This is a genomic window from Pedobacter faecalis (assembly GCF_030182585.1).
GTDB classification, from domain to species: domain Bacteria; phylum Bacteroidota; class Bacteroidia; order Sphingobacteriales; family Sphingobacteriaceae; genus Pedobacter; species Pedobacter faecalis.
Genome location: NZ_JARXOW010000002.1, coordinates 115344 through 173014, shown reverse-complemented (window position 1 = coordinate 173014; position 57671 = coordinate 115344). Strand labels below are relative to the sequence as shown.

The window sequence follows — 57671 nt, the reverse complement described above, 5'->3', positions numbered from 1 at the left end:
AAAGTCCCATGCCACCGGAAATACGATTTCATAGGTCACTTCATTGCCGTTGTTCATTCTGGCGAGTACCTGGCTGGTTGGGTGTGTTTCATCGCGCTGGAGCAGACCGGTGCCTATCTCCCAGTTGCTCATGAGGGCCTCCAGTTTAAGGCCATTGTCGTCCTGCCCTATCTTGCTGACCACTTTAGCGGGCATACCAAGCCTGGTAAGGTGATAAGCTACATTGAGCGGAGCCCCGCCGGGCTGGGGTCCGTCGGGAAGCACGTCCCACAGCACTTCGCCGAAACATATGGCTGTGTGCCGGTCTGTTTGTTTTTCCTGTTCTTTCATTCTCAGTGTAAAATAATGCTTTTTTCGACTTGCTCCAACGACTTACCCTTGGTTTCGGGCATAAAGCGCCATACAAAAATAAGTTGCAGGACCATCATAACACCGAAAAATGAAAAGGTAACGGCTCCGCCCAGTATTTCCGCAAAATAAGGGAAACTAAAGGCAATCAAGGCTGCCATGACCCAGTGGGTGGAGCTACCGAGCGTTTGTCCTTTGGCCCGCACCTGGTTTGGAAAGATCTCTGAAATAAATACCCAAATGACCGCACCCTGCGAAAAGGCAAAAAAGGCTATGAACAGCATGATAAAAATGGGAATCGCTATGCCGGAAAATGCCTGAACATAGAAGGTATAGGCGACCAGGAAAAGTGAGATGATGAGTCCGGCGGAACCAATGAGCATAAGCATGCGGCGCCCTACCTTATCGATGAAATTGAGCGCCAGCAATGTGAAGGTGAAATTGACCAGACCGATGCCGAGGGTAGACAGCAGCGAAGAATGTGCGCCCAAGCCTGCCATTTCAAAGATTCGCGGCGCATAGTAAATGATGGCATTGATGCCCGACACCTGGTTAAAAAAAGCAAAGATGACAGCGAACGTGATAGGTCTGGTATAACGACCGGAGAAAAGACGCTCACTGTCTTTCTTGTCACTGAGCTCGTTGTGTGACTGTTTAATGTTATTCAGTTCCTGCTCCCAGTTGAGCGGATTGATCGTTCGAAGTGTTTTGGAAGCCCTTTCATAGGCTTGCTTTTTAAGGATAAGCCAGCGGGGGCTCTCGGGGATAAAGCGCATCAGGACAAGAAAAATAACTGAGGGCACCGCCTGTACGCCAAGCATCCAGCGCCAGGAGTGTTCGCCGGTTTGACTGAGCAGGTAATTGGAAAGGTACGAGATCAGGATGCCAAGCACTACATTGAACTGGAACAATCCAACAAGACGTCCGCGGCTCTCGGCAGGCGAAATTTCGGAAATATAGATTGGCGCCGTTACAGAGGAGGCGCCAACACCCAAACCGCCAAGGAATCTGAATACCAAAAACACCCACCAGTCTTCCGCCAGCGCGGTTCCCAATGAAGAAAGCAAATAGGCGATGGCGACAAAGTATAATGTATTCTTTCGCCCGAACCGGTCGGACGGCCTTGATCCGAGCATGGCTCCGATCACCGTTCCGATTAAGGCTATAGAAATGGTAAGCCCGTGTTGAAATACGCTAAGTTTCCAGTATTGCTGAATGGATTTCTCGGCGCCTGAAATAACGGCTGTATCGAACCCGAATAAAAAGCCGCCCAGGGCTACAACTACCGACCATCCGACAACGGATCTACTTTTCATATAAATGTTTATAAATGGTTAATGCTGCAATCTAGGCTTATTTCAAAACAGCGAACAGAAATTTTCGGTCATAAACTTTAAAAAATTAGACTAAGTGTTATTGTTTGATTTACAATGCTTTAAATCAGGAATCAGCCGGCGTAACAATCAGTTTTTAAACCTGGTTACCTGCTTTCTTCAATATGGTTACACCCCGGTTGTGGCCGCCGGAAGTGCAGCTTTTAATTGAAAAGGATATTAGCTAGTTTAGTGCCTTAAGCCAGATATAATTGCTGATGACTATCCCTCGTTTATGTGTTGCCCTGATGATGATATCCCTGCTCGTTGTGGCGGCATGTAAGGATAAGCGCAGGGAGAGGGTCTGGACGATCGGTTTCTCCCAGTGCGTGGGCTCCGACCTCTGGCGCAGGACGATGCTGGAAGAGATGAAGACGGAGTTATCGCTGCAGCCAAACCATAAGCTTCTGTATGCGGATGCGGATAACAACAGCGCAACGCAGATTGCACAGGTTAAAGACATGCTGAAGAAGGGCATTGATGTGCTGATCATCTCGCCAAACGAGGCGTTGCCGCTAACCGATATTGTAGAGGAAACTTTTAAAAAGGGCATTCCGGTGATCGTGATAGATCGTAAGACCGCTTCGTCGGTATACACGGCCTATATTGGTGCGGAGAATTTTCAAGTGGGAAAAATGGCGGGAGGGTATCTGGCAAGGCTGCTCCGGTTTAAGGGAAACGTGCTCGAGATAACCGGGTTACCCGGATCTTCGCCGGCCATGGAGCGGTCGCGCGGTCTCAAAGAAGCTTTTCGTCCCTACCCCGGCATTAGGGTTGCGGCGCAGGTTCATGGCGACTGGCTTCCTGAAAATACGAAGCGCGCACTGCAGGCAGAGCGCGATAAACTAGCGGATATAGATGCCGTTTTTGCGCACAACGACCGGATGGCACAAAGCGCTAGACATACCCTCAGGCAACTGGGTCTCGACAGCGCCATTAAAGTGATCGGCGTCGATGCCCTGCCGGGCGCCGGAGGCGGGCTCGATATGGTAAGTTCGGGGACCCTTACGGCAAGTGTGCTTTACCCCACGGGTGGTAAAGAGGCTATCGATATTGCCTTCCGTATCCTGCGCAAACAGGCCTTTCAGAAAGAAAACCTTCTTAAAAGTGTAGTCATAGATCGTAGCAATGTGCAGCTTATGCAACTGCAATGGGCACGCATCAGGGATCAGCAAAAAGACATCGAAAGGCAGCAGAAGCTCATGGCTGAACAGAAGGAAATATATCGTAACCAGCGCTTTGTGCTTAACCTGATCGTGGTTACCCTCGTGCTGGCTGTGGTATTCGGTGGACTGGCGTTCCGTGCGCTGCAGACCATCCGTCGCCAGCGCAACCAGCTTATCGAGATGTCGGAAAAGGCTGCAGCTGCAACAGAAGCGAAACTGAACTTCTTTACCAATATCTCACACGAGTTCAGAACTCCGCTTACCCTGATCATTTCCCCGCTGGAGGACCTGCAGAAAAATACCAAGGTGGCCACTGCCGCCGGCAGGGAGCTGAACTTGATCCATAAAAACGTACACCGGCTATTGCGATTGGTTAATCAACTGATGGACTACCGCAAAATAGAGCACAAAGAACTTAAACTACATGCAACACCCAATAGCCTCGCTGTTTTTGTTGGCGAGATCGTCGACCACTTCAAACATATCGCAGCGAAGCGCCATATAAACCTTCGGTTATTGGTCAAGGCAGATCCGAATATTGTATGGTTTGACACCGATATGCTCGACAAGGTGCTTTTTAACCTGCTGAGCAATGCCTTTAAGTTTACGGCTGATCACGGTCGCATTTATGTATCGGTTGACCGCAACGACAGGGAAGCTGTTGTGGAAGTGTCGGACAACGGCCTGGGCATGGATGAAGAAGAACAGGGCAAAATATTTAACAGGTTTTACCAATCGGACGCCCGCCGCGGCGGAGGTTCGGGACTTGGCCTCAGTCTGTCTAAAGAACTAATGGCGCTTCACAAGGGTGCTATAAAGGTTGCCAGTAAGAAAGGCGAAGGAACTGTTTTCAGTGTACACCTGCCCTTGGGGGAGGCACACCTGAGCGAGACGGAAAGAAAGCCATCCGCTGGCCGGCAGTTGGCCCCCTACCACGAAGCCCCGGAAGAGGCCCCTTCGCCTATATCCCTCGTTAAAGAGCAATCGCTGCTGATTGTGGAAGACAATTTAGAGCTGCTTGAATACCTGACCAGTAAATTTGAGAACGATTACCAGGTATTTACAGCCAATAGTGGAACCGATGGCTTGCATATCGCGTTTGAGCAAATACCCGATCTGATCATCTCCGATGTGGTTATTCCGGGAATATCGGGCAGAGAGCTCACCAAACAGCTGAAGGCAGATGTCCGGACTTCGCACATTCCCGTTATTCTTCTCACCGCTCAGGATAGCGTGGAACAGCAGATATCGGGCATACAGAGCAATGCAGACGCTTACCTGACCAAACCCTTCCATTTTGATTATCTCCGCGCCAGCGTGGAGAACCTGCTGCGAAACCGTGCGGTGCTGAAAGCGCATTATATCAGCGATCTTCCGCTATCTGGCAATCAGAAAGCGCCTGTAAGCAATATTGATAAGAAATTCCTGAACGATTTTGCGCGGCTGGTGGAACAAAACCTTGCCAACGAACAATTGAGCGTCGACGAGCTCGCCAAGGCTGTTGGCGTTTCGAGAGTGCAGCTGTACCGTAAAGTAAAAGCACTGCTGAATTGTACGGTGACCGACTATGTGATGAACAGGCGCCTGAAAAAGGCGAAGTATTATCTGGCCAATGAGCATCACTCTGTATCGGAGATCAGCTATCTGGTGGGGATCTCCTCTCCCACCTATTTCTCTACCTTATTTAAAAACCGGTACGGAATGACGCCTACGGCATACAAAAAGACTGTATTTGGTAATAAACTATAAAATCTACCTTTTTTATAGACTTTAGGAATTTACTTATATATTTGCTGCCCTGGACAGCAGGAAAATATCTGTCTGCCAATATCTGTAAGTAACACCTAATCTTAAAAAAATGAAAAGACATTTACTTTTGTTTCTTTCACTCGCGCTCTCTGTAAGTGCTTTTGCCCAAACGACCATAAATGGGGTTGTTAAAGACGCGAAGGGCGTTAATGTGCCCCGTGCAAATGTATCCATCCGCGGTACGCGCACAAGCGTGATCGCAGACGATAACGGTGCTTTTGCACTGTCTACTACGCTCGAGCCTCCTTTTTACATCCGGGTGAGCTCCGTGGGTTTCAGTCCGCAGGATTTTCAGGTTCTGAAATTTCAGGACACGCCGCTCGAGTTAACCCTGGTAGACAACGCGGAACTTGATGAGATTGTAGTTACCTCGAGAAGACGTGCCGAAGTTTTACAGGACGTGCCAATCGCGATCAGCGTAATAGGAGGACAGGCCGCAGAGAATGCCGGGGCTTTTAACGTTAACCGACTGAAAGAACTGGTCCCTTCCGTGCAGCTGTATGCCTCGAATGCCCGTAATACGACATTAAATATTCGCGGTTTAGGTTCAACATTTGGTCTTACCAACGATGGTATTGACCCGGGTGTTGGCTTTTATGTTGATGGCGTGTATCAGGCCCGACCTGCCGCTACTTCAACTGACTTTCTGGACATTGAACGGATAGAGGTTTTACGAGGCCCGCAAGGCACCTTGTTTGGGAAAAACACCACAGCGGGGGCTTTCAATATAACGACCGTAAAACCGACCCTGGTACCTACTGCCAAAGCAGAATTCAGTGTCGGAAACTATAATTTTATCCAGGCCAAGGCCTCCGTTTCGGGTAGTATAGCAAAAGATCTGGCGCTGAAACTGGCATTATCAGGAACACAAAGAGACGGTACCATTTATAACGTTCCTGAACAGCGCTATTACAGCGGACAGAACAACCTTGGTTTGAAAAGCCAGCTGTATTACACTCCTTCGGAAAAACTGCAGGTATTGCTTAGTGGTGATGTGAGCTTCCAACACCCTGCAGGATATCCGCTTGTTGTAGCGGGTGTTACAACAACGGAGAGAAGTGCTTTCCGGCAGTACGCGGCGATTGTTGCAGACTTGGGTTATGAACAACCTAAAATTGATCCGTTTTCGAGGAAGATCTATACGAATACGCCCTGGAAGCAAAATCAATCGATAGGCGGCGTCTCAGCAAATATAGATTACAAGATTGGTAACGGAACGCTGACTTCCACAACCGCATGGAGGTTCTGGAACTGGGACCCGACCAACGACAGGGACTTTACAGAATTCTCGGCGCTGACGAAATCGCAGGGTAACTCTCGCCACGACCAATACTCGCAGGAGTTCAGATACGCGGGCAACATCAACGAAAAAATAAGTGGTATGGTAGGCGTCTTTTTACTCGGACAGAATTTGAAAGGCCTGAATCAGACAGAGGAAGTTGGCAAAGACCAATGGAGATTTGTGCAGACGGGAACAACAGGCGATCAGCCGCTATTCAGCACTCCTGGTCTTTTGGACAACTTTGGTATCCGGACCAACTCTAACATTAAGTCGCTAAGTGCTGCCGTTTTTGCGCAGGCTGACTGGGAATTCGCAGAAAACCTGCATGTTTTACCTGGCTTGCGATTCACTTATGATAAGAAAGATGTGGATTATGACAGGGTAACTTACGGCGGTCTGCAAACCACCGATCCGAAATTGCTGGCTCTTAAAGCCATGGTTTATACCAACCAGAACTTTAGTACAAGCACGGATAATGAAAATTTATCTGGTAACTTAACGATATCATATCGTCCGACCACCACTTTGAACATTTATGGTACCTTCTCTACGGCCTATAAACCTGTAGGTGTAAATGTGGGAGGCTTGCCAACTATAACCGGTAGCCAGAATGCCGACCTATCACTCGCCGTGGTAAAACCAGAGTATGTACAACATTACGAGCTGGGTATAAAAACAAAGCCCGCAAAGGGCGCTATTTTGAATGCTACCGTCTTTCAGTCGGACATTAAGGACTATCAAACCAACGTGCAATCACCGCAACTTGGTGTAAACAGAGGATATCTGGCGAATGCCGAAAAAGTGGTTGTAAAAGGTATTGAAGTAGACGGCAGCTATCAGTTACGAAGATTTCTGACTTTAAATGCGGCTGTTGCGTACCTGGACGGAAAATATGACAAGTTTAGCAATGCACCCCTTCCACTGGAAGAAACTGGACATACCGAACTGATTAATGGTGTGGCCACTCAAGTGGCATTCAAGGACGCCTCTGGCGGCAGACTGCCCGGCATATCAAAATGGAACACCTCTGGCGGGTTTGAACTTAGCACAGCAGGGAAACTGTCGACAGCTGAAGGCAGATGGTTTATAGCAAGTGATATCAGCTACCGCTCTGAATACTCTTCAAACCCCACCCCGTCGAGGGTTCTGAATGTGGAAGGTTATACCCTGGTTAATGCACGTACCGGGTTCAGAGGCGATAAATTCTCCATCTTCGTCTGGAGCAGAAATATCGGAGATGCCAACTATTTCGAACAACTACAGGCAGCAGCGGGTAACTCTGGTCTGTATGCAGGTGTACTCGGTGATCCGAGAACTTTTGGCGCAACAATACGCTATTCGTTCTAACATTCTTGTGAAAATAAATGGCCGCATCGATTATGCGGCCATTTTTATTTTACGATTCGGATTCGCCAGTATCTGCTGCTGCACCCGCCTGCGCTTCATGCGCCTCATGAATCAGGGCCTTGATATCCGATTTCGGTTTCTTTTGTCCACCCTTTACATGTTGTCTTGGATGCGACATTTCAGCTGGCTCCTCACTTTCCTGGCCACCCCGAAGGCGGTCTGTAAGTCCGGCAATCTTCTTCCTTAGATCACGGCCCCTGTCGGGTGCAAATAAAACGCCTAATGCCGCACCAACGGCTAGTCCCGCTACCAATGCAATCACAGCGGGTGTTTTGCTTTCGGATGTACGATCAAAAATGTCGCGTATCAATCTGATGTTTTTCATAGCTGTAGGTTTTTTACCATAACAACAGCGTTATACGACAAATGTTTAGCTGATTAGTGCAAGCCCCATTCGGTATTCGGTTTATCGCCCATCTGAAGCACCAGGGTTCCGCCTTTCAGCAATTCCGAAGCAGGAAATTTAAAAGAATTTAGCGGCTTACCGTTGAGCACTGCGCCTTGCACATATTTGTTGGCCCGCGACGCGTTCCGGGCTTCTATGGTGAATGTCCGTCCGCGGCCGTATTGCTCACCGAGATCGATGGTGACCCTAGGGAAAATCGGACTGCCGATCTCGTAAACCGGATCTACGCTGCAACCGCCGTCGGTTTGAAAGAGTCCCAATGCGGCCATAATAAACCATGCACTCATTTGACCCTGATCTTCATCGCCGAGATAAGCGTTTGCCAGGCCATCGCCATAATATCGGTCTATGATGGCCCTGCTCCAATGCTGTGTAAGCCAAGGTTTCTTCACCCAGTTAAACAAGAAAGCAAAATGCATCGACTGCTGGTTTCCCTGTATCACCGGGTAATCCCAGTACTGGTCGCCCGGCGCATTGAACCTGAGTTTGTTGCTTTCCGTAAAGCCCCAGGAGAGGCGGTCAATAAAACGCTTCTCGCCAATCTCCTTAGCCAGTGCGGGCACATCCTGAGGCACAAAATAAGTTAGCTGCCAGGCGTTACCCTCTACATAGTGCTCGTTGGCCCCGGATTTAAAAGGATCAAAATCTGGCATCCAACTGCCATCAGCCTTTCGCAAACGCGCATAACCTGTCTCCTTATCTATCGCATTTTTCCAGTAGTTACCTCTTAGTGCAAACTCCTCTTCAACTTCTTTGTTGCCCACCGCCCTGGCCAGTTGGGATACGGTCCAATCGTCGTAAGCATACTCCAGCGTATTGGAAAACCGCCCTTTATCGTACGGCACATACTTATGCTCCAGATAAGAAACCAGGTCGCGATTGCCCGCATAGCCCATCCCGACCTTCTGCGCCGGGGTCGTCTGCATTTTCACCGCTGCCTGCAAGGCCTTGTTGGCATCGTAATCACGAATGCCCATCTGGTATGCGCCCACAATCAATGGTATCTCATGTTCAGCCACCATCACCGGCACATAGTTCATGCCAGCCGGACCTTTCGCCAGCCAGCCGTTGGCATCATACATGGCCAACTGTGATTTCACCCATTTCGACGACCACTCGGGCGTAACCAAGTTCCAGAACTGATTTAAGTTCCAGAACGTATTCCAGAACGCATCGCAGCCAAGCGCAACGGCATTGGGGTCTTTAAGTTTCTGAACCTTCTGGAAGGCGTCTACCCAACTACCGTCGAGATCGCTCCAGGTATTGCGACTGGCCAGGGCCCTATACATATTGGTATAAAAACGAATCTTTTCGCGCCTATCGTTGCTGCTTATCGAAAGTCGGCCCATGAGATTATCCCAGGTATCGGTATGCCCTTGTCTTACTTTTTCGAAGCTCCAGCCATAAGGTATGCTGATCTCCTTCTCGAGGTTATCTGAAGCATTAGCTATGCTTACCATCGATATACCAGTGCGAACCTGCACAACCGGATTACTGCGTGTATCAAATTCAACGAAAGCACCCGCATCAGCCAGATCTCCGGAATTGATGATGTCTTTGTCGCCCACCACATCGTTAGCCCAGGTACCAAACCTCTTTATCGGCCGGTCGAACTCGATCACAAAATGCAGGTTGTAATCCTGCCCAGCATCGTCGGACCACACGCTTTTATTGAACTGCCTGCTTACACCCTCAATCCGGTAATCGCTCACCTTCTTCAGGGTAACATTCTTAAGCTGGTAAGGATATTCCGAAGGAATCTGCAGATCGATCATCACGCGGGAATCAAGCGCCTTGGGATACGTATAACGCTGGAAACCGCAGCGTGTGGTAGCCGTAAGTTCTGCCTTAATTTGGTAATCGCTCAGCACCACTTTATAATACCCCAACGGGGCCTCTTCTGTAGTTTTATCGATTTGCGAGCGATACCCACCGCTGCCGTTACGCTCATCACCCGTCTTAATTTTCAATGGCCCGTTCACCGGCAGCATACCCAAACCGGCCATCGTCCATTCGTGAATGTGACTAAACACCCCCACACTTTCAAAGCTTGGATCGTAACCCGCCTGCCAGCCCGAGTTTTGGTTATCGGGACTAAGCTTTACCATGCTGAAAGGCATCCATGGACCGGGCGCTATCATCCAGCGGGAATGCGCTGTACCCATCTTTGTATCAACATAACCGGCGGGGGTACGCATGGGTTGGGGCGACCGCCGCACAAGTCCGCTTTCCAGCATCGTGCCATCAGCCCATATCTCGTACTTGCTTTCCCTGGCCGATTTAACCTGTGGCATCGCGACCTCAAAGTCATATCTGGCACTATCGAGCTGCGTGGTGAACACGGTTTTACCATCCAGCTTAACCGTAACTTGCGGTTTACCCGACAAGTGCTGCAAGTCGACCAGCAGGGGCTGCAACGACCGACCACCTTCCGAGATCTCATAATCGGCCGCCCTGACATTTCGTACAAACAGCTTCTCCGGCTTAATCAGCTTAACGCCCGTCGGGCCGGTGAGCTTCACCTGATCAAACAACAACCAGGAGCCACTTAGCGTGGTCATCGTGATCTCGTTCCCGCCCTTTCGGAGGGTCTTTGGCGACAGGGGAATTTCTATTTTGTACTCGCTTACGTTGGTCAGATCGCCCTCTACCGACTTGTCTAAGGTCTTTTTAGGGAGCTGACGCACGAAGGGCTGGCCGTTGACCACCACTTTAAACAGTGGTGGGCCGCTCCCCTGGTAACTAACCAAGTCAATGGTTAAGTTCCAGTTGCCCCCCTCCGGAACGCTTTGCAGACCAAACAGAATATTAGCCTGATGTGTCCGTAGCCCGGCTGTCGGACCGGTACCTCCCCATCCGTCTTGCGGACCAGGCAGTACATACGGAAAATCACTCGCTGCAAGGGAATGTCCTACCAGGAAAAAACGGTCCTCCCAACCAAAATCGCTTTCCAAAAAATGCTGGTAGCGGTTGGGGCCAAGGGCAAATTCATCTGCTTTGTTATCGGCTTTGCCAATAGCCCATACCGTGTGCTGGGCCTGCAGCATTGAGCCACATAATAAAAAACTACATAAAAGAAAAAAGACCTTCGATTGGTGGGTGATGTTCATAGTATACTGGTTAGCAAACCAAATATAACATAAATATGTACATACATATAAATTATTATGGAAGAAAACCATTCTTTCAGTAAATGGTTGTTCATGAGAAAACACATGCATCATGGAGGAAAACGAAAAGAACAGAAGAAGCGATAAAGCCTTCACAATGGCATAGGCCAGCTGCTCTACGCTGTAAAGATCAGCCTCAGTACACTTACAAAGGAACTGGCGGAGACTAAGCCAGATGAGTTTCTAAAGCGCCAGAAAGATGTCAATGAAGTTCTTTCCATGGCTATCAACGAAACACGCAGGATATCACACGGACTCATGCCTATTACACTTAAAGAAAACGGACTGCAATCGGCCATACTAGATATGTCGGTCCGCCTCTCTAAAGACGTGATATTTACATGCTCATTCAGCGGAATGCACCAGCGGTTGGATGAGTATCAAGAACTTGCCATCTACCGGATCGCTCAAGAACTCATGCTCAACGTGGTTAAGCACGCCAACGCGTCACGCTGCCGCATATCGCTGAAAACGAACAAAAGATCAGTCGACCTAATCGTTCAGGACAACGGCATAGGATGCTTAACAAAGGCACTACTGAAAAAGGAGGAATCGGTTTAAGTTCCATTAGTCATAAGATGAAGCTTATGGATGGTAAAATGAGAATAACGTCTGTAAAAGGCAGCGGAACCAAGGTTTCCTTGTCGCTGCCTTATAAGTTGATCAGGAGCGGGCAGAACGATCAAGCCGGGCATCCAGGTATTCATCAAGATTACTTAGTCCCATAGTGAAGCCCTCTTTAAAGCCCATCTCGATGATCTTTTCGAGATCCTCCAGTTTGTCGAAGCTTATTTCTACATCTACCAAGGTACGCTCAGCCTCACTGGGAGCGAATTTATTATTCCAGCGCATCCGAGGCATTTCAGTACTAAGCACTGCGTTTTCATCACAAAAAGAATCCTGGCCGGAGTAGCGGCGCTCTGGTTCGATCTGGTCATAATCAAACAGGCACCAATGTCGCTCACCTTCGGGGCCAACCATGGCATAGTGCCAGCGACCGCCTTCACGAAAGTTCATCGACTTAGTCTCCGTTTTCCATGGTTTAGGTGCCCACCACAGGTCCAGTATGCTAGCATCGGTCCAGGCCGCCCAGACCAGCTCAAGTGGTGCATTAAAGGAACGGCATACATTAATTTTTTTTGCCTCCTTGTCTACAATAAAATCAAAAAGAATTGCTTTGTTCATGATCATTAAGATTTCAGGTTTTATATTCTGTTCTTTTTAAGTTGTTCCAGCACATCGTCGAGCTGATCAAAACGCGCTTTCCAAAGTTGTTTGAACCGCTCCAGCCATTGCTCTATTTCGTTCATCTTTTCAGCCTCTAAATGATAATAAATTTCCCGCCCCTGTTGCTGCTGCTTTACAATCTCACATTCTGTGAGCACCCGGAGATGCTTAGACACCGCCTGCCGTGTTGTATCAAAATGTTCGGCCAGACCGTTCGGTGTCATGGATTGTACAGCCAGAAGCAATAGAATAGCTCTCCTGGTGGGATCCGCTATGGCCTGAAAAATATCTCTTCTCATTTTTTGTAATACGAAACTGATTGGTTGCAAATATATACGCAACCAATCAGTTTCGCAAATAATTGTCATAATATTTCTTAATTCCAGTTTAATTCAAAATCCTTATCTTAATCCCAGAATACAACCAAATATCAACGCTTTCATGAAGAAGATCCTCTTAATGCTCTCACTTTGCCTTGCCGGCGGCTTTTCGTATGCCCAAAACACGACCTCTATAAAAGGTGTGGTAAGCGATTCCTTAACCAACAAAAACCTCGGACTATCGACCGTAGCCGTTGTCAACGCAAAGGATACCTCGTTGGTGTCTTACACCGTTACCAAAGACGACGGAACATTCCAATTGTCAAGACTGCCCACTACCAGGCCGTTAAAACTTATCGTTTCGTATGTAGGGTATAACACATACAGACGTGAACTAATGCTCAAGCCAGGCGAGCTCAACCTCGGCATCATAAAGCTGAACGGTAGAAGCCTTGACGAGATCGTCATCAAAGGTGAACGAACCCCGGTGATGCTAAAGAAAGACACCATTGAATTTAACGCAGAAGCTTTTAAGACCCGGCCAAACGCGGCTGTGGAGGAGTTGCTGCGACTATTGCCCGGAGTACAGGTAAATGAGAACGGCGAAATCCTGGTAAACGGCCGAGGAACCAGCAGAATATTGATTGACGGCAAAGAGTTTTTTGGCACCAATCAACTGGTTGCACTTAAAAACCTGGATGCCGAGTTAATAGACAAGATACAAGTATACCTGGACCGCGAGAACGATCCTGATAGAAGAATAAGCGAGATCAACCTTCAGAACATTATCAACCTTAAACTAAAAAGTGCGGTTAAGAAGAGTACTATCGGCAGATTTGCGGGCGGCGCCGGCACGCGCGACCGATACGAGGCCAGCGGTGTACTGAGCAGTTTCCGCGACACACTTCAGTTTAGCGTATTAGGTGCCACCAACAATTTAAACAGCACCGGTTTTAGCAGAGACGAATTGTTCAGTATGGGTGGTTTCAACCGGTCGGGAAGTGATCTGGTTGATAACGGAAACTTCGGCGGAAGCCCGGGCGGCGGGTTCACGACCGTCCGTTCGGGCGGGCTAAATGTCAACAACGACTATGGCACCAGATTAAAACTTAACCTTGCCTATTTCTTTGGCAACACCATTCACTCCAATGAAACCAGGGTGCTTAATGAGCAGTTTCTCGACAATACTGTAGTCACTTCCTGGCGGACCGATGCATCCCGCCGTAGCTCGTACTCACATGTTGTAGGAGGCTTGATGGAGTGGAAACCGGACACAAACACGGTATTGCGCTATCGCCCCGCCATGAACTTCTCACCCGGAAATAGTCGTTATCAGAGTCTCTTGAACCTGTCTAATACAATAGTGGACAGGATCAGCGAGACCGACGGGCACAACTACAACAGATCTTATAGCGATGCCTTTTCCCACAACCTGAACTATTATAAAAGATTTAAAAAAGGACGGTCATTAACGCTGAACAATGTGCTCACGCTCGACGGAAGTGGAACAGATGCATACAACTTCAGTCAGCTGACTCCATTAACATCTACAGTCGAACCTTTTTTGCTGGACAGGCATGTTAAATCAGGCAGCAGTACACGATGGTCGGGCCTATCCATATTGTACAACCTGCCGCTCACGAAAAAATTAACAGCCGAATTTTTCACAAACAGCAGATACTACCGCTGGGCACAACCCGTCGAAAGTTATGATTTAAACCCTTCAACCACACAATACGACCGGTTTATTGATGACCAAAGCAATGATTTTGTGCGAACAGGCTTTTTCCAAAACATCAAACCTTTATTGAACTACCAGGTTAACCCCAAACTTAGGATAAGGGCTGCCATCGACTTGGAGATTCAAAACGTTAATAACAAGTTTAATGCTTCCGCGAATGATATCCGACAACGGTTTACGGTTTGGTTCCCTTCATTAACCATCGACTACGATCGCTTCTCCGTTTCTTACTCAGAGTGGATAGACCTGCCCTCATTGTATAACATGCAGCCTTTGGAAAGAGTAAGTTCGGCACAATACAAATTTGTCGGAAACCCTGAATTGAGCGCAATCAGGGTTCGGAGACTGAACGGCAACTTCTACAAATACAACACACCAAGAATGCTCGGACTGAGCGGATATGCCAACGCAACCTTTTATGAAAATAGTTTCGTTCAGCAGACGCTCACCGACGAGAACGGATTCACAACCGCCACTGTGGTAAACAAGGACGGCAGATCGTCGATAAACGGGGGAATTAACCTAAACAAGCAATTTAAGAAATCGCAGAAATGGCAGTTCTCCATGAATACCGGACTCAGTGGTTATGCGGAGAACCAGGTAATTTTCCTCAACAACCAGGAAGCCCGGCAACGATACGGCAACATTGGCTTTACACAGAATCTGAACGTGAACTATAAATCTCTGGCCCTGGTTAACCTCTCTTACCGCAACTATCATTCATTTACCACCTACACCAACAACTTCAACGATGTAACCAACAATACGCAAGTGTTGGGTGCTTCAGGAACTTTCAGGCTACCAAAAAAGATCGTTATAGAATCAAACTATTCCTACCGTCATGCTCCTCAAATCGGACAAGGCTTTACAGGAGATTCCCACATTCTAAATCTGGCGGTGTCCTTATTGACGCAAAAAAGGGATCGCGGAGAATTTAAGTTGTCCGTATATGACCTTCTTAATCAAAACATTTCTGTAGACAGGTTTGGGAGTGGAAACTCAACTGTAATGTATGAGCAGCAAATACTCAGACGGTACATTATGTTCAACTACCAGTACAGGTTCAATATCATGAAAAACAAATAAGCGTAATTATTAGCGGCCATTCGTCATTACCAGACTTATCTGCTGTTTTTGCGGGACTATCCTGAATATACTTTCCTCAGACCCTTTTTCAAACTTGCCCTTGCTGGAAATGAGGCTGTAGCGCATATTTTCAAACGAAGCATTAACCTTATCAGGAGTAACTTCCGTGAAAGGCAACTTCATGCCTTCAGCAACCTTAAGTTCCAACAGCCATTCCAGCTTGTCGCTGCCATGATAACTTACATGAAAATTTCTTTCATCCATCACCAGCTCAATGGTACCCTTGTGACTGGTTAAGGGCCAGGAGATCTTAAGTTTCCCTTTTTCCTCATCAGAGAAAACGGGGTCAGCGCCTTTAAGCAATACCTCGGAATCACCGCTTTTTGCAATGAAACGTATCCCTGCCAACTCGGCCTTGTTACTCCATAAATAACCGTCTACCACCGGAAGCGTATAAAAAGCACATTCATTTGTTGTGGTTACACCTGTAGTATATTGCGAGGGGAAATCCTCATCAAACAAATGAATATCACGGATGCGCAGACTGTTGTTTTCCCAAATCAGATTGGTACGGTAAAAACGGCTGTTGAACCATGCGGTACGGTGGTTGCCGCCGCCAATATCTTCGCTCACTGTAAATGCGGTAGCAGGAGTTACTTTATAGTTCTTTCTAAACCACAGGCCCGATTGCTCCATAGTTTCAACTTTAACCTTGCCCTGATCGCGCAACTTCGCGATAAGTGGAAGCTGTATTTCAAAGCCCTTTTTCATCGCATCCCAGGTAAAGGAATTTTCCTGCCCGGCTTGTGTATAGTTAAACTCCATCGACTTGCTTTCTACAAACTGCTTCAAAAACCATTTCACCCACTGTTCACTACCCCCAGCCTCCGGGTAAACTGGTTCCAGCGTGATTACTCCTTGCCAGGTTGTACTAATCCCGGTGTCGTATTGCCTGATCGGATCGCTGCCGAGCATTCTGAAGATCGGCACAGGGGTTTGATTATTTTCGGTCTGCGCAGGCATATAAGCATTGATTTTGCTTGGATAGTAAGCCTGGTTCCAGTAACCGCCCCATAAGGTATAGCCATCTGTTCCATACTGGTCCTTACAATTGCTCGAAGCAACAATTTTGTATTTGTTGTACATGTAGTTTAAACTGTGTGCGTCTATGAACCAAGAGCCTACAGATTTGGGGTAATAACCAAATACCGCTTTAAAATCCTTCATGTACACATCTATGAGCTTTTCCCTTTCCACCGGCGTATACCCTGTAGAGAAGCCAACGTTGGCGTGCCAGTCCCAGGGATAGCGGCCACGCCATTTTAAGCCGGCTTTCTCTACCAATGGCTGCGGAAGCTCCCACCATCCGCCGATTTCAAAACTATCTCTGGGCAACGACTTAAGCAGTTGCTGATATCTGTTGTCCATCAGCGCATCATACTGAAGCAGGAAGGTACCACCTAACTTATACGCCTTCATCATCTTCACTTGCTCTACCACCGTCTTGTACAAAACGTCTTGAGTAATTTTAGCGTCACGAGGCTCAAGCAACCTGATAAAATTTACAATGTTTACCACATTCGGCTTAACGGGATCTTTAGTAGACGCGACCAAACTTTGGCTAACCAGCAGACAAGCCAGTATTAATGAATATATTCTAATCATAGCAGAAAATTATCCGTAATAATACCAACCAATAATCAAATGATCGTCCTGACCCATCCTGCGGGCAGGCTGAAAGGATAACACTTAATCGTTGCGTAAAAAACGTATTTCGGTTAATCTCGACAATATGCAACGAGTATACGGCAATTAATACGATATTAGGAGGCACACACAAATTACCAACTTTATGAACATATCTATTTACCTGCGATGCCTGCTTATCGCAATGCTTTTATGCGCTGGCTCCACCTATGCGCAAACCACAGGTACCGCCAGTGGGAAACCCGTCCCAACACCTAAAATCGCCAAAAAAATATTCGATGCCTGGTATACCCAATACAACATAGAAAAATTCAAGGGGTTTTGGGACAGGGCGGAGATGATGGAGATTGTACTTGATGCCTATGAAGTGACAGGCGACAAGGCATATCTGAAAAAGTTCGACGCCATGTACCTGAACTTTATTGAACAGCACACGGGCGACTGGATGTACAATAAATTCAATGACGACATCGCATGGATAGCCATCGCCTGCGTTCGCGCTTATGCGCACACAGGCAACAAAGCATATCTGGAAAAAAGTAAAGACCAGTTTGATAAAATGTATGCACGGGCCTTTACGAACAAGTACGGTGGCGGCCTGAATTGGTTTGAAACCAAGACTTCAAAAAATGCCTGCATACAGGGACCAGCCATTGTGGCCTCCTGCTACCTGGCTCAGGCTACGGGCGACCAAACCTACTACGATAAAGCCATCGCTTTGTATAGCTGGTCTAAAGTCTACCTGTTCAACCAGGAAACCGGGAAGGTAAACGATAATATCGACCTTGACAAAAAAACCGGGCTCATCAAAATCGGAACCTGGAGTTCGACTTACAATCAGGGCACCTTTTTAGGCGCCGCAGTAATGCTGCATAAGTACACCGGAGAGGCCAACTACCTGCAGGACGCAGAGCGGATCGCCAAGTATATCAGGGAAGATATGTATAAGGGCCAGGTAATGAACAACGAAGATGGCGGCAATGACCTGCCGGGCTTTAAGGGTATCTTTATGCGTTACGCAAGGCTGTACACGCTGGAAACAAAGAAAACAGACCTGGTAGATTGGCTGCTTTTAAATGCCAGGGTGGCGTACGAGAACCGAAACAAGCTAGATCTGATTCAAACCAAATGGGGAACGAAGACACCTGACGAGAAGCCAGCATCGGCCTTTGGCGTGTCGACAGCCGTATCGCTGATGATGAACACCTTGCCGTTGGTTAAGTAAGTGGCAAGGCGGTTTGACATGGGTATGGCGTAATTTACAACAACATGAAAGTAGATATCTGGTCGGACGTAAGGTGTCCGTTTTGTTATATTGGCAAAAGAAAATTTGAAGCCGCACTAGCACAGTTTCCCTATAAAGAAAAAGTTGAAGTAGAATGGCACAGCTTTGAGCTTGACCCCAATGCGGAGACCGTTCCCGGTGTCAGCTCCGCCGAATATCTGGCCGATAAATATGGGAGACCGCTGGAATGGGCACAGCAGATGCAGGAAAGCGTGACGGCTACTGCCGTTGAGGTAGGTCTTGATTTTAAGCTGGACATTTCTGTTGTGGCCAATTCTTTCGACGCGCACAGGCTTATCCAGCTGGCAAAAACAGAAGGCCTGGCTGACGCAGTTGAAGAGAAGCTTTTTGAAGCGCATTTTACTTATGGCAAGGACATCAGCGATCATGCTGTTTTAATTGAGATCGGCGTTGCTGCAGGGCTCGGTAAAATGACTGTAGAGACTATGCTTGCCGGATCAGACTTTACTGATGAAGTGCGCCGCGACGAGCAGATTGCTCAGCAGATCGGTATACGAGGCGTTCCTTTCTTTATCTTCAACCAAAAGCTGAGTGTATCTGGCGCTCAACCGCCTGAAACCTTTCTGGGCGCGATGATGCAAGCAAGAAGCAAGTGACGGTTGAGCTTATTGCACCAAGGGCTTATCACTGCTTATTTCAATGACGCTAAAGGCAGCATGATGCTGAAAATAGACCCCTTTCCAACTTCACTTTCAACGCGAATCTCCCCGCCATGTAATTTTACGATCTCGGAAACCAGGTACAAGCCAATCCCAAAACCGGATATGTTCAATTGCCTGCCGTCGTTAACCCTGTAAAATCTTTCGAATAATCTGGATTGATCCTCAGGTGGGATACCATATCCCTGGTCAATCACTTTAATAGTAACCTCCTGTGCGGTTGAACTACATTCAATACGAATGGTTGTGTCTTCAGGTGAATATTTGATCGCGTTTCCTAACAGATTGATGACAACCTGACTAAGCTTTTCGCGGTCCGCGCGTATGCGCATCTCCCCACAGGGCTCGTATATGATTTCATGCGCCGGGCTTAAAGTTAAAGTATCGCTAACCACCTCGTTAATCAATTCGCTCAACGAAAATTCAGAAAGGTTCAGCGTCATTTTCCCTTCTTCCAGTCGCGAGAGGTTCAAGAAGTCCTGGATCAGACCAGTCATCTTGCGGGTTTGCGCGTCGGCGCGCTTCAGTACTTTTTCAGTAAACCCATCTCCCCGTTCAAGTGCCTTTGCCAGGGCAAGCTGCACATAGGAACGCATGGAGGTAAGCGGGGTCTTGAGTTCATGACTTACGATCGCTATAAAATCATTTTTCCGCTGTTCCTCCTCTTTTTTATAGGTGATATCCCTGGCGATTTTGGAAATACCGATGATCCTGCCACTTAAATCCCTGACGGGCGAAATTGATAAGGAAACATCGAGAAGTTTTCCAAACTTGGTCAGCCTCTTCGTTTCAAAATGATCAACCCTTTGCCCGCTGCTTAACTTTGCAATAATTTCCGGTTCCTCCTGCAAACGGTCGTCCGGAATCAGCTTCACAATGGACTGCCCAATCATCTCTGCTGCCGAATACCCAAACAATCGCTGCGCAGAGTCATTCCAACTGGTAACGATACTGTCAAGATTCTTACTGATGATGGCATCTTCGGAGTTGGATACGATAGCAGAAAGCATAGCACCCTGCTTTTCAGCCTCAATGGCCTCAGTAATATCCCGGGCGATTTTCGAAACACCAATGACGGCTCCCTTTTCATCTTTTACGGGTGAAATAGTCAGGGAAACATCAATCAGCCGGCCTGTTTTAGTGACTCTTTTGGTATTAAAAGACCGCATATGCTCTCCCCGGCGAAGCCTGCTGAGAATTAAGGCCTCTTCATCCTGGCGGTCGTCAGGAATTAACTTCAGTATCGAGTGGCCAAGCATTTCTTCAGATCGGTAACCAAATATCCGCTCGGCTGACTTGTTCCAACTCGTAATAAAACCGTTCAGATCCTTGCTGATAATAGCATCCTCCGTGGAATCCACGATTGCAGCAAGCATGGCACTGCGCTCCTCAGCCAGACGAAGTTTTCTAATCAGCCCTTCCTGATCTTTCAGTGCTAAATCCTCGCTTTGCGTATTATCGGTTTCTTGCATGGTTAAAGTTAGTAAAAAGACACGAGTTTGCTTATTTTCAATAGAATTACCCTTAAATTGGATGGTCTTATTCCCAGAAAACCATCGTAATGACCATCCAGACGTTACCTTTCAGCAACCTGATAAAAATTGACAGAACTTCAACTACGCCGATTTTCAGCCAATTGGCTAACGCACTTGTTGTTCTGATCAGGAATGGTAAAATTAAGCCGGGACATCAACTACCTTCCAGCCGGAATATGGCTGCTATGATCAAACTTAATCGCACAACGGTGATCGCCGCCTATGATGAGCTCAGAGCGCAGGGATGGCTGGAGGTCATAGGAAAAAAAGGAATGTTTGTCTCAAGGCAATTGCCTGTGCCGGATCCCATGTCTTTCAGATCAGGCAACCTGCCGACAACAAAGATTCCCGCCAAATCCGATTTTTATCGCCAGATAAGTTTCGACCGGCCTCCGCATCGGGAGGTAAAGCCGTATCATTTAATGGTCAATGACGGCTATCCCGACCAAAGACTGGCACCAATTAATTCGATCATCAATCGTTACAAAAGCTTACTAACTAAGAGCTATTTGCTCGGGCCGCAATTGACTGGCAACGCAGCCGGGAGTACCTCGTTGCGAAGGGAATTAGCCAATTTCTTATCAAAAACGCGCGCGCTAAGCATTGAAAGCGAGAATGTGCTGATTACGCAGGGGGCGCAACCAGCGATTTATATAGCGGCAAGCATGATCTTACAACCAGGGAGTACGGTTATCGTTGCGGAGATGAGCTATGTATTGGCAGACAAGCTGTTTGAACAATTAGGGGCAACATTATTAAAAGTAAAAGTCGACGAGAACGGCATCGACGTGGATGCGATAGAAGAAATCTGCAGCAGATCCCGGCCAGATCTCTTATACATTATTCCGCACCATCACCATCCGACTACCGTAACCCTTAGTGCACAGAGGAGAATGCAATTGTTGAATATTATACGCAAATATCAGCTGCCGGTTATAGAAGATGATTACGACTATGATTTCCATTATAACAACAGTCCGATTTTGCCCTTAGCCAGTGCAGATCACAACGGCTTTGTGCTTTATGCTGGCTCTATCTCCAAAACCTTAGCACCTTCGATCCGGCTGGGCTATCTGGTTGGAACCGAAGATTTCATACGGCAAGCATCAAAATTTAAGCAGTTGATGGAAATACGTGGCGACGTTCTATTTGAAGAGTCTGTAGCCCATCTTTTCAGTACGGGGGAAATGCAACGCCATTTAAACAGGTCGGTGAAAATATACCGTCAGCGGCGCGACCAGTTCTGCAAACTTTTAAAGGCTTCCGTGGGAGACCTTGTCCGATTTGCGATTCCACAGGGGGGCATGGCGGTCTGGATCATTTTTCCTAATGATTACTCCATAACAGAATTGTCCAAACGCCTGTACGAGAAAGGCATCTATATGAATGACGGCAGTCTACATCGTTACTCTAATACCATAAATGGGATTAGGGTCGGCTTTGCATCGCTTGACAGTGTTGAGATGGAAAAGTTTATGCACATTCTCGCACAGGCGATATAACTCAAGATTTCAGTTAGACTTAAGCCAGTCGCTAAAAGTGATCAGACCAGAGCGAAATTCGCCAAGCGGCACCAAAAGATCTTTCGGGATCTCGTAAAACATGTACTTGTTATCATCATCTGATACAAGGACTTTACTCTCGCCTCTATCCTGAATATATTTTTGAACGAACTCAGTCATCAAGGCTCGTTCCGGGCCGGCGATCTCGACCGTGCCATTTTTTGGCTCTTCTAGCGACAGTTGCACGACAAAATTTACGACGTCTGCTGCTGCTATGGGCTGGTAATCCACGGTTGAGATGTTCACCTCGGTCTCGTTGCCCTGAACAGCAATCAAAGTAGCCATATGCTCATGAAATTGCGTGGATCGAATGATGGTGTAAGGAACACCCGAGTTTTTAATGTTATCCTCCTGCTCCTTTTTTGCTTGAAGGTAACCGATATAGGTGGCACGGTCCGTACCGACTATCGACAGCACAATATGATGCTTTACGCCCGCCTTGTGCTCTAAAGACGCAAGATTTTTACCCGCAGCACGGAAAAAATTCAAAGCCGTTTGATCGTCGGGTGATGCAGAATTAGACAGGTCGATCACCACATCTGTACCCTCCAGAGCTTCCGCCAGACCTTCGCCCGAAACGACATCTATGCCATTTGATGGCGAGCCAATAATCACTTCATGACCTGCTTCGGTCAATTTTTTGCTGACGCCTTTACCGATCAGCCCAGTTCCTCCAACTACTAAAATTTTCATAATGAATTTTATTATATGAATAAGCTATGGAGACAAAGTAAAGCATTGATTGGACAGCGTTGCTCATCCAACTTTTACAATTGGGACCATCCAGCAGAAACCAAAGGCTTAAAAATAAACAGTAACAGATGTAGAATTTAAACGTCTAATCATTACCCCTATTAAATGTTTTGACATGATGACTATAAAAAAAGATTTTCTTTTAACCCTTGCTTCCGTGGGATTGATTTTATGCACCATCTCCGGTTTCGGCCAAAGAAATACACTTACCGACTCCCTTTTGAACCAGGTTCGCCTGCATTACAACCTGCAACAACCCGAAAAAATTTACAAAAACACCTCTGCAGAGTTTCATAAGAAAATGACTCAGTTTCAATTTCAGGAGGGTATGGCAAAGTTTTATGCCAAGACCGGTCAGTGGAATAGCATCACATTCAAAGGTCAGACCGACAAAGGCTCGGATTATCTATGTTCCTTTGATAAATCAGATCAAATCGTTTCCATTAAGCTAGATCAAGACGGTAAGATTAACCGCTTAAATTTCGCGCAGGTTGCAACCCAAATTCCAGCTAAGCAAGAACAAGTCGCCTCAAATAACCCACTCAAGGATTCCATAGACCTGCACGTGGAAAGATTAGTTAGGCCCTATATTCAAAAAGGCAACACCTGCGGTATCACTATAGCCATCATTGATCGAGGGAACATTTACAGATATAGCTATGGTTCGGTAAACAAGCTAAAAGAGCAGTTGCCTGATCCGGAGCTAACAATCTTTGAAATCGGCTCAGTAACAAAAACCTTCAATGCATTACTCCTAGCCAAGGCAGTTACTGCCGGCAAGATGAAATTAGAAGATCCCGTGAACAGGTATTTACCCACAGATATTCCGCAATTAGCTTTCCAGGGCAATCCTTTGAAACTCATTCACCTTGCCAACCACACCTCAGGGTTACCCAGACTGCCTTGCGCAAGGCTACGACGAGCAAGGCAAACCAGCATCGCCATGGGACCTTGGAGCTTTAAAGGGATCCGGCGCAATCAAATCCACGCTGAACGATATGATCAAATATGTGCGGGCCCAGCTTGGCAGCAAGAGCCCCTTAGAAAGGGCTATAGAAACCAGTCATCAAATCACCTTTGCAGGAGGAACCCAAGATATGGCGTTAGGTTGGAGGATTAATAAAGGCGTAACATCAGATTATCTGCATCACTCAGGCGGTACCGGTGGATTCAGATCTTTTGTTGGATTCGACAGCAAAAAGAAATTTGGAATCGTAATTCTCTCCAACGCCGCCGACGATGTCACTAGTATAGGTGAGGCGTTCTTATTAAATCAGTGAGAACGGATTGCCTGATCCTTTGTATAGTTTGGAGTACTTAACGTATTTTGTTCAAGGAATTTGGCGAGACTTTTAATATCCCCATCAACAATTGTCAGTTCGCTCTCTTTGATCCGCTTTTTGCAGGCGACCAGAACACCAGCGAAGCAAGCCAGGCACCACTTAACAGTGGCTTAACACGAACTGATTACTTTATCCGCTACGGGAAGTCCGTAAGCCTAATTTTACCCACGTGGCACTCATCTTATCTAAAGCTCTTTAGAAGAACCTATTTTGAAATTATTACGTTAATAACTCCAAATGGGGTTAATTTGCGATTGACTTTAGGATTACTAGTCGGCAAATACTCCACCTTAACTATGCTATTAAAATCTATGTTATTTAGTGCCTTATGTTTTGATTGCAATGTGACCAACCTTCCGTTTAAAGCGATAGGAAGTTGTAAATATAGTGGCAATTTGAAATCTTCGATAAAACCTGGGTCGGCGTATAACAGGCTATCTACCTTATCTTCAAAACCTGTTGTCTGGAGTTGTAAAATCATCACAGGCTTTTCTGTAGGGAGTCCTAGCTTCACAATATCCTCGAAAACTCTAACGCGCGCTAACCCTTCATAATCTTTAACCAAATAATCTCCAGATAAAATTATTCCGTTAGCAATCCGCAAATAAGTGGTATCATTGGGATTAAGGTTATAGATGAATTGTTTAATCTGAGCTGCCTGTTTTATAAGCTCATCTTCCAAATCAGAAACTTTAAGATTCGTAGCTATAATCCTTCCCTCCGGCGATATCAATACATTTGAAGGTATACTTCTGATCTGGTATTTCCTTGAAACTTTGTTTTTCCAACCCTGGAGATCAGAGAGGTGCACCCAAGGCAGGTCGTCATCACCGATCGCTTTTATCCAGGAAGCCCTATCAGAGTCGAGAGACACACCTATAATCTCAAAATTGCCCCCCTTATATTTTTGGTACAGGGCCCGTAACGCAGGATTTTCGGCACGACAGGGCACGCACCATGAAGCCCAAAAATCCAAAAGGACATATTTCCCGCGGTAACTTGTAAGATGATGCTCCTTCTTTGCCGTATCCTGTAATACAAATTCTGGCGCAACAGAATTTATAGAAAGGCTATCAAGGCGGAACTTTATATATCTACCGCAGTTGTTATCCTGTGCATTCTTTTCTATCCGAGAAAAATATGCTTGAACCTCGCTTCCAGACAGCCGTGCGAGATTGTCGTATAGCAAACGGGTATTGATCCCAGATGTGGAAGTCTGTAACCATCTCAACTCAAATTTGGCCAAATTTTCCTTGTAAATAAAATTTATGGAATCCAACTTCCTTAAGATTTCCGGACTATCGGGATCTTTGCCATTACTGACTTCGCGGTAAGCTGTGCGCAGTGTCTGATAGAATGGCTGGCTCATACGAGCACTATCACGGTTTAAAAAATCAACATAAGGCTGGCTTCCATCAATCTTAATGGTTTTTAGTGTGCTATCAGGTAATTCAATAGAAATAGGCCCTGGGGCAAGATATAGCCGATGGCTTTCCTTATCCATTTTCAATGTAAACATATCGCCATGGCCTGTTGAAATATCTCCTTTAAAAGATCCACTACTTACGGTCAATGTGTATGTTCTGGGGTTATCAAGATTAGAAGGGTCAAACTCGGTAAACATTAGTTGAGCACCATCCTTCAACTTAGTAGCTTTTCCCGTAATACTGGCCACGCCTTGCGAAAAAACAACACCCGGCAAAACCAGGATAGCAACAAAACTCACCTTTACCCCTATTTCAGAAATAAGTAGATAAACTACTGCAACCGCATTTGAAACTGATTTTAGACTTGTAAGCATAGTTAAGAGCGTTCAGATTGAGAGACGATATAACGTATATTGAAAGCATTAATATTAGTTATTATCCTAATATAGCAACGCTGGGCTGAAAGATCAGGTTATTTATACACTTTTTCGTAAGTGTAAATAATCGCGCATGAAATTTGAAACCTTATCCGGTACCGCTTGTTAATTCAACTACCACAACTAAGAACATTATGGAAAACGAGCACAATACCCCAAATCCCCAAAATCAGCATGAACCAACAGGACAGGCTGAAAATCAACAGAAACATTATACTCCGTTCACCGGTGACGAAGCTGGAAGTGAAAGCCGATCAGAAGGAAAATCAGATCTGCACCAAAACGAGCAACAAGACGTCGACGACCTTTCAGGAGACCTATCAGGCAACGCTTCTGGAAATACCGATGCGGAAGATCAGTAAGTGCCAATGTTTCTGGCAATGCAGCCTAAAAATTAGTCATCAACTTTCCGGAAGTGAGGCCGTCGGCTTTCCTTTCATTCCTTCCTGGACAAGATGTCCAAGAAACTTAGCAAATGCACCAATGTCCTGACCAATGCTGGCCTGTTCCAGCGCCGCCATGTATTCATCTCTTTTTTCAACTGGAATGACTGTCCAGGAATAACTTCCATTCATTTTTTGAAATAAATTTATCTCAAAAACTGTAAACCTATGTTAGTAGAAGACAAGTGATGATCACGTTGCCAGTAAGACCAGCAGCCGGTAGCCAGAAACCTGTACTACCAACGCTATCAGTGCCAGGACAATGCCGTACTTATATTTTCGCCGAGCTTCTATCTTGTAAGCCAGGGGGGTTAATATCGCCAGAAACAAACTAGCATGGTACAGGTAAGCCAGGATTCTGTTTAGCAATAAGAAATACGACGCAGCATACTCTGGCTGGGAAAATTTACCTGTAGCGAGTGAATCAACGATTGCTCGAACACCGCCGAAGGGCACCACAAAAAGTGCCAGCAGTTGAAGGACACTCAGAAACCATAAAAAATAATAAGCTATTCTCATCTGTTATTACGGACAATCTATTACGGACAATCTTTTGAAAGAGTATGTATCGGCTTTTTTCCCTCAATCACGTCTTTTACATCGGCCCAGTTCGGCCGATAAATCACCGGACTAACTAAGGTAGCACTACCGCCATGACTGTTTACGAAATTGACGATGTGATTCTGAAACGTTTCCCACAAGGCATCCCCCCTTTGCAAAGGCCCGAATCCCTCGTCCATAAAAAAGTCAGAAATAGCCTGCAAAACCGTAGCGTCTGCATTTGTCAAGCGATCAACTCCGCGTGTAAAGAACATAAAACTGCCATCTGCATTCAAGTCGTAGCCAAAATCCCGATTACCACTGACGGGGTGGCTATGATACATTGGGTCGTAGATCGTTGTAAACGTCCATGATTCGTCACTCGCGTAAGATGTAACCACTGTTGCGTCATCCAACAGTGACAGATTTAGCGCCATTAAAGCTCCTTTGGGGTTATTTGAATTCCACAGCTGAGTATCATTTACCCCAAAATTATTATAAGGTTGAAAAACTCCCTCACCACCTGTAAATGAGTCGATATTTCGCCTAACATGTGACAGAAACTGCTTTGCCGTCAATCGAACGCCGTTTACAACAGGTAAAGTTGAAATTTTAACTGGGAAATAATCCATATTTACATTTACCATTTTTTGTCTCGCTCCACTTCAAGACGTTCGATCTCTGGTTGGAACGTTTTGAAGTTGGTGCAACATCGGGATCAGTAAGTTCTTTCCGACAGGAAATACCTAAGCTGAGGACTAATAGTAAAGAAACAAAAAGCGATGGAGAGCGAAAGCAGTAAGATTTAGATTCATATGATTGCGTAACAAGAGCAGCGCAAAGTACAAATTAATTTTAAATGTCAACCACCGAGTGAAAATATTTGGGTTTAGATAAAAAAATTAAGAACCTCATCAGATTTCACCTAAAATTCCTTCCGCCATGAAACACCTCTTTTGAACTTTCTCACCATCCTCCCTAATTTGCGTCCGTTTATTCTGAGCCGGAAAATGAATTCCCTGACATGACCTTTACTCTGGGAAAAAGGATATATCAAGAAAGACTGCGAAAATTCGATTGCCAGAGCTAAAGCTAAACTCAAAAAAGTCAATAGCGAAGATTCGGATGAACTCGATATTGAGGAATTGGTAGCTAATGCGGTCGAAAATCTCAAACAGCTGCCTGAATTCTATGCAGGGGCCGATTCTGACATAAAACGCCCCATTATTAGTTCGATCTACCTTGAAAAATGGTTTTTTGACGGCGAAATTCATCGAACCGCAAAAATGAACCGCGCGGCGCAACTTATCTACCACATTAACAATAAGTTACGGCATAAAAAAACCGGAATAAAATTTCTTGAAAAATTTCATTCCGGTGAAGTGCTCCACGATATATTCCGAACGAATCAATTTATCGAATATTTAAAGGTTGTTGCAGGAATGAGGGACTATATCCAAAACATGCGAAATACCCGTTTAAAGCTGCGAAAAGGCTGATTTTAACTTATTTATAAATAATAGATAATCATAGAAATGGGCCTTCCCAGGTGGGAAACTGAACAAAATGTAATTTACCATATGGAATTAGCGTTTAGAGCCATTTTGAACAACAGATGGAATTACTTCAATAGATCAATTAGTTTAGTAAACAAAAATTAAGAGATATTGTAAAATCCAACATATAATCATTTTTGTTTACATTTGTATCATGGAAACGGCACTTGAAAGATATAAAGGTATTCACCCTGGTATGATTCTGGCGCGCGAGCTAAAAAAACGGAATCTTAAGAAACGTCCATTTGCATTGTCATTACAGATATATCCACAGACAATTAACGATATCACGAAAGGCAATCGTAGTATACCAACTGCATTATCTTTAAAAATTGATAAAGCACTGGGATTAGAAGAGGGGACTATGCATCTATTGCAGGCGTATTTTGAAATTGAGAGGGAAAAACATAAGCAACAGGATCATCCCGATCTTACTATTATACGCAAAATCCTTTTCTGGGATACAGATTTCGATCAGATCAATTGGAAAGATCAATATAGATCAATAATTGAACGTGTATTTGAGCGTGGAAATGATGAGGAAAAACAGGAAATTCTGAACTTCTATGGAAAAGAAAAAGTTAAATCCATTATTGGCAGCGATAAAATTGCAGGCAATAATCTTCCTGTGATGAGGAATATAAAACCAAAATAGGATGTATTGGAATACAGTCAACGAAACCTTAAAAGACAGCTTGCTGTTGCTGATGGAAAAGGAAGAATTCGCAAGTTTCCGTCTCGTTGGGGGTACAGCATTGAGTCTTCATCTGGGACATAGGATCTCGATAGATATTGACCTGTTTACCGATGCACCCTATGGCTCCATAGATTTCAATGCTATTGAGGCATGTCTAAAAAACAGTTTTGCATATGTGCGTGGAGATTTTGGCGGCAACCACGTTCTGGGGAAATCCTACTTAATTGGAACTGACCAAGATCATGTAGTCAAACTTGATGTGTATTATTCCATGGATCCATTCTTCCAACCATATCTCGAGTCAGAACGTGTTCGAATGGCTACGATAGAAGAGATTATTGCTATGAAAATAGATATCATTCAAAGAGGTGGACGTAAAAAAGATTTCTGGGACGTGCATGAGTTGCTGTCCCAATATTCAATCAACTCTATGATTGATCTACACCGTCAGCGTTTTGAGTGGACACATGATCCAAATCAGATCCGGAAAAATTTTTCCAATTTTGATAAGGCCGATCCAGATCTCAATCCAATTTGCCTTCGCGGGAAGCAATGGGTTTTCATCAAAGAGGACCTGCTTGAAGCACTCGGTGCAGAATAAAATTTAAAAAAAGACAAGTTGCTTGGGGGGAGTTTCGTATCCAGATTCACAATTCATGAATTGTGAATTCGCAGACAAATGTTTTCAAATACAAAAAAGCCCCAGATTTCTCTGAGGCTTTCAGTGCTCCACGATATATTCCGAACGAATCAGTTTATCGAAGATTTAAAGATTGTTGCAGGAATGAGGGACTATATCCAAAACATGCGAAATACGCGCCGATCATTTCCTAATCGCCGATTTCATCTTTTCCAGCCATCAGAATCCTAGCCATTTTATCCGATCCCATATCGGAAGTCTGTAAAGTTTGACTTTACCATATGGAACTTGGCTTCTGATTTTAGAAAGTATGATGTTGCATGATTCATAAATTAGTTTGCCGTTGATCCGGCGGCACACATTTTGTTTTAAATTTGATAAACCCGTATCTTTATATCATGACAACACTGACGTTAGAACTTCCCGATGCCCTTGATAAAGAGCGTGATCAGACACTGAAGCTCATTGCGGCCAAACTGTATGAAGCGGGTAAACTCACTTTGGGGCAAGCCGCTGAAATGTGTGGCATGAGAAAATGGGACTTCCCGGCAGTACTGGCCAGTTTCAATGTAGCTTACTTCCAGTATACAGAAGAAGACCTAGCAGATGAGTTCAAATAGCCCCACCGGAGCTGTCCCATTGATCAAGCCGGTCATCGACAAGATGAAGCAAACGGACTTCCGCGTTTCTGATACCCTTTACGCCGCTGCCCTCAAACAGGCGGGAGAATAATAACTGATCTCCGAGTTTATCACATATTCAAAGGGCGATAGATTAACAGTTAGAACGAAAAAGCCCTGGATTTCTCCAAGGCTTCTATTAGAATTTTCTTCATTTTCCCATATGGGAAAGTTGTGCCCTTTACCGGACTATTCTCGAACCAGTTTTTGGATGATTTGAAGAAAATTGCAAACTTGGACACACTATTTCATAGTGAGCCCCTTAGTAGAGATTTCAAACTTCGTTACAAACGGTGTTACACCAATCAGGAAAGGAGAGATAAGCCTTTAACGCAAGTATGGGCAGAAAATGGGTTTACAAAATACAAAAATGACTAATCCGAAAAAATTCGTTTTTTGTCTAAATGGGATGATTTTGCTAGTGATAAATCTACAAAATCATCCCTACTAGAGAAATGCTCTTTTTCAAAGAGATGTAGATAAACACATTGCTATCATTGTTTACCCATCTTCGGATAATGACATTTTAACGAGACAACTCTATCATCGCAGAGAGCTCCTTAACTGCGGCCTCATTTGGCCACAACATCCCACTCGATTTAAAGCGTATTTTACCCATGCCGTCAATTACAAACTTTGCAGGGATACCCTTCACCCCAAATGAAGAAACCGCAGGATTTTTCTTCGTTTCCGGGTCTTTAACATCCATATATAAGGGCAGGTCCAGATTATGGGTCAACAAGTAATTCACCGCATCTGATTTAGGATCAGCAGCAGTTTCCCAGGTATGTATAAACAGAAACTTTACATTTGGGTCAGCCTTGTATTTGTTAACCATCATTTGCATCGCCGGAAGAGATTTCTTACAAGGCCCGCACCAGGTAGCCCAAAAGTCCAGGACAATCGTTTTCCCCTTAAAGTCTGACAGAGACACTTCTTTTCCGCTAAGGTCTTTAACTTTAAATTCCGGAGCCTTTTCGGCAATCATTTTCGCCACTATTTCGGCTTTATATTTTTCTTCAAACTGATTGATTAAAGCCGTCAGGTAAGTATTTGAATCCTTTCCGGGATTCACTTTTTCGTAAGCATTTTTCAGTTCAGCCTTATAATCATACTCGGCCAAACCTGCCAGCACTGCTTTTTCCAGCTCTGGAAACGCTTCCTTGTATCCGCCAGTTTTGCTCATCAAATAATAATACTCCGCGGTCAGGCCCGCAGTTTTTCTTACTGCCTGCCCATAACATTCTTTGATAGCAGCAAAGGCTTTTTTGTAGTCTCCCTGCTTATCCATCACCTGACTAAACAGATGCAACAAAAACTGCCGGTCTTCAGGAGCATTTGTTGAATTTGCCAGTTCTTGCTCAATTAAAGCTTCTGCAGCTTTCAAATCGAAGGCCATCATTCCTGTCGCCAACGATCCAACATACATGATCCGTGCGGTTTCTGCAATCTGGTTAAAGTGGAATAAAGCTTTTGCCGAGTTTTTTGCAACAACAAAATTATCTGCCAGTAAAGCTTTATACTGGTCAAAACCATTGTTCGGATGGGCTTTGACCAGGCGGTTAAGAATGGCTTCCTTTTTTAAAGGATCGATGAAGATCTTCAAAGAATCAAGACTTGCCTTATAGGCCGGTTCTGCCTGCTGACTGTATACTGAGGATCCTATAGCCAGGAAGGCAATAAGCAAAGATATTTTTTTCATTTTGATTGGATATTAACAATTTTCTTTAAATTCTGTGAATGGTCTACAGGTTTTGTCTGGCGGGAGCAATTTGTATAATATCGCCAAAGCCGATATACTTCTTAGCATAAGTACTATTGTCAAATTCTCCCTGCGCGTTGATGCTGAAATAATAAACTTCACCCGCTGCGCCATTATTGACACCAATCACCAGTTGTTTACTTGTGCTTCGCTGCATCTCGATATCCTTGATGATATAACCCATAGGGAAAGTGTAAATCAAACGTGCTGATTTTGCAAGTATGTCGTACAAATACACCCTATTACCAACAGTATAATAAAGTTGTTTTAAGATGGAGGAAGTTGCAAATTTATTTGCACTACCAATTTCCGGACTGTTTACCATTTGTTGATTAACCCCAGGAAGGGTGTTGCCAAAGGCATCATATGTCAAGGACATTAAATAACGGCCGTCATTATCTTCCATGATGAAATACCACTCAATTTCTTCTTCAAATAGCGTTGAAATGCCACGATCATATGCAATCATTTTTCTGGCCACATCTGCCATATCAAACGAGCTTGTTGTTGTTTTAGGTGCAACTTCCAGAATTCTTGAGAAAATACCCATTCGCATAAAGCGCATTTTGGCATTATCATAAAAATAGGTCAGGTTATAAGTGTTCGGAAACACACCCGGGAATAAGTCATAATCACCAGGAATGCGTTGGCTGAAAGGCTTAACGTTGTCTGAAATTGCTCCTGAAATGCCAGCATACAGGCCACCATCTGCAACAATAAACTGGTCAAATTTCGAGGTATTCATTATAAAAACCGGTGCATTTTTAAACGGAAGAGGTGTGGCCAAATTCGGAAGTATAGAACTTTTATCACCAAGCTCCAGCCAGTCGTTCATGTTAAACCGATATACATCTTGGTCAGTGAAATAATAAAAGAAACCACCTTTCCCAAAATTATATAAGCCCAACGGTTTTCCTGGATAGGTTTTATTATTGGCCACTTCCATAGGATTGTCAAAAATCACATCATCCGTCCGGATCAAAGAAACTTTGCCTTTTGCATCCTTGCTATTGACTACATACCAACCGTCCGGATAAATTCCTGTTACCGTAATGACATAACGCTGTAATGTGTAAACACCATTGATCTTACTTGTCACTTTATAAATCATTGTATAAGTACCCGGACTTAAGGTTACTTTTATACGCAAATTTTTGGATTCAGCGATTACTTTGGAATCAATCGTCCAACTGTAGCTAAATGAATCACCCGCAGGCATTGTTTCCACAAATGTTGGCGTGATAATCAGCGAATCAAGCTGAGCTACCGTAAAATCTGTTACCGCATCCTTAATTTTTATATCATTGATTTGCTCATATTTAAACAGTTGAGTGTCTTTACGGCAGGCAAATGTTAGCATAATTGCAACAATCATACTAAACTTAAAAAAATGTTTTAAACGCATAATATTTAAATTAAGGGAAAGAAATCGGGTTCTTATTCTCATCTAATAGTGGACCATTTGCAGCTTCATAAGCGGCCAGTGCATTTCGCAGCGTCACGGGGAAGTTCATAAAACCATCAAACCCGATATTCTCATAAGAGAAATCTGTTATACCCAGCACCTTAACCATGAACTTGTACTTTTCAGCACTAAATTCTCCAAAATCTGCATCAAGAATATCCCAATAAGCAGGTCTGATGTACATACTGGATACATCTATCTTCAGATATCTAAAGTTTTCCTCCGTGCCCAAGTTAACTGAATTGGCAGGTGTCTGGCCAAAAGTGCCTAAAGTAAAGTCTTTGGTTTCTGCTGGCTCCAACACGATTCGATAAACACTGCTTGCCATTCCTACAGAGTTGATCAGCACAAGAGGATAATTAAATATGGAGATTCCAGGTGGGATGGTCACTTCTTTTAGCTCAAAATCCACCCCCGCAGTTGCTGTTGTTCCTTCAGCTGTTTTTAGCAATACGGTACGTGGCTGATCAGACAGCTTTCCGGTAATCCTCAAGGGTATATACATCGTATCCCTTGTTTTTATGGTGCTTTGAAATGCAAAAGAGTAACTTCTCGTCGCTGTGGTATGTAATTGTTGATAGGTGTAAGCAAAAAAGCTAACGCCATCTTTTCCCTGATAAGTTTCTACCGCTTCTTTCTTACAAGAAAAAAGGGAGAAGATCATCGTCATATATAATAAGTATTTCATAATAGGAGTGTGATTAATTAGCGTAATTTGGATTAAATTGAAGCTCAGCATCTGGGATCGGCAGCACATACTGCTCTGGCGCCATGTCGATATTACGGAATTGCATTCTTAGTGTTTTAGTCCGTTTATAGTAAAAGAACAATTGACCTTCCGCATAAAATTCCTTCTGGTACTCCTTGGTGATCGCAGCTGTAAGTGCGGTAGTTGTAATAGTCGTTGCCAGATTGGAAAGACCCCTGTTTTGGCGAACCATATTCAAATATCCGACACCAACAGCAGGCGTCTCTGCAGTTTCAGCCAGGATATAATACATTTCGGCAAGGCGAATACCAGGCACATACTGATCCAGTAAATTGTCGGTAATTGTGGTTGTAGCGGTTGAGGCCTGCCAAAACTTAGAAGGGAACAAACTTCCGCCATCCTGTTCAAGGCGGTATAGGTACCTGAAGTCTGTCCCGCCGCCTGATGTGGTTTCATAAAGTGTATTAAAATTAGCCGTGGTACGGGTAAGAGTTTGTCCCACAGCTCCCCTAAATCTAAAATAACGTTGTACGGTCGGCAATATATCCCTAACCCTGATCATAAACACCTGTTCGTTGAAATATAAACGATCGCGCACCAACAACCCTGTGCTGACCGCTCCTGCGGCTGCCTGGGTCACAAAGGTGTATTTACCAGAGTTGATCACTACATTTGCAGCCGCAGCAGCACCTGCTTTATCACCACTGTATAATTTTATTCTTGCTTCCAGTGCTTTTATACCATAGTAATTCAGCTTATTCCGTCTGCTTCTCAAATCGCTGGTCACAATCGGATCAACCGGCAACAACAAATCTGCGGCCTCCTTCAGATCTACCAGGGCAAATTTAACCACGTCAGCTGTTGTAGCCGGCGGATTTGCGTTTTCATTAACTTCCTTTTTGTAAGGAACAGCCTTTAAATTGGCACCCGAAGTATATTCAGGTCCGAACATGCGTAATAAATCAAAATGTACAAATGCCCTTAAGGCTAAGGCCTCACCGCGCAGTTGTGCATACGCAATATTGCTAAGCACAGACCGGTTTGTCTCGGTATTTGCAATTATTTTATTTGCTGCAGCAATTGCACTGTAACTGGCAGACCAGATGGCACCAGTATACCCCGCGACTTCTGTTGAAGTATAGTTCAAGACTTGTGTTTGTTGCAGTGAAACGTCTGCGTTGGCATTGAGTGTTGAATAATTTTGTGCCAGCGCAGATACAAAACCCATAGAAAGGTTATCTCCGTAAAGATTGTTACTGGCCAGCTGGCCATATACACCTGATAAAGCCTGTTGAAAGCCGACTTCTGAAGTAAACAATTGTTCTTCAGATAAATTTGTTTTGGGCTGTACCTCCAGGAACTTTTTACAACTGGAAAACATCGCAGCAATTGTCAGAATTCCTATAATTAATGTTATTCTTTTCATTGGGATATGAATTTGTCTTTTGAATTTAAAATCTTGCACTTAAACCAAATGTATATTCTCTGGCAAAGGGATTATCTGTACCACGTTCAATTTCAATGGTACTGAAGTTGGCCAGGTTAGTCGTAGTTGCACTAACGGTCAGGTTCTGCAAGCCCAGTCTTTTAACGAATGGCGTTTTGAACTGATAGCTCAGATTAACTGAACTGAGCTGAATGTTGTTATCACGTTGAACAAACCTTGAGGTAAGTTTTGTTGGTGTCGGAGAGCCGGCAGTAATCCTTCGATACGGACTGACACTACCAGGTCCGGTCCAACCCAGGTCATATGCTCTTCTGTCTACATTGTTGCGTGCATCAACAGCTTCCACCCGGTTTAACAACGTGCTATTATACAGATCAGCACCATAGTTATAGTTGATGCTAAAGTTTAAGGCAAAACCTGCATATAGGAAATTTGAATTTACAGCACCCGTCCACCTGGGACGGCTATCACCAACATAGGTCTTATCATTCACATCCCATACAAAAGTTGGGGTACCATCTAATTTAAGGTACACTTCCTGACCGGTAATCGGATCAATACCCAATGACCTTACTGCATAAATAGCCGTCGTTGACCTACCTTCAATAAACTGGGCATTTTCAACGGTCTGATTGACGTTATTGGCATTTAATGCAGCATTGAAAGCTTTAAGTTTCTCAGAAATTTCTTTTAACACAGACTTATTAGTGGCTGCATTTACCGAGACATTCCATTTTAAGCCTTTGCGAGGTTGCGATAGAATGGTATAGCCCAGGTCGAGCTGCAATCCCCTGTTCTGGATTTTACCTAAATTTTCGGTATACGATGGAAAACCCGTACTAGGCGCCAGCGAAACAGTAGTCAGCGCATTTTGGGTAACCTCATCATAAAACTCCGCATTGAAGGTCAAACGGTTGTCCAGAAATGCTGAAGCAATGCCAACGTTCGATTTCAACACTTGCTGCCAGCTTAAATTCGGGTTTCCAAGTCCGCCAGGGAAAGCACCCACTTCGCCAAAATAGCCAGTCGAGGTGCCCAGGTTATACCTGAATTGCGATGCATAAGGATCTTGTACAGATGTCCCGGTAGAACCGTAGCTGCCACGAACCCTTAACAGGTTGATGGTTTCACTATCCTTCAGGAATTTTTCATTATTAACGTTCCATCCTAAACCTGCAGACCAGAAATTACCAAATTTATTATTTTCTCCATAAGCAGAAGAGCCGTCCCTTGTATAGGTGAAGTCCGTAAAATACCGGTTATCATAAGAGTAGTTGGCACTTCCTGTATAAGAAAGATTATTTATTGTACTTTCTGTCCCCGTAGGCCTGCTGTTTAAATATTGTGCTGCAAAAAGGATGTTATCCAAGCGATCAAAAGGGAAACCCTGCGTAGATACAGCATAGGAATTAAACCGTGTGCTGGCGAGTCTGAACCCTGCGTAGACTGTAACGCCGTGCATCCCAAAATTCCTGTTATAATTTACAGATCCTGTTCCATCCATGGTAAAGGAGGTACTGTTGTCGATAGCATAACTACCCCTTGCACTTAAATCGGATACATCAGCGAACCGGCTATCCAGAGCCGAATAGAAATTGTCTATCGTTCCGTTCATTTTTGTGATTCCCAGGGCGCCATTGAACCATAGCGATTTATTGAAATCGTAACGGACAGTAGTATTGTTCCTTAAATTGAAATTCTTATTCCTATTGTCAATGGTATTGTAGGTTACATCCATCAGCGGATTCAATACAACCGAGCTCCCCACACCAAAGCCCATGTTGATGTTTTCCAGGTATTTATTGACATTACCATTTTCGTCGTAAGGTTTCCAGTAGGGATTCAAATCCAGATACTGACTAAATTCCCCATAAGGTGAATCATTGGAATTCACCTGAGTTGCAATGGTGTTATTTTGAAATGTTAATTTATCTGTTTTATAACTCAGTGTAAAACTTCCCGAATAGTTTTTCCTGTCCTGCCCCTTCATTACCCCCTGCAACAGGTTTCCACTAAAGGTAAGGTTAAAGGTCAGCGACTGGTCACCACCCCGTAAAGACAGATTGGTTCTATTGTTTATACCAGTTTGAACAGGAATGGATCTCCAATCCGTATTTACACCGCTCAGCATTGCTTTATATCGTTCCGAATTGATAAAATCACCTCTATAGCTGTTGACAAATCCTACGCGTCGTTCAAAATCCAGTTTTTCCGCTGAATTCAGCATGTCATAAACAGAAAGATCTGGAGAAGATAAAGTAAAATTATTGCTTAGTGAAACTTCAACTTTTCCTCTTGGTGGCAGGATCGTTGTAACTACCATCACACCATTGCCTCCACGGGAACCGTACATCGCAGTAGCCGAAGCATCCTTTAATAAAGTCACCGAGGCAATCTGGTTCAGATCTAAGTCTACAATCGCCTGTAATGAAACCTGAAATCCATCAAGAATGAACAATGGTGTATTGGGGTTTCCAACAAGTTCTGACCCCAGGGTTGGATAAGATGTCTGACCACGCATGGTCACTTCAGGAAGCGCGTTGATATTTCCTCCTATCTTGTTGTTGGGAATCATTCTGAAAGACGGGTCAAGGGCAGCAACGCCGGCAAACACGTTTACCGGGCTCACAGCCTTAAGTTCAGCAGCAGTCATGGTTTTAGCAGCCCCTGTATAGGTACTGACCTTTCTGTCAACCATCCCGGTAATCACCGTCTCATTCAATGAGAGTTGATCCTCGTCCATGTAAATCGAATAGTTCGAATTAGGTGAGATGGGCACATCAACAGTCTTATAACCGATAAATCTGAATTCCAAAGATTCCGCCCCTTTGGATATGCTGATGGTAAACTTTCCATTTTTATCAGTTTGAACCGCCGACTTTGTACCCTTAATTGACACCGTAACACCTGGAATGGGTTTGCGGTCATTGGCATCACCTACAAAACCGGAAATGACTTCCTGACTGGCCCGGTTACCTGCTTTGATGATCACCGTCTGATTACGAATAATAAAATCCAGATTCTGACCGGCAAGAATCTGATTAAGCACAACTGATAAATCAGCATTTTTAACCTCAATAGTCACAGATGAGGAACTTTCCAACAAATTGTCCGTATAAAAAAAATTGTAACCGGTCTGTTTATTCAATTCCTTAAAGACAGATCTAAGTGAAGCGTTTGACTTGGTTAACGTCACTTTTTGGGCAAGGCTCGAAGCACTTACCTGCATAAAGCACGCTATTATGATTACGATGGTTAAGCGCATAGTTAACAATAATTTTAGGTACACCCGTTTAGGCATACCAAATTCTCTTGATTTTTGATACATTAGTAGTCGGTTTGGTTAAGCAGTCTCTTTTGCGTTGGACCGTAGAGAGGACTGCGGTTATCACTTTGATTTTTAATTGAATGTTCCAAACTTTTACCAGGTCCTGATGGCTAATCGGGGCCTGGGTTTGTTAAACATCTTAGCTAGTGTAATTTTCTTTCCATCTGGTTTAGTTTAAGGTCAGTATTCTGTTAATTAATAGGTTAGCTGTTTATTTTGATACATATATGGTTCTTCCTTTGACTTCAAAATGGGCTTCCCCTGTGGATTCCACGATTTCCAGCACCTTTGACATTTTATCAAACCTCGATACTTTACCGCTAAACAGCTGCTTAGTTTTTTCACCCACGTAAATGACCTCAACGTTATACCAGCGCCCGATCATTTTCATTATGGTTTCAATGCTTTCACTTTCAACAAAAAATTCATTGTTTTTCCAGGCAACAGCCAGATCGGTATCCGTTTCATTGATCTGTATCTTACCGCCCGAAAGCTTTGCCTGCTGCCCCGGTTTTAGTACTTTGGAACTACCTGCTGCAGATAATTTCACGCTTCCTTCCAGCAAAGTTGTTTTTTCTACAACATCATCAGCATAACTGCTAATGTTAAAGTGGGTGCCCAAGACTTCTATTTCCTGTCTGTTTGTCTTCACAATGAATGGGTGTAGTTTATCCTTCGCTACCTCAAAATATCCTTCACCCATCAACTTAACCACACGTTTTCCATTTTGCCTCAGAGCAGCAGTATAAGTGAGGCTCGACGCTGCGTTAAGATAGACCAGTGAACCATCAGGCAAACGCACCTGATAAATCTCTCCCCGGGCGGTAGACAATGTATTCAAGGCATTCGGATCAGAAACCTTTTCATCGACTTCATACACCAATCTGCCATCATCTGTTTTGGTAATGATGATTCCCGATTCCCTTCCTATTTCTCCCTTCGATGCATCGGCTAATCTGATCTTCCTACCATTGGTCATAGTAAGCGTAGCACCAAATTCACCTGGTTTAACAACTCCTGCGCCATGTGTCTCCACATTGACTTCGGCAGGGAGCTTTGCTGATCTGTAATTGAAAAAATAAACTCCCACACCTATTATAGCTAGCGTAGCAGCAACAGTAGTGATCTGTAACCATAGTTTAAGTGTCTTACTTTTACCTTTTGGTACAGTTGATTCTTGAATCTGGACAAATAAATCGCGATCAACCATTGCTACCACCTCCGCAATAGCAAAATTAGTTTCATAACTTTCATCCTCAACTGCTAAAACATCAATAATGATCTCTTTTAACAGTTCTTTATCTTCATCCATCTGAAAATAATTCATAAGGTGTTGAGTTTCTTCAAGGCTACAGGTATTGTCCAGGTATTTTTTGAAGAGAATAGAAAGTTGATCAGAATGTTTCAAGGTTCAATTTTTACAGCTAATACGGAGTTTAGCAAAAATATCCTTAGTCTGTTTATAAAAAATAATTGTTAATTTTTTATAAACAGTGATTATGATCAAAAACCTTTGAATAAAACGCTCAATACGATGGAAAGTACCATTCCAGAGGAATCCTTGAAATGATTTCTGAGAAATTTATTGGCTTGCAGCATGTGACTACTGATTGTTTTGGCATTGATTCCCATAATCTCCTCTACTTCCTTGTAAGATTTACCCTCCAATTTGCAAAGTGTAAACACCATTTTCCGCTGAGGGGGCATCATATCTATTACCTGTTGTAATTTTTGAGCCTCCTCTTTGCTAAGCATATCTTCTTCAATGTGCAAATATAGTTCTGAGCTTGAAGCCAACATCTTAGCCAGTAAACGTTTGTCTTTGGCAACTTTCCGAAAGTAATCATTGACTAGATTCTCTGCAATGCGAAAAAGATACGATTTAAAAGATTTTTCCGGATCTATCTGTGTCCTTATTTGCCATATTTTAAAAAAAAGCTCTTGCAGCGTTTCCTTCACCAGGTCATCAGACTTGAGTAGCTTGAATAGATTTCCGGCAAGTCGAAATTTATAGTTGTTATATAAGATTTCAAACGCACGCTCATCACCGCTTTTCAATTGAAGTAGTAAAGACTTTTCATCGGTGTGATTAATGTTGACCATTTGCCTTACAAAGATACATTAACTTAAAAAGAAAAGATAGTAATAATTCCGAAGAAACGCCGGAAGATGTTTAACAATCAGCTCGAGGCATGTTGGGTATTTCGGCAAAACTGGTCAGGAATTCCGCAAACATGCTGACACCCTATTCCGTACTAAACTGACAGGCAATTTCGCTGCAAAGTGGTTAGTTTGATATTTAGATTAGAAGTTTATTGATTGGGTGATTTCCTAAAGGTGACGTGAAACTATCCTTTTAAGCGCCGCTGAGAAGAGCATGTGGTTGTCATCAGGTACAAAGCCAGAAGGTGCTGGAAAATCGATTGTAGGCCTTTATTTAAGTTCGTGCGTCAAGGAGATGGGACCTGCGGATCAGATAACCCTAAAGTCGCAAGCCGAAGTGCCTATGTAACGCAAGACGAAATCCTTCGTTAACTCGCCAGGCCAGCCCAACCCTGAAGTGAATTTCTTTCGCCAGTTAAAATGTGACCACTTTGCAGCGAAATCAGCTGACCACTTTGAGTGAAATATGCAAGAAGAGCGCTCAATGTGAAGTATGGCATGAGGCGAGCAAAAAAAGAAGGTAGGTGGATGGGACTTGCGCCCATTGGCTATAAAAACCGTATTACCGAAGACGGCAGAAAGTATATCGCTATTCATGAGCCAGAAGCTACCTATATGAAGCGGGCTTTTGAAATGCTGGCCGAAGGCACTTTTGCAACTGAGCACGTCTGGATGAAAACCAAAGAGATGGGGCTGAAATGTAGTCGCAGTAGCTTTTGGGACTACATTCGCAACCCTTGCTATTGTGGCAAAATTAAAATCCCAGCGTTTAAAGACGAAGATGCGCAATTGGTAGACGGTTTACATGAGCCGTTAATCTCGGAGAGTTTATTTTACAGAGTTCAGGATGTTCTTGATGGAAGGAAGCGTATTTTTAAGCAAAAACAGGGTGCGAAAGCAGTTACCCCACGGTCTTTGGTACTACGTGGTTTCCTGCTTTGTGAAAAATGTGGAGACATCCTAACTGGTAGTGCATCCAGAGGCCGAAGCCACTACTACCACTATTACCACTGCAAGGCAGGCTGTCCCAGGTACCGGGCAGACCGAACCAATGATCTATTTGAGCGGGAATTGAAAAACTTTGTTCCCAAAAAAGGAATGGCGGAATTATTCTCGGCTGTGGTATGCGACGCGTATACCGAAAGTCGACGATCAAAGGCAGACCGTTCTCGAATCATTCAAACCATTACCGATCAGAATAATCGCCTGACAAAGTCAATGGAACTTTTACTGGACGATGTGATTACCGGCGCTCAATACAAGAAAGACTGCGAAAATTCGATTGCCAGAGCTGAAGCTGAACTCAAAAAAGTCAATACCGAAGATTCGGATGAACTCGATATTGAAGATTTAGTCGCTACAGCCGTCGAAAATTTTAAAAAGCTGCCTGAATTCTATGCAGGGGCCGATTCTGATATAAAACGTTCAATTATTGGTTCGATTTACCTGGAAAAATGGGTTTTTGACGGCGAAATTCATCGAACCGGAAAAATGAACCGCGCGGCGCAACTTATCTATCACATAAACAACAAGTTACGATATAAAAAAACCGGAATAAAATTTCTTGAAAAATTTCATTCCGGTGAAGTGCACTTGTAGGGACTCGAACCCCAAACCTTCTCATCCGTAGTGAGATGCTCTATCCAATTGAGCTACAAGTGCGAAAAACAAATGCTCTTCCGAACATTTACCCGTCTGTGTTTCGGGATTGCAAAAGTAATGCTTGCTTTCGAAATAACCAATTAATTTTAGAAATTATTCAGCCGGCAGGCGGGCAGCCAATGCACTAAGCTTCTACGGCTTGTTTAATGGCGTCAAAATCAGGCATATTGCCGGCGTCTTCCAAAACTTCGGCATAAATGATTTTGCCTTCTTCATCAATTACAAATGCTGCGCGTTTAGATACACCTTTCAGGCCGAAGGCAAATTCTTCATAAAATGCGCCGTAGGCTTTTGATACTTCTTTGTTGAAATCTGACAGGAGCGGAAACTGGTAAGCCTGTTCTTCTTTAAACTTGGCAAGGGTAAATGGCGAATCTACAGATATACCCACTACATCGGCATTCATACCTTCGTAATAACCAAAACTGTCGCGCATGGTGCAGAGCTGTGCCGTGCATACGCCGGTGAAGGCCATAGGGAAGAAATGGACGACCAGCTTTCGGCCTTTATAGTCTGCCAATGATACTTCTTTCAGCGCTGAGCTGAACAACTTAAAATCGGGGGCTTGCGTTCCTTTTTCTAAACTCATATATGTTATCTAATTATTATCTAAAAACTACCATGACTAGTCCTTACTCACACTTTGCTCACACCTTGCTCACAATAAAGTCACATTAAGGTACCTTTTTGTGAGCAAATCGTGGCTCAGGTGTGTTTTATGTGAGCGTTTGCCTGCTATTTGGTAACACCAAGGCCGCAGCTTGCACATATCTAAATAAACAGCAAGAAACTTAAAACAATATTCAGAGCTAATTGTTCTATAAGCTTAACTTATTATTATGGCAAAATACAAACAAGGAATTAATGGCGCGTTTTCCGGAAAAGTCGGAACCGTTGTCGGAGCCTCATGGCTAGGCATAGAATACATGCGGAGTCTGCCCAGACCGAGCAGTAAACCGCCTACACCGGAACAGTTAAACCAGCGACAAAAAATGACGCTGTTCAGGAAGTTTCTGCTGGGTCTGGACGACTTTATAGCACTGGGCTTTCAAAATTTTGAACAGGCTACGCCAATGAATGGAGCAATATCGTACAATATGCTGCATGCCGTTGCAGGCACTTATCCTGAACAGCGGATCGATTTTCCAAACCTGGTGTTTACCAAGGGTGATCTGCAAGGTGCCTGGTCGGCCACAGCAACTTCCGAAACGCCGGGTGCGGTAGATTTCGGCTGGACCAACGGTGGCTTCAGCAAATTGCGGGCGGCGGGCGACAAAGCGCAGTTGGTTACCTATTGCCCGGAAAAAAGGCTTTTCGTTAAGCTACGGGATGCGGCGCAGCGGGAAGATGGACAGGTGCGGCTGATTATGCCGGCTGGACTTAGCGGATTGACTGTCCATTGTTACCTGAGCTTTTTCTCGGCCGATGGCAAGTTTGCCTCAGTCAGCGAATATCTGGGTGAGGTTACAGTAGCCTGAGTTGCTGGTCTACGATATTTAACCCTTCTTCAAAAGTATGCGGCGCGTAGCCCAGCTCACGGATGGCTTTATCGAGGATGAAGCCGGTGCGTGCGGGGCGGCGGGCCGACTGCTTAAGGGATTCGGAGCTGACTTCGGTGATCAGGCTTTTGTCGAGCCGCCAGAAATCGGCCACGCGCTTTACGAGTTCTGATACACTCATCATATCCCGGCCTGAGGCATTGAACACCCCAAAGGCATCGTGTTGTACGGCGAGCAGGCAGCACGATGCCAAATCTTCGGCAAGCGTGGGCGTACGCCATTGGTCGTTGACCACCTGTATAGCTTCTCCCCTTTGCAGGGCGCCTTTGGCCCAGAGCACGATGTTGGTGCGACTAAGATTTTGGAGCACACCGTACACCAGCACGGTGCGGATAATGGCCCAGCGGCACCTGGAATTCTTAATAACCTCCTCAGCGCGGAGTTTGGTCTGTCCGTAGTGACTTAAGGGATTGGGCGCAGCCAGCTCGTCGTATGGTCCGCCGGCACCGTCGAAGATGAAATCGGTAGAGAGGTGCACGAGTTGTATGTTGTGCAGTTCGCACAGACTGATCATTGTGCCAACGGCCTCTACATTGAGCTGAGTGGCGAGTTCGGGCTGGGCCGCACAGGTATCTGCATTGGTCATGGCCGCTGTGTGTATAATCGCGTCGGGCTGATGCTTTTCCACAATGCGTTTTACTGCGGCAGCATCGAGAATATCAAGTTCCTCATACACATAACCTCCGGGCTTTGGATGGCGATTGGCGCCTTTAGAGGTCGCAACAAGGTTAAACTGCTTAGTCTCTAGCAGTTGATCAGTAATTTTTTGCCCCAAAAGTCCGTTGCTTCCGGTAACCAGTACTGTTTTCATGACTAAGAAAAAATATACATTTCGGGTCCCTTTACCCTAGGCTAAATATCAGCAAAAAAACTGTTGAAAAACTTTTTATTTATATGTGTTTTTGTTGCTTAAAAAATTTAACTTTGCAAACCGAATTGCGAGCGTATTAAATCGCCTTTAACAATTTGATATTTATAATTTTACCCAAAACAATATATGCCTAACATTGGAAAAATAGCGCAGATTATAGGACCGGTAGTTGACGTGAGCTTTGCAAACGATGCTCATTTACCTCAGATTTTCTCTGCATTGGAGATCAAAAAAGAAAATGGTCAGAAAGTCGTTTTAGAAGTTCAGCAGCATCTTGGTGAAGATCGTGTACGTGCCATTGCGATGGACTCTACTGATGGTCTTGTTCGCGGAATGGATGCACTGGATACCGGCGCTCCTATTAAAATGCCTGTTGGCGATCAGATTAAAGGTCGTTTGTTCAATGTTGTGGGTGAAGCTATTGACGGTATCAATACTGTTGATACTGCAGGTGGCCGTCCTATTCACAATGCGCCGCCTAAGTTCGATGAGCTTTCTACCGAAACTGAGGTGCTTTTTACAGGTATCAAAGTTATTGACCTTTTAGAGCCTTATGCAAAAGGTGGTAAAATCGGTTTGTTCGGTGGTGCGGGTGTTGGTAAAACCGTATTGATCATGGAGCTTGTAAACAACATCGCAAAAGCTTACGCTGGTCTTTCGGTGTTTGCCGGTGTTGGTGAGCGTACCCGTGAAGGTAACGATTTGCTTCGCGAATTTATCGAGTCTGGCGTAATCAACTACGGTGAAGAATTCCTTCACTCTATGGAAAAAGGCGGATGGGATCTGAGCAAAGTTGATACAAACGTATTGAAAGAATCTAAAGCAACCCTGGTATTCGGTCAGATGAATGAGCCTCCTGGTGCACGTGCACGTGTGGCGTTATCCGGACTAACCGTTGCTGAATATTTCCGTGATGGTGATGGCGAAGGTGCTGGTAAAGACATCCTTTTCTTCGTAGACAACATCTTCCGTTTTACCCAGGCAGGTTCTGAGGTATCCGCCCTTCTGGGTCGTATGCCTTCAGCGGTAGGTTACCAGCCTACACTGGCTACAGAGATGGGTCTGATGCAGGAGCGTATTACTTCAACAAAACGTGGTTCGATCACTTCCGTACAGGCTGTTTATGTACCTGCGGATGACTTGACTGACCCTGCTCCGGCAACAACTTTTGCTCACTTGGATGCAACAACCGTATTGTCACGTAAAATCGCTGAGTTGGGTATCTATCCTGCGGTGGATCCACTGGATTCTACTTCACGTATCCTTAACCCTGCGGTACTGGGCGACGATCACTACAACTGCGCTCAGCGCGTTAAAGAAACTTTGCAGCGTTACAAAGAACTTCAGGACATCATCGCCATCCTTGGTATGGACGAACTTTCCGAAGAAGATAAACTGGTTGTATCACGTGCACGTCGTGTTCAGCGTTTCCTTTCTCAGCCGTTCCACGTTGCTGAGCAGTTCACTGGCCTGAAAGGCGTACTTGTAGACATCAAAGACACCATCAAAGGATTTAACATGATCATGGACGGTGAGGTTGATGAGTATCCTGAGGCAGCGTTCAACCTGGTTGGTAGTATCGAAGAGGCTATTGAAAAAGGTAAAAAACTGTTAGCTGAAGCGAACTAATAACAAAGATTTAGCATGACATTAGAAATATTAACCCCAGACAAGAAAGTTTTTGACGGCGAAGTATCGGCTGTAACGGTACCTGGTACCTCTGGTTCTTTTCAGATTCTGAGAGACCACGCCCCTATTATTTCCACACTTGAAGACGGACCGGTAATTGTGAAAACAACTGCCGGCGAGGACACCTTTATTATTAAAGGCGGTGTAGTAGAAGTCATTAAAAACAAAATTACTGTTTTGGCAGAAGGGGTTGCATAAATAACAGTCAGGATATAAAAATGGAAAAAGCCCCTTGAATTTCGAGGGGCTTTTTTTTGGCTTCTGAACTTCGGTGTTTTTGTAAAGTTTTACTGACAAAGTGGAGGTTTTAGGAAGAATTCAACAGATTTTATAATGCAAGCATAACAGACATACCGAATACCGATTTCATATTTGGTATAGATACCACCAATTTAAGATATGTATGTTGAGTATTATGTATTATTAAATTTTAAAATATTTTAAAATACTAGAATATTATTTTTTTTTATTTATTTTAGGACGCCTATTGATAGTATAATAAGCAACTGGTAAATTGGATTCTGTAAAACAACGTATAAAAAGCACCATGATTAATTCACTGAGCATCGTCTTCAACCTGATTCTGAATGTGGTCCTTCTGATTATTGTCCAGAAGAAGATGGCGCTATAAGTAGAATTTAACAAATGATAACTAAGCGCCACCGAAAATGGCGCTTTTTTAATAAACAAGGTATAACGGCGGAAAACATGCAGTACTATAATTCAAATACAATCCTTTACCTGAACGGTCGCTTCGAGAAGGCAGCCGACACCAGTACCAGCGTGTACGGTCAGTCGCTACACTACGGCTACGCTGTATTTGAAGGCATACGCGCCTATCATACGCACAATGGCACGCGGATTTTTAAGGCGCGTGAGCATTTCGAGCGACTTAAACGCTCGGCCGAACTGGTGCACATGCCCTTCCACTGGGACATCGATCATCTGATCAGGCAAACCTACCGGCTTCTTGAACTGAACAAGTTCAAAGACGCGTATATCCGGCCGCTGATTTATGGGGGACCAAACATGTCGCTCGACCCGGCCAGGGAGGTGTCTATCATGATCTGCACCTGGGAATGGGGTGCCTATCTGGGTACTGATCTGCAGAAGATCTCCATTTCAGGCTACGAGCGCCCGAACCCTAAGTCGGTACCCATTGAAGCTAAAGTAAGCGGCAACTATGTAAACTCTATACTGGCCACCACCGAAGCGAAGCAAAAGGGCTTTGATGAAGCTTTGCTGCTCGACAGCGACGGCAACATCGCTGAGGCGCCAGGAGCGAATATCTTCATCGAGAAGAACGGTCGCCTTTACACCCCTCCCCTTGGCAATATTCTTCCTGGAATCACACGGGCTACGGTGATCGACCTCTGCAAAGTACTGGATATTGAAGTCGTGGAAAAACACCTGAAAGCAGAGGATTTAAAAAAGGCGGATAGCGCGTTCTTCTGTGGCACGGCCGTGGAAATAGCCGGAATAGCCTCTGTAGATGAGTATCAGTTCCCGTTGCGCTGGGCCGACAGTCTGGGCGCTACCATACAGCGCACCTACAAGTGCCTGGTGCTCGAAAAGCAGAATTATGAAGTAATTATATAACCAATATAAAGAAACACACCACAAACCTATATGTCACAAAAACCAGAAATTAACCGTTACAGCAAGACATTTACACAAGACCCAACCCAGCCAGCAGCACAGGCTATGTTATATGGCATCGGACTTACCGACGCGGATATGGACAAAGCTCAGGTGGGCATTGCCAGCATGGGATATGATGGCAATACCTGCAATATGCACCTGAATGGCCTGGCGCAAATCGTTAAAGAAGGCGTCTGGAAAAATGATATGGTAGGCCTGACCTTTGGCACCATCGGGGTGTCCGACGGGATGTCGAACGGTACGGAAGGTATGCGCTATTCGCTGGTTTCCAGAGATGTGATCGCAGATTCTATTGAGACGATCTGCGGTGGACAATACTATGATGGTTTAATTACCATTCCGGGCTGCGATAAGAACATGCCGGGATCTATCATGGCCATGGGCCGCTTAAACCGTCCCTCTATTATGGTGTACGGCGGAAGTATCCATTCGGGCACGTATAAAGGACAGGCGCTGAACATTGTTTCTGCATTTGAGGCATTGGGACAAAAGCTTGCGGGAAATCTGGACGAGGAAGATTTTCAGGGCATCATTAAACATACTTGTCCGGGTGCAGGCGCCTGCGGCGGTATGTACACGGCCAACACCATGGCTTCGGCCATTGAGGCCTTAGGTATGAGTCTGCCTTACAGCTCTTCCCACCCTGCCGTGAGTGAAGAGAAGAAGAAAGAATGCATGGAAGCGGGAAAATATATCCGCATCCTGCTCGAAAGAAATATCCTGCCATCAGACATCATGACCAAAGAGGCATTTCATAATGCCATTGTACTGGTGATGGTACTGGGCGGCTCTACCAATGCGGTACTGCACCTGATTGCCATGGCGAAGTCTGTGGGACTTAACCTTACGCTGGATGATTTTCAGCATGTGAGCGACAATACGCCGGTGCTTGGCGACTTAAAGCCTAGCGGTACTTACCTGATGGAAGATCTGCATAACATAGGCGGTGTACCTGCGGTAATGAAGTATTTGCTTAAGGTTGGCCTGATTAACGGCGAATGTATGACCGTTACCGGAAAAACCATTGCAGAGAATGTTGCTGATGCGGTTGACCTTGATTTCGAGACACAGAAGATCATCTATCCGATCGAGGCTCCGCTGAAAGAGACCGGTCACCTCCAGATGCTGTACGGCAACCTGGCCACTAAAGGTGCAGTAGCGAAGATCAGCGGCAAGGAAGGTGAGAAATTTACGGGTCCGGCACGTGTGTTCGACGGTGAGCAGAACCTTATTGCCGGTATACAAAGCGGCAAGGTGAAGCCGGGTGACGTGGTGGTGATCCGTCAGGTTGGTCCGAAAGGTGCTCCGGGAATGCCGGAAATGCTTAAGCCTACTTCGGTGATCATTGGCGCGGGACTGGGCAAGTCGGTAGCCCTGATCACAGACGGACGTTTCTCTGGCGGTACGCATGGTTTTGTGGTAGGCCACATTACGCCTGAAGCCTGGGAAGGTGGAAACATTGCCCTGGTACACGACAACGATGAGATTACGATAGACGCCGTAAATAATACCATAGACGTGCACGTAAGCGACGAGGTGCTTGCACAGCGCCGGGCGGTCTGGAAGCAGCTTCCGCCTCCGGTAACTAAAGGTGTACTCTATAAATATATCAGACAGGTAAGTAATGCCAGCGAAGGCTGCGTTACGGATGCCTACACAGCAGAATGAATTAGCAACCCCTAAACTACAATATAATGGAAACAGCACAAGCAGAAGCGAGTACGCTTACAGAACCTAAGAAAACAAAAACTGTTTCGGGCTCTGTAGCGCTTTTGGAAGGTCTTATTGCCGAGGGCACAGATACCATTTTCGGGTATCCTGGCGGGGCAATTATGCCGATCTATGATGCGATTTACGACTATAACGATAAGCTGAAGCATATCCTGGTGCGCCACGAGCAAGGCGGTATACACGCCGGTCAGGGTTATGCCCGCACATCCGGAAAAGTGGGTGTAGTGTTCGCTACAAGCGGTCCGGGTGCAACCAACCTGGTTACCGGTCTGGCCGACGCACAGATAGACAGCACACCGCTGGTGTGTATTACGGGACAGGTGTTTGCACACCTGCTGGGTACGGATGCTTTTCAGGAAACGGATGTGATCAATATTACCACGCCGGTAACCAAGTGGAACTACCAGGTTACCGATGCTACGGAGATTCCCGCGGTTCTGGCGAAGGCTTTTTATATTGCAAGAAGTGGCAGACCAGGCCCTGTACTGATCGATATTACTAAAAACGCGCAGCTCCAGTTGTTTGAATATGAAGGTTATACACCTTGCAACCATATCCGCAGCTACCGGCCGAAGCCTCTTGTTCGTAAAGAATATATTGAACAGGCTGCTGCCTTGATCAACTCGGCTAAAAAACCTTTTGTGTTATGGGGACAGGGTGTTTTGCTGGGCAGTGCAGAGCAGGAGTTTAAAGCTTTCATCGAAAAGAGCGGCATACCGGCGGCCTGGACCATTATGGGTGCGGGAGCGATTCCTTCAGATCATGATCTGAATGTGGGCATGCTGGGCATGCACGGCAACTATGGTCCGAACGTTCAGACGAACGCCTGCGATGTACTTATTGCGATCGGAATGCGGTTCGACGACCGGGTAACGGGTCGCCTGGACAAATATGCAAAACAGGCTAAGGTGATCCATCTGGATATTGACCCTGCCGAGATTGATAAAAACGTGAAAGCAGATGTACCGGTTTGGGGCGACTGCAAGGAGACGCTTCCTATGCTGACCGAACTGGTTGAACAGCGCAGTCACGCAGCGTGGCTGGCGGAGTTCAGGGCTTTTGATGAGCAGGAGCACGAAGCCGTAATACAGAACGAGCTAAATCCGCAGACTGGCGAAATGACCATGGGCGAGGTATTAAATAAGCTGAACGAGTTGACCAAAGGTGAGGCGGTTATCGTAACCGATGTTGGTCAGCACCAAATGGTGGCCTGCCGCTACGCGCAGTTTAACCAAACGCGCAGCAACATAACCAGCGGCGGCTTGGGAACCATGGGCTTTGGTTTGCCTGCTGCCATTGGCGCTAAGTTTGGCACGCCCGAGCGCACGGTGGTGGCTATTATAGGCGATGGTGGTTTCCAGATGACCTGCCAGGAACTGGGCACGATTATGCAGAGTGAGGTGGACGTGAAGATCCTGATCCTGAACAACAGGTTCCTGGGCATGGTTCGCCAATGGCAGCAGTTGTTCCACGACAAGCGTTATTCGTTTGTAGACATTACCAGTCCAGATTTCGTAAAACTGGCTGATGCTTATTATATTGCTGGTAAAAAGGTAGATGAGCGTGCCGACCTGACGGCTGCACTGGAGGAAATGCTGAACCATAAAGGTTCGTATTTGCTGGAGGTGATGGTGGCCAAGGAGAACAACGTGTTCCCTATGGTGCCACAGGGCAGCAGTGTAAGTGAAATCAGACTTAAATAATTGAAGATCATGAGCAATTCAAACGATACCGCAGCGAGCGGAAAACAGGAATTTACCATAACGGTATACACGGAAAACCGTATCGGCATACTGAACCGTATTGCCATCATCTTTTCAAGAAGAAAGATCAATATTGAGAGCCTAAACACCTCGCCATCGGAGATTGAGCATATCCACCGCTTTAATATCCTGATCCACGAAACGGAAGAAGTGGTACGTAAGTTATCGCGTCAGATTGAGAAGCAGGTGGAGGTTCTTAAGGTATATTATAACACCAATGAGGACATCATCTGGCAGGAACTGGCGCTGTATAAGGTGCCTACAGAAACGATTGTAGAGAAAGTGCTTGTAGAACGCCTGCTGCGTGAAAACGGCGCCCGTGCGGTAGTGATCCGCAAAGATTATACGGTGTTTGAAACGACCGGACACCGCGAAGAGACGGATAAACTGATTGAGGTACTGCAGCCATACGGACTGATTGAATTTGTTCGCAGTGCGCGCGTAGCGATCATTAAAGACAGCGAGGGCTTTAACCGGAAGCTGCGCGAATTTGAGCGCATGGAACCGGGAGAAGAGGTGGTTGAGAACGAGTATCTTGATAAGCCGAAGAACGTATTTAGCATGTAATGATGGAAACGCTGATCAACGTCATCAAAACAACCCGTGAGAACTTCATCCGTGTGGTGGAGTCGCTTTCGCCCGAGCAGCTGAACCATGTACCGGAGGGTTTTAACAACAACATCATCTGGAACTTTGCGCACATCATTTCTGCGCAGCAACTGCTCTGCTACCGCTTGTCGGGCCTGGAGCCCAGGGTGGATATGGAAACGATACTGGCTTACCGCAAGGGCACAAAGCCGGAGAAGGTGGTGGACCAGGAAGAGATCAGTCGTTTTGTGGCACTTTGCCGCAGCACGGTAGACGACCTCGTTACAGATCTTTCCAGCGGGATGTTTGTAAGCTACCAGCAATATACTACAGAATTTGGCTTTGAACTGAACAGCGTACATGAGGCGGTTCAGTTCTTTGCCGTTCACGACTCGATGCACCTCGGCTATGCCATGGCGCTTAGAAAAGCAGTGTTAAACAACAACAATTAAACGAACCTTAATAAATCAAAAAACAATAAAAGATGTCAAACTATTTCAATACGCTCCCGCTCAGAGAACAACTTAACCAATTAGGTGTCTGCGAATTCATGGACAACAGTGAATTTGCTGACGGCATAAATGCATTAAAAGGTAAGAAACTGGTAATCGTTGGTTGCGGCGCACAAGGGCTGAACCAGGGGTTAAACCTGAGAGACAGCGGATTAGATATTTCATATGCTTTAAGAAAAGAGGCTATTGAAGGGAAACGTGATTCCTGGAAAAATGCGACTGAAAATAATTTTACCGTTGGCACCTATGAGGAGCTGATCCCTACGGCCGACCTGGTGGTTAACCTGACGCCCGACAAGCAGCATACTGCTGTGGTTAATGCCGTAATGCCTTTAATGAAACAAGGTTCTACCCTGCTCTATTCGCACGGCTTTAACATCGTTGAGGAAGGCATGCAGATCCGTAAGGATATTACCGTAATTATGGTTGCTCCTAAGTGTCCGGGTAGCGAAGTACGTGCAGAATACTGCAGGGGCTTCGGTGTACCTACACTTATTGCGGTACACCCGGAGAATGATCCGGAAGGAAAGGGACTGGCGCAGGCTAAGGCGTATTGCGTGGGTACAGGCGGTCACAGGGCCGGCGTATTGAGGTCATCTTTCGTTGCGGAAGTAAAATCGGACCTGATGGGCGAACAGACCATCCTTTGCGGATTGCTGCAAACAGGTTCTATCCTGTCGTTCGACAAAATGGTGGAGAAAGGCATCGATGCTGGTTATGCGTCTAAACTGGTTCAGTATGGCGTTGAGGTGATTACTGAGGCCTTGAAGCATGGTGGTGTATCGGGCATGATGGACAGGCTAAGCAATCAGGCTAAGATCAAAGCGTTTGAGGTTTCTGAGGAACTGAAAGACATTATGCGCCCACTTTTCCAGAAGCATCAGGACGACATCATGAGCGGCGAGTTTAGTCGCACCATGATGGAAGACTGGGCGAACGGCGATAAAAACCTGTTGGCATGGCGTGCAGAAACCGGCGAGACGGCTTTTGAGAAAACACCTGCCGGTGACGTGAAAATCGGTGAGCAGGAGTATTTTGACAACTATCTGCTGATGGTTGCTTTCGTGAGAGCTGGTGTTGAACTTGCTTTTGAAACGATGGTACAGGCTGGTATCAAACCAGAGTCGGCCTACTATGAGTCGCTCCACGAAACGCCACTTATCGCAAACACCATTGCCCGTAAGAAACTATTTGAAATGAACAGGGTGATTTCTGATACAGCTGAGTATGGCTGTTACCTGTTTGATCAGGCTTGTAAGCCTTTGCTGGCCGATTTTATGAAAAGTGTAGATACCGACCTGGTTGGTAAAGACTACAATGAAGGAAAAGATGGTTCGGTTGACAACAGGACGCTGGTGGAGATCAATGAAAAGCTGCGTTCGCATCAGGTAGAAATTGTGGGTGCACGCTTGAGAAAGGCGATGACTGCCATGAAATCCATTAAAACGGCTTAAGCAGAAATAGCAAACGCAAACAATAAGGAATAAAGATGTCAAAAACATTAGTAGAAAAAATTTGGGATGCGCACGTGGTGAAGAGTGAACCCGGCTTTCCCGATATTTTATACATCGACACACATTTGATTCATGAGGTGACTTCTCCGCAGGCTTTTGATGGCTTGCGGAAAAGAGGCCTCCCGGTATTCAGACCGAAGCAGACCGTAGCTACGGCAGATCATAATGTGCCTACGATAAACCAGCTGGAGCCGATCCGCGAGGAGCTGTCGCGCTACCAGGTGGATATGCTCACGAAGAACTGTGCGGAATTCGGTATCGATCTGTACGGTTTGGGCCACCCTTTTCAGGGGATCGTTCACGTGATAGGACCTGAACTCGGCATCACGCTTCCGGGTAAGACCATGGTGTGCGGCGACAGCCATACTTCTACCCATGGTGCCTTCGGGGCTATTGCTTTCGGTATAGGTACTTCTCAGGTGGAGCAGGTTTTTGCTACGCAGTGTTTGCTGCAGCAGAAGCCGAAGACGATGAAGATTGAGGTGAATGGTACGCTGGGCAAGGGTGTAACGGCAAAGGATATTATCCTGTACATCATTTCCAAGATTTCAGCTGCTGGCGGTACGGGCTATTTTATTGAGTATGCCGGTTCGGCCATTGAATCGCTGAGCATGGAGGGTCGGATGACGATCTGTAACATGAGCATTGAAATGGGTGCCCGGGGCGGATTGATTGCGCCCGACCAGACGACTTTTGATTATATCAAAGGACGTGAGTTTGCCCCTGCAGGTGAGGAATGGGATAAGGCGCTTGCGTATTGGAAGACGTTGTACAGCGATGCTGACGCTCGTTTTGACAGCGTGCTTACCTTCCAGGCAGAGGATATTGCGCCGATGATTACTTACGGTACCAACCCGGGTATGGGTATGGGCATCCGCGAGAGTATTCCGGCGACACGCTTACAACCCGATACCGAGCAGTTGTCGTACCAGAAAGCTTTGAACTATATGGGCTTTCAGGAAGAGGCTTCGCTGATCGGTAAGCCGGTCGACTATGTATTTATAGGAAGCTGCACCAACTCGCGTATTGAAGACCTGCGTGAGGTGGCTGAGTTTGTACGCGGTAAACAGCGTGCGGAAAACGTAACGGTATGGATTGTTCCGGGTTCTAAACAAGTGGAGCAGCAGGCGAAGAATGAAGGCCTGGATAAGATCTTTGAAGCTGCCGGGTTCCAGTTGCGCGAACCGGGCTGCAGTGCTTGTCTGGGTATGAATGAAGATAAGATCCCGGCAGGTAAATACTGTGTGTCGACCTCTAACAGGAACTTTGAAGGACGCCAGGGACCGGATGCACGGACGCTGCTGGTAAGTCCGCTTACTGCTGCCGCCGCTGCTGTAACAGGCAGAATTACGGATGTTAGGGAATTTTTAACGGAGGCTTAGATTGATATGAAAAAATTTGAACGATTGATATCGCCCGTAGTGCCTTTGAGCATTGAGAATATTGATACCGACCAGATTATTCCGGCGAGGTTTCTGAAAGCGACTACCCGTGAGGGATTCGGACAGAACCTGTTCCGCGACTGGAGGTATAACGCTGATAATACACCGAAGCCTGACTTTGTGCTGAATGATCCGCAGTACAGCGGAAGAATACTGGTGGCCGGAAAGAACTTCGGTTGCGGCAGTAGTCGCGAACACGCGGCATGGGCCATCCAGGATGCTGGTTTTGACGTGGTGATCAGCAGCTTTTTTGCTGATATCTTTAAGGGTAACGCGCTGAATAACGGCTTACTGCCTATCCAGGTAAGCGATGAATTCCTGGCCGCGATCTTTACTGCGGTGAGCAAGAACCATGATGCGCAACTGGATGTGAACCTGGAGGCTCAGACGGTGACGATTGTTGACACCGGGGAGCAGACTGGCTTTGAGATCAATGCCTATAAAAAATCTTGTCTCATTAATGGTTATGACGACATTGATTTTATACTGGCGCAAAAGGATCTGATTGAAGGTTTTGAGAAAAACAGGGTATTAGCGTGACAGAGCCTTTCGTCCATATCACCCATCTTAACCTGAGACACGGCAGAAAACCGGTGTTTCGGGATTTGACCTGGACGATACGGCGGGGCGAGCACTGGCTGGTACGCGGCGCTAGCGGCAGCGGAAAGACTTCTTTGGCGAAAGCTATTGCGGGTCTCCTTCCTTTCACCGGTTCGGTGGAACGGCATTATGACGACACTTCTGCGCTGCCTGCCAAAGCTTACTATGTGGCCAACTGGTACCAGTTTAAAGACCTGGAAGGACAATCTAATTTTTATTACCAGCAGCGGTATAACCGTCAGGCCACGGAAACAACTTCAACCATTCGGGCTGAGTTGGAAAATTTTGCGGCCGTACATCAGCTGAAACTGAGCGATGCAGACCCGATTTTGCGGGCGCTGAACTATGAGGCGCTGAGGGGGTCGACCTTGATCCAGCTTTCGAGCGGTGAGCATAAGAAACTGCAGCTGATTAAAGCCCTTTGGCTTAAGCCTCAGTTGCTGGTGCTCGACCAGCCGTATAACGGGCTGGACAAGCAGTCAAGGCGCAACCTGAATGCTTTGCTTGACGATATGGCGGCAAAGGGTACGCAACTGGTCCTATTTGGTAACGATCTGGAATGGCCTTCCTGCATCAATCGCTTT

The 57671-nt window shown here is 45.4% G+C and carries 48 protein-coding genes, 1 tRNA gene and 1 pseudogene (2 of these 50 cut by a window edge); 27 read left to right on the top strand and 23 right to left on the bottom strand.

All coding sequences use genetic code 11. The features are described from left to right. Both QEP07_RS14425 and QEP07_RS14420 read right to left on the bottom strand, forming a co-directional pair. Nucleotides 1-330, bottom strand: the 5' portion of a protein-coding gene (locus tag QEP07_RS14425) for a carbohydrate kinase family protein (RefSeq protein ID WP_285010867.1). It extends 594 nt beyond the left edge of the window; only the first 330 of its 924 coding nucleotides appear in the window; its start codon is at nucleotides 328-330; its stop codon lies beyond the left edge, outside the window. Nucleotides 331-332: 2 nt separating this feature from the next. Beyond that, nucleotides 333-1664: a sugar porter family MFS transporter gene (locus QEP07_RS14420; protein WP_285010866.1), complete on the bottom strand. Its 1332-nt coding sequence runs from the start codon at nucleotides 1662-1664 to the stop codon at nucleotides 333-335. A gap of 275 nt (nucleotides 1665-1939) precedes the next feature. On the opposite strand from QEP07_RS14420, the gene QEP07_RS14415 reads away from it, so the two are divergent. Both QEP07_RS14415 and QEP07_RS14410 read left to right on the top strand, forming a co-directional pair. Then, the gene (locus QEP07_RS14415) at nucleotides 1940-4636 is read left to right on the top strand and encodes a substrate-binding domain-containing protein (protein WP_285010865.1); all 2697 of its coding nucleotides are present in this window, start codon (nucleotides 1940-1942) and stop codon (nucleotides 4634-4636) included. A gap of 109 nt (nucleotides 4637-4745) precedes the next feature. Continuing rightward, nucleotides 4746-7325, top strand: a complete 2580-nt coding sequence (locus QEP07_RS14410) for a TonB-dependent receptor (protein WP_285010864.1) — start codon at nucleotides 4746-4748, stop codon at nucleotides 7323-7325. Nucleotides 7326-7374: 49 nt separating this feature from the next. On the opposite strand, the gene QEP07_RS14405 is transcribed toward QEP07_RS14410, so the two are convergent. Together QEP07_RS14405 and QEP07_RS14400 are read right to left on the bottom strand one after the other, a co-directional pair. Further along, complete coding sequence (locus QEP07_RS14405) at nucleotides 7375-7710, bottom strand: YtxH domain-containing protein (RefSeq protein ID WP_285010863.1); 336 nt, start codon at nucleotides 7708-7710, stop codon at nucleotides 7375-7377. A gap of 53 nt (nucleotides 7711-7763) precedes the next feature. Next, complete coding sequence (locus QEP07_RS14400) at nucleotides 7764-10901, bottom strand: GH92 family glycosyl hydrolase (RefSeq protein WP_285010862.1); 3138 nt, start codon at nucleotides 10899-10901, stop codon at nucleotides 7764-7766. Nucleotides 10902-11063: 162 nt separating this feature from the next. Here QEP07_RS14400 and QEP07_RS14395 point away from each other — a divergent pair, with 162 nt between their 5' ends. Continuing rightward, the gene (locus tag QEP07_RS14395; protein WP_285011141.1) at nucleotides 11064-11522 is read left to right on the top strand and encodes a sensor histidine kinase; all 459 of its coding nucleotides are present in this window, start codon (nucleotides 11064-11066) and stop codon (nucleotides 11520-11522) included. Between the two features lie 102 nt (nucleotides 11523-11624). Here the strand turns inward: QEP07_RS14395 and QEP07_RS14390 are convergent, their stop codons facing one another. Then, entirely contained in the window at nucleotides 11625-12146 is a 522-nt protein-coding gene (locus QEP07_RS14390; protein ID WP_285010861.1) for an SRPBCC family protein, read from the bottom strand. Between the two features lie 20 nt (nucleotides 12147-12166). Beyond that, the gene (locus tag QEP07_RS14385) at nucleotides 12167-12487 is read right to left on the bottom strand and encodes an ArsR/SmtB family transcription factor (RefSeq protein WP_285010860.1); all 321 of its coding nucleotides are present in this window, start codon (nucleotides 12485-12487) and stop codon (nucleotides 12167-12169) included. Nucleotides 12488-12629: 142 nt separating this feature from the next. Here QEP07_RS14385 and QEP07_RS14380 point away from each other — a divergent pair, with 142 nt between their 5' ends. Then, nucleotides 12630-15335, top strand: a complete 2706-nt coding sequence (locus tag QEP07_RS14380) for a TonB-dependent receptor (protein ID WP_285010859.1) — start codon at nucleotides 12630-12632, stop codon at nucleotides 15333-15335. A 9-nt stretch (nucleotides 15336-15344) separates the two neighbouring features. On the opposite strand, the gene QEP07_RS14375 is transcribed toward QEP07_RS14380, so the two are convergent. Then, nucleotides 15345-17000: a hypothetical protein gene (locus tag QEP07_RS14375; RefSeq protein ID WP_285010858.1), complete on the bottom strand. Its 1656-nt coding sequence runs from the start codon at nucleotides 16998-17000 to the stop codon at nucleotides 15345-15347. Nucleotides 17001-17187: 187 nt separating this feature from the next. Here QEP07_RS14375 and QEP07_RS14370 point away from each other — a divergent pair, with 187 nt between their 5' ends. Both QEP07_RS14370 and QEP07_RS14365 read left to right on the top strand, forming a co-directional pair. Continuing rightward, nucleotides 17188-18267, top strand: coding sequence for a glycoside hydrolase family 76 protein (locus QEP07_RS14370; protein ID WP_285010857.1), 1080 nt, complete (start codon nucleotides 17188-17190; stop codon nucleotides 18265-18267). Nucleotides 18268-18311: 44 nt separating this feature from the next. Beyond that, nucleotides 18312-18944 (top strand): DsbA family oxidoreductase, encoded by a 633-nt coding sequence (locus QEP07_RS14365; RefSeq protein ID WP_285010856.1) that lies wholly within the window; start codon nucleotides 18312-18314, stop codon nucleotides 18942-18944. 35 nt (nucleotides 18945-18979) lie between these two features. On the opposite strand, the gene QEP07_RS14360 is transcribed toward QEP07_RS14365, so the two are convergent. Beyond that, nucleotides 18980-20479 (bottom strand): PAS domain-containing sensor histidine kinase, encoded by a 1500-nt coding sequence (locus tag QEP07_RS14360; RefSeq protein ID WP_285010855.1) that lies wholly within the window; start codon nucleotides 20477-20479, stop codon nucleotides 18980-18982. An 89-nt stretch (nucleotides 20480-20568) separates the two neighbouring features. Between QEP07_RS14360 and QEP07_RS14355 the strand changes: the two genes are divergently transcribed. Then, nucleotides 20569-22044, top strand: a complete 1476-nt coding sequence (locus QEP07_RS14355; protein ID WP_285010854.1) for an aminotransferase-like domain-containing protein — start codon at nucleotides 20569-20571, stop codon at nucleotides 22042-22044. Between the two features lie 9 nt (nucleotides 22045-22053). Here the strand turns inward: QEP07_RS14355 and QEP07_RS14350 are convergent, their stop codons facing one another. Beyond that, entirely contained in the window at nucleotides 22054-22797 is a 744-nt protein-coding gene (locus QEP07_RS14350; RefSeq protein WP_285010853.1) for an SDR family oxidoreductase, read from the bottom strand. 175 nt (nucleotides 22798-22972) lie between these two features. Between QEP07_RS14350 and QEP07_RS14345 the strand changes: the two are divergent. Beyond that, a pseudogene (locus QEP07_RS14345) lies at nucleotides 22973-23758 on the top strand (serine hydrolase); the annotation flags it as partial. After that, entirely contained in the window at nucleotides 23727-24137 is a 411-nt protein-coding gene (locus tag QEP07_RS16560; RefSeq protein WP_350223380.1) for a serine hydrolase, read from the top strand. The pseudogene QEP07_RS14345 and the gene QEP07_RS16560, both read left to right, overlap by 32 nt. A 268-nt stretch (nucleotides 24138-24405) precedes the next feature. Here QEP07_RS16560 and QEP07_RS14340 read toward each other — a convergent pair whose 3' ends face one another. Next, nucleotides 24406-26001, bottom strand: a complete 1596-nt coding sequence (locus QEP07_RS14340) for a TlpA disulfide reductase family protein (protein ID WP_285010851.1) — start codon at nucleotides 25999-26001, stop codon at nucleotides 24406-24408. Nucleotides 26002-26198: 197 nt separating this feature from the next. Here QEP07_RS14340 and QEP07_RS14335 point away from each other — a divergent pair, with 197 nt between their 5' ends. Further along, a complete protein-coding gene (locus QEP07_RS14335; protein ID WP_285010850.1) occupies nucleotides 26199-26426 on the top strand; it encodes a hypothetical protein in 228 nt (75 codons plus the stop codon). 39 nt (nucleotides 26427-26465) lie between these two features. Here QEP07_RS14335 and QEP07_RS14330 read toward each other — a convergent pair whose 3' ends face one another. The 3 genes from QEP07_RS14330 to QEP07_RS14320 are packed head-to-tail and all read right to left on the bottom strand — an operon-like array spanning nucleotide 26466 to nucleotide 27679. Next, nucleotides 26466-26639, bottom strand: coding sequence for a hypothetical protein (locus QEP07_RS14330; RefSeq protein WP_285010849.1), 174 nt, complete (start codon nucleotides 26637-26639; stop codon nucleotides 26466-26468). 60 nt (nucleotides 26640-26699) lie between these two features. Then, a complete protein-coding gene (locus tag QEP07_RS14325) occupies nucleotides 26700-27026 on the bottom strand; it encodes a hypothetical protein (protein WP_285010848.1) in 327 nt (108 codons plus the stop codon). Between the two features lie 20 nt (nucleotides 27027-27046). Next, on the bottom strand, nucleotides 27047-27679 hold the full coding sequence (locus QEP07_RS14320; RefSeq protein ID WP_285010847.1) for a hypothetical protein: 633 nt from the start codon (nucleotides 27677-27679) through the stop codon (nucleotides 27047-27049). 1078 nt (nucleotides 27680-28757) lie between these two features. On the opposite strand from QEP07_RS14320, the gene QEP07_RS14315 reads away from it, so the two are divergent. The 4 genes from QEP07_RS14315 (at nucleotide 28758) to QEP07_RS14300 (ending at nucleotide 30672) form a co-directional block, all read left to right on the top strand. Further along, entirely contained in the window at nucleotides 28758-29258 is a 501-nt protein-coding gene (locus tag QEP07_RS14315) for a helix-turn-helix transcriptional regulator (RefSeq protein WP_285010846.1), read from the top strand. Nucleotide 29259: 1 nt separating this feature from the next. Then, the gene (locus tag QEP07_RS14310; RefSeq protein ID WP_285010845.1) at nucleotides 29260-29901 is read left to right on the top strand and encodes a nucleotidyl transferase AbiEii/AbiGii toxin family protein; all 642 of its coding nucleotides are present in this window, start codon (nucleotides 29260-29262) and stop codon (nucleotides 29899-29901) included. A gap of 437 nt (nucleotides 29902-30338) precedes the next feature. Then, entirely contained in the window at nucleotides 30339-30560 is a 222-nt protein-coding gene (locus QEP07_RS14305) for a UPF0175 family protein (protein WP_256007207.1), read from the top strand. Beyond that, nucleotides 30547-30672, top strand: coding sequence for a DUF3368 domain-containing protein (locus QEP07_RS14300; RefSeq protein ID WP_285010844.1), 126 nt, complete (start codon nucleotides 30547-30549; stop codon nucleotides 30670-30672). The genes QEP07_RS14305 and QEP07_RS14300 overlap by 14 nt, the downstream gene beginning before the upstream one ends. A 474-nt stretch (nucleotides 30673-31146) precedes the next feature. On the opposite strand, the gene QEP07_RS14295 is transcribed toward QEP07_RS14300, so the two are convergent. The 7 genes from QEP07_RS14295 to QEP07_RS14265 form a co-directional block, all read right to left on the bottom strand. Next, a complete protein-coding gene (locus QEP07_RS14295; protein WP_285010843.1) occupies nucleotides 31147-32322 on the bottom strand; it encodes a TlpA family protein disulfide reductase in 1176 nt (391 codons plus the stop codon). A 43-nt stretch (nucleotides 32323-32365) separates the two neighbouring features. Further along, entirely contained in the window at nucleotides 32366-33787 is a 1422-nt protein-coding gene (locus QEP07_RS14290; protein WP_285010842.1) for a PKD-like family lipoprotein, read from the bottom strand. A 10-nt stretch (nucleotides 33788-33797) separates the two neighbouring features. Next, nucleotides 33798-34535, bottom strand: coding sequence for a DUF4843 domain-containing protein (locus QEP07_RS14285; protein ID WP_285010841.1), 738 nt, complete (start codon nucleotides 34533-34535; stop codon nucleotides 33798-33800). A gap of 13 nt (nucleotides 34536-34548) precedes the next feature. Beyond that, nucleotides 34549-35982, bottom strand: coding sequence for a RagB/SusD family nutrient uptake outer membrane protein (locus QEP07_RS14280; protein ID WP_285010840.1), 1434 nt, complete (start codon nucleotides 35980-35982; stop codon nucleotides 34549-34551). A 25-nt stretch (nucleotides 35983-36007) separates the two neighbouring features. Beyond that, nucleotides 36008-39268, bottom strand: coding sequence for a SusC/RagA family TonB-linked outer membrane protein (locus QEP07_RS14275; RefSeq protein WP_285010839.1), 3261 nt, complete (start codon nucleotides 39266-39268; stop codon nucleotides 36008-36010). A gap of 274 nt (nucleotides 39269-39542) precedes the next feature. Next, nucleotides 39543-40739, bottom strand: a complete 1197-nt coding sequence (locus QEP07_RS14270) for a FecR family protein (protein ID WP_285010838.1) — start codon at nucleotides 40737-40739, stop codon at nucleotides 39543-39545. A gap of 95 nt (nucleotides 40740-40834) precedes the next feature. Then, nucleotides 40835-41434, bottom strand: coding sequence for an RNA polymerase sigma factor (locus QEP07_RS14265; RefSeq protein ID WP_285010837.1), 600 nt, complete (start codon nucleotides 41432-41434; stop codon nucleotides 40835-40837). Between the two features lie 519 nt (nucleotides 41435-41953). Between QEP07_RS14265 and QEP07_RS14260 the strand changes: the two genes are divergently transcribed. Next, nucleotides 41954-43093 carry a recombinase family protein gene (locus tag QEP07_RS14260; protein WP_285010836.1) on the top strand — a complete coding sequence of 380 codons (1140 nt, stop codon included), beginning with the start codon at nucleotides 41954-41956 and terminating at the stop codon, nucleotides 43091-43093. On the opposite strand, the gene QEP07_RS14255 is transcribed toward QEP07_RS14260, so the two are convergent. Then, nucleotides 43083-43156: transfer RNA gene (locus QEP07_RS14255), tRNA-Arg, on the bottom strand. The genes QEP07_RS14260 and QEP07_RS14255 overlap by 11 nt on opposite strands. Nucleotides 43157-43280: 124 nt before the next feature. After that, complete coding sequence (locus QEP07_RS14250) at nucleotides 43281-43745, bottom strand: redoxin domain-containing protein (protein ID WP_256007205.1); 465 nt, start codon at nucleotides 43743-43745, stop codon at nucleotides 43281-43283. A 250-nt stretch (nucleotides 43746-43995) separates the two neighbouring features. On the opposite strand from QEP07_RS14250, the gene QEP07_RS14245 reads away from it, so the two are divergent. Beyond that, entirely contained in the window at nucleotides 43996-44634 is a 639-nt protein-coding gene (locus tag QEP07_RS14245; protein WP_285010835.1) for a DUF6266 family protein, read from the top strand. Here the strand turns inward: QEP07_RS14245 and QEP07_RS14240 are convergent. Further along, entirely contained in the window at nucleotides 44621-45526 is a 906-nt protein-coding gene (locus QEP07_RS14240) for an SDR family oxidoreductase (RefSeq protein ID WP_285010834.1), read from the bottom strand. The two genes, QEP07_RS14245 and QEP07_RS14240, sit on opposite strands and share 14 nt — an antisense overlap. Before the next feature lie 186 nt (nucleotides 45527-45712). On the opposite strand from QEP07_RS14240, the gene atpD reads away from it, so the two are divergent. The 11 genes from atpD to QEP07_RS14185 form a co-directional block, all read left to right on the top strand. Next, entirely contained in the window at nucleotides 45713-47215 is a 1503-nt protein-coding gene (atpD, locus tag QEP07_RS14235; protein WP_285010833.1) for a F0F1 ATP synthase subunit beta, read from the top strand. 15 nt (nucleotides 47216-47230) lie between these two features. Continuing rightward, nucleotides 47231-47473: an ATP synthase F1 subunit epsilon gene (atpC, locus tag QEP07_RS14230; protein WP_256007201.1), complete on the top strand. Its 243-nt coding sequence runs from the start codon at nucleotides 47231-47233 to the stop codon at nucleotides 47471-47473. A gap of 510 nt (nucleotides 47474-47983) precedes the next feature. Further along, complete coding sequence (locus QEP07_RS14225) at nucleotides 47984-48874, top strand: branched-chain amino acid transaminase (protein ID WP_285010832.1); 891 nt, start codon at nucleotides 47984-47986, stop codon at nucleotides 48872-48874. 30 nt (nucleotides 48875-48904) lie between these two features. After that, entirely contained in the window at nucleotides 48905-50605 is a 1701-nt protein-coding gene (gene ilvD, locus QEP07_RS14220) for a dihydroxy-acid dehydratase (protein ID WP_256007199.1), read from the top strand. Nucleotides 50606-50631: 26 nt separating this feature from the next. After that, a complete protein-coding gene (gene ilvB, locus QEP07_RS14215) occupies nucleotides 50632-52371 on the top strand; it encodes a biosynthetic-type acetolactate synthase large subunit (protein ID WP_256007197.1) in 1740 nt (579 codons plus the stop codon). Between the two features lie 9 nt (nucleotides 52372-52380). Beyond that, complete coding sequence (gene ilvN, locus QEP07_RS14210; protein ID WP_285010831.1) at nucleotides 52381-52998, top strand: acetolactate synthase small subunit; 618 nt, start codon at nucleotides 52381-52383, stop codon at nucleotides 52996-52998. Continuing rightward, complete coding sequence (locus tag QEP07_RS14205) at nucleotides 52998-53471, top strand: DinB family protein (protein WP_285010830.1); 474 nt, start codon at nucleotides 52998-53000, stop codon at nucleotides 53469-53471. The genes ilvN and QEP07_RS14205 overlap by 1 nt, the downstream gene beginning before the upstream one ends. Before the next feature lie 32 nt (nucleotides 53472-53503). Then, nucleotides 53504-54985, top strand: a complete 1482-nt coding sequence (gene ilvC, locus QEP07_RS14200; protein ID WP_285010829.1) for a ketol-acid reductoisomerase — start codon at nucleotides 53504-53506, stop codon at nucleotides 54983-54985. Nucleotides 54986-55020: 35 nt separating this feature from the next. After that, the gene (gene leuC, locus QEP07_RS14195; protein WP_285010828.1) at nucleotides 55021-56427 is read left to right on the top strand and encodes a 3-isopropylmalate dehydratase large subunit; all 1407 of its coding nucleotides are present in this window, start codon (nucleotides 55021-55023) and stop codon (nucleotides 56425-56427) included. A gap of 6 nt (nucleotides 56428-56433) precedes the next feature. Beyond that, nucleotides 56434-57027, top strand: a complete 594-nt coding sequence (leuD, locus tag QEP07_RS14190) for a 3-isopropylmalate dehydratase small subunit (RefSeq protein ID WP_285010827.1) — start codon at nucleotides 56434-56436, stop codon at nucleotides 57025-57027. Continuing rightward, nucleotides 57024-57671, top strand: partial view of an ATP-binding cassette domain-containing protein gene (locus QEP07_RS14185; RefSeq protein WP_285010826.1) — the beginning only. The gene runs 831 nt beyond the window's last position; 648 of the gene's 1479 nt are visible here — the first part of the coding sequence; its start codon is at nucleotides 57024-57026; its stop codon lies off the right edge, out of view. Before leuD ends, QEP07_RS14185 begins: the two co-directional genes overlap by 4 nt.

What these genes read in the sequence shown, in the direction of transcription:
- QEP07_RS14420 (WP_285010866.1), bottom strand. Translation starts at nt 1,664, where the DNA reads ATGAAAAGTAGATCCGTTGTCGGATGGTCGGTAGTTGTAGCCCTGGGC.
- QEP07_RS14415 (WP_285010865.1), top strand. Translation starts at nt 1,940, where the DNA reads ATGACTATCCCTCGTTTATGTGTTGCCCTGATGATGATATCCCTGCTC.
- QEP07_RS14410 (WP_285010864.1), top strand. Translation starts at nt 4,746, where the DNA reads ATGAAAAGACATTTACTTTTGTTTCTTTCACTCGCGCTCTCTGTAAGT.
- QEP07_RS14405 (WP_285010863.1), bottom strand. Translation starts at nt 7,710, where the DNA reads ATGAAAAACATCAGATTGATACGCGACATTTTTGATCGTACATCCGAA.
- QEP07_RS14400 (WP_285010862.1), bottom strand. Translation starts at nt 10,901, where the DNA reads ATGAACATCACCCACCAATCGAAGGTCTTTTTTCTTTTATGTAGTTTT.
- QEP07_RS14390 (WP_285010861.1), bottom strand. Translation starts at nt 12,146, where the DNA reads ATGAACAAAGCAATTCTTTTTGATTTTATTGTAGACAAGGAGGCAAAA.
- QEP07_RS14385 (WP_285010860.1), bottom strand. Translation starts at nt 12,487, where the DNA reads ATGAGAAGAGATATTTTTCAGGCCATAGCGGATCCCACCAGGAGAGCT.
- QEP07_RS14380 (WP_285010859.1), top strand. Translation starts at nt 12,630, where the DNA reads ATGAAGAAGATCCTCTTAATGCTCTCACTTTGCCTTGCCGGCGGCTTT.
- QEP07_RS14375 (WP_285010858.1), bottom strand. Translation starts at nt 17,000, where the DNA reads ATGATTAGAATATATTCATTAATACTGGCTTGTCTGCTGGTTAGCCAA.
- QEP07_RS14370 (WP_285010857.1), top strand. Translation starts at nt 17,188, where the DNA reads ATGAACATATCTATTTACCTGCGATGCCTGCTTATCGCAATGCTTTTA.
- QEP07_RS14365 (WP_285010856.1), top strand. Translation starts at nt 18,312, where the DNA reads ATGAAAGTAGATATCTGGTCGGACGTAAGGTGTCCGTTTTGTTATATT.
- QEP07_RS14360 (WP_285010855.1), bottom strand. Translation starts at nt 20,479, where the DNA reads ATGCAAGAAACCGATAATACGCAAAGCGAGGATTTAGCACTGAAAGAT.
- QEP07_RS14355 (WP_285010854.1), top strand. Translation starts at nt 20,569, where the DNA reads ATGACCATCCAGACGTTACCTTTCAGCAACCTGATAAAAATTGACAGA.
- QEP07_RS14350 (WP_285010853.1), bottom strand. Translation starts at nt 22,797, where the DNA reads ATGAAAATTTTAGTAGTTGGAGGAACTGGGCTGATCGGTAAAGGCGTC.
- QEP07_RS14340 (WP_285010851.1), bottom strand. Translation starts at nt 26,001, where the DNA reads ATGCTTACAAGTCTAAAATCAGTTTCAAATGCGGTTGCAGTAGTTTAT.
- QEP07_RS14335 (WP_285010850.1), top strand. Translation starts at nt 26,199, where the DNA reads ATGGAAAACGAGCACAATACCCCAAATCCCCAAAATCAGCATGAACCA.
- QEP07_RS14330 (WP_285010849.1), bottom strand. Translation starts at nt 26,639, where the DNA reads ATGAATGGAAGTTATTCCTGGACAGTCATTCCAGTTGAAAAAAGAGAT.
- QEP07_RS14325 (WP_285010848.1), bottom strand. Translation starts at nt 27,026, where the DNA reads ATGAGAATAGCTTATTATTTTTTATGGTTTCTGAGTGTCCTTCAACTG.
- QEP07_RS14320 (WP_285010847.1), bottom strand. Translation starts at nt 27,679, where the DNA reads ATGGATTATTTCCCAGTTAAAATTTCAACTTTACCTGTTGTAAACGGC.
- QEP07_RS14315 (WP_285010846.1), top strand. Translation starts at nt 28,758, where the DNA reads ATGGAAACGGCACTTGAAAGATATAAAGGTATTCACCCTGGTATGATT.
- QEP07_RS14310 (WP_285010845.1), top strand. Translation starts at nt 29,260, where the DNA reads ATGTATTGGAATACAGTCAACGAAACCTTAAAAGACAGCTTGCTGTTG.
- QEP07_RS14305 (WP_256007207.1), top strand. Translation starts at nt 30,339, where the DNA reads ATGACAACACTGACGTTAGAACTTCCCGATGCCCTTGATAAAGAGCGT.
- QEP07_RS14300 (WP_285010844.1), top strand. Translation starts at nt 30,547, where the DNA reads ATGAGTTCAAATAGCCCCACCGGAGCTGTCCCATTGATCAAGCCGGTC.
- QEP07_RS14295 (WP_285010843.1), bottom strand. Translation starts at nt 32,322, where the DNA reads ATGAAAAAAATATCTTTGCTTATTGCCTTCCTGGCTATAGGATCCTCA.
- QEP07_RS14290 (WP_285010842.1), bottom strand. Translation starts at nt 33,787, where the DNA reads ATGCGTTTAAAACATTTTTTTAAGTTTAGTATGATTGTTGCAATTATG.
- QEP07_RS14285 (WP_285010841.1), bottom strand. Translation starts at nt 34,535, where the DNA reads ATGAAATACTTATTATATATGACGATGATCTTCTCCCTTTTTTCTTGT.
- QEP07_RS14280 (WP_285010840.1), bottom strand. Translation starts at nt 35,982, where the DNA reads ATGAAAAGAATAACATTAATTATAGGAATTCTGACAATTGCTGCGATG.
- QEP07_RS14275 (WP_285010839.1), bottom strand. Translation starts at nt 39,268, where the DNA reads ATGCGCTTAACCATCGTAATCATAATAGCGTGCTTTATGCAGGTAAGT.
- QEP07_RS14265 (WP_285010837.1), bottom strand. Translation starts at nt 41,434, where the DNA reads ATGGTCAACATTAATCACACCGATGAAAAGTCTTTACTACTTCAATTG.
- QEP07_RS14250 (WP_256007205.1), bottom strand. Translation starts at nt 43,745, where the DNA reads ATGAGTTTAGAAAAAGGAACGCAAGCCCCCGATTTTAAGTTGTTCAGC.
- QEP07_RS14245 (WP_285010835.1), top strand. Translation starts at nt 43,996, where the DNA reads ATGGCAAAATACAAACAAGGAATTAATGGCGCGTTTTCCGGAAAAGTC.
- QEP07_RS14240 (WP_285010834.1), bottom strand. Translation starts at nt 45,526, where the DNA reads ATGAAAACAGTACTGGTTACCGGAAGCAACGGACTTTTGGGGCAAAAA.
- atpD (WP_285010833.1), top strand. Translation starts at nt 45,713, where the DNA reads ATGCCTAACATTGGAAAAATAGCGCAGATTATAGGACCGGTAGTTGAC.
- atpC (WP_256007201.1), top strand. Translation starts at nt 47,231, where the DNA reads ATGACATTAGAAATATTAACCCCAGACAAGAAAGTTTTTGACGGCGAA.
- QEP07_RS14225 (WP_285010832.1), top strand. Translation starts at nt 47,984, where the DNA reads ATGCAGTACTATAATTCAAATACAATCCTTTACCTGAACGGTCGCTTC.
- ilvD (WP_256007199.1), top strand. Translation starts at nt 48,905, where the DNA reads ATGTCACAAAAACCAGAAATTAACCGTTACAGCAAGACATTTACACAA.
- ilvB (WP_256007197.1), top strand. Translation starts at nt 50,632, where the DNA reads ATGGAAACAGCACAAGCAGAAGCGAGTACGCTTACAGAACCTAAGAAA.
- ilvN (WP_285010831.1), top strand. Translation starts at nt 52,381, where the DNA reads ATGAGCAATTCAAACGATACCGCAGCGAGCGGAAAACAGGAATTTACC.
- QEP07_RS14205 (WP_285010830.1), top strand. Translation starts at nt 52,998, where the DNA reads ATGATGGAAACGCTGATCAACGTCATCAAAACAACCCGTGAGAACTTC.
- ilvC (WP_285010829.1), top strand. Translation starts at nt 53,504, where the DNA reads ATGTCAAACTATTTCAATACGCTCCCGCTCAGAGAACAACTTAACCAA.
- leuC (WP_285010828.1), top strand. Translation starts at nt 55,021, where the DNA reads ATGTCAAAAACATTAGTAGAAAAAATTTGGGATGCGCACGTGGTGAAG.
- leuD (WP_285010827.1), top strand. Translation starts at nt 56,434, where the DNA reads ATGAAAAAATTTGAACGATTGATATCGCCCGTAGTGCCTTTGAGCATT.